At 37.5% G+C, this 51,244-nt stretch carries 56 protein-coding genes, 1 tRNA gene and 2 pseudogenes; 28 read left to right on the forward strand and 31 right to left on the reverse strand.

What is annotated here, in order from left to right; all coding sequences use genetic code 11:
- Nucleotides 1-63: 63 nt before the first annotated feature.
- Nucleotides 64-1,248, reverse strand: coding sequence for a galactokinase (locus tag B3209_RS11345; RefSeq protein WP_296664129.1), 1,185 nt, complete (start codon nucleotides 1,246-1,248; stop codon nucleotides 64-66).
- A gap of 243 nt (nucleotides 1,249-1,491) precedes the next feature.
- Here B3209_RS11345 and rpsP point away from each other — a divergent pair, with 243 nt between their 5' ends.
- The 12 genes from rpsP to B3209_RS11405 all read left to right on the forward strand — a co-directional run bounded on the left by rpsP (nucleotide 1,492) and on the right by B3209_RS11405 (nucleotide 7,452).
- Nucleotides 1,492-1,758 (forward strand): 30S ribosomal protein S16, encoded by a 267-nt coding sequence (gene rpsP / locus B3209_RS11350; RefSeq protein ID WP_013701207.1) that lies wholly within the window; start codon nucleotides 1,492-1,494, stop codon nucleotides 1,756-1,758.
- 17 nt (nucleotides 1,759-1,775) lie between these two features.
- The gene (locus tag B3209_RS11355; RefSeq protein WP_013701206.1) at nucleotides 1,776-2,009 is read left to right on the forward strand and encodes a KH domain-containing protein; all 234 of its coding nucleotides are present in this window, start codon (nucleotides 1,776-1,778) and stop codon (nucleotides 2,007-2,009) included.
- On the forward strand, nucleotides 2,009-2,614 hold the full coding sequence (rimM, locus tag B3209_RS11360; RefSeq protein WP_296091040.1) for a ribosome maturation factor RimM: 606 nt from the start codon (nucleotides 2,009-2,011) through the stop codon (nucleotides 2,612-2,614). The genes B3209_RS11355 and rimM overlap by 1 nt, the downstream gene beginning before the upstream one ends.
- A gap of 5 nt (nucleotides 2,615-2,619) precedes the next feature.
- A complete protein-coding gene (gene trmD / locus B3209_RS11365; RefSeq protein ID WP_296664130.1) occupies nucleotides 2,620-3,432 on the forward strand; it encodes a tRNA (guanosine(37)-N1)-methyltransferase TrmD in 813 nt (270 codons plus the stop codon).
- 9 nt (nucleotides 3,433-3,441) lie between these two features.
- Complete coding sequence (rplS, locus tag B3209_RS11370; protein ID WP_294014909.1) at nucleotides 3,442-3,915, forward strand: 50S ribosomal protein L19; 474 nt, start codon at nucleotides 3,442-3,444, stop codon at nucleotides 3,913-3,915.
- 95 nt (nucleotides 3,916-4,010) lie between these two features.
- Nucleotides 4,011-5,045, forward strand: coding sequence for a hypothetical protein (locus B3209_RS11375; protein ID WP_296664131.1), 1,035 nt, complete (start codon nucleotides 4,011-4,013; stop codon nucleotides 5,043-5,045).
- Nucleotides 5,042-5,305 carry an EscU/YscU/HrcU family type III secretion system export apparatus switch protein gene (locus B3209_RS11380; protein ID WP_296091048.1) on the forward strand — a complete coding sequence of 88 codons (264 nt, stop codon included), beginning with the start codon at nucleotides 5,042-5,044 and terminating at the stop codon, nucleotides 5,303-5,305. The genes B3209_RS11375 and B3209_RS11380 overlap by 4 nt, the downstream gene beginning before the upstream one ends.
- Complete coding sequence (locus B3209_RS11385; protein ID WP_296091050.1) at nucleotides 5,302-5,664, forward strand: YraN family protein; 363 nt, start codon at nucleotides 5,302-5,304, stop codon at nucleotides 5,662-5,664. Before B3209_RS11380 ends, B3209_RS11385 begins: the two co-directional genes overlap by 4 nt.
- Before the next feature lie 3 nt (nucleotides 5,665-5,667).
- Nucleotides 5,668-5,832: a hypothetical protein gene (locus B3209_RS11390; protein WP_013701199.1), complete on the forward strand. Its 165-nt coding sequence runs from the start codon at nucleotides 5,668-5,670 to the stop codon at nucleotides 5,830-5,832.
- Between the two features lie 19 nt (nucleotides 5,833-5,851).
- Nucleotides 5,852-6,343: a hypothetical protein gene (locus B3209_RS11395; protein WP_296664132.1), complete on the forward strand. Its 492-nt coding sequence runs from the start codon at nucleotides 5,852-5,854 to the stop codon at nucleotides 6,341-6,343.
- A gap of 75 nt (nucleotides 6,344-6,418) precedes the next feature.
- Nucleotides 6,419-6,506, forward strand: a tRNA-Leu gene (locus tag B3209_RS11400).
- 52 nt (nucleotides 6,507-6,558) lie between these two features.
- The gene (locus B3209_RS11405; RefSeq protein ID WP_296664133.1) at nucleotides 6,559-7,452 is read left to right on the forward strand and encodes a TatD family hydrolase; all 894 of its coding nucleotides are present in this window, start codon (nucleotides 6,559-6,561) and stop codon (nucleotides 7,450-7,452) included.
- A gap of 87 nt (nucleotides 7,453-7,539) precedes the next feature.
- Here the strand turns inward: B3209_RS11405 and B3209_RS11410 are convergent, their stop codons facing one another.
- Entirely contained in the window at nucleotides 7,540-9,129 is a 1,590-nt protein-coding gene (locus B3209_RS11410) for a glucose-6-phosphate isomerase (RefSeq protein WP_296690707.1), read from the reverse strand.
- Between the two features lie 121 nt (nucleotides 9,130-9,250).
- Between B3209_RS11410 and B3209_RS11415 the strand changes: the two genes are divergently transcribed.
- Nucleotides 9,251-11,656 (forward strand): hypothetical protein, encoded by a 2,406-nt coding sequence (locus B3209_RS11415; protein WP_296664135.1) that lies wholly within the window; start codon nucleotides 9,251-9,253, stop codon nucleotides 11,654-11,656.
- Between the two features lie 60 nt (nucleotides 11,657-11,716).
- Complete coding sequence (locus B3209_RS11420; protein ID WP_295796983.1) at nucleotides 11,717-12,187, forward strand: arginine repressor; 471 nt, start codon at nucleotides 11,717-11,719, stop codon at nucleotides 12,185-12,187.
- On the opposite strand, the gene B3209_RS11425 is transcribed toward B3209_RS11420, so the two are convergent.
- Genes B3209_RS11425 through B3209_RS11445 form a run of 5 tightly spaced genes read right to left on the reverse strand, consistent with a single transcriptional unit; the run spans nucleotide 12,184 to nucleotide 18,026 of the window.
- Nucleotides 12,184-14,763 carry an endonuclease MutS2 gene (locus B3209_RS11425; RefSeq protein WP_296690710.1) on the reverse strand — a complete coding sequence of 860 codons (2,580 nt, stop codon included), beginning with the start codon at nucleotides 14,761-14,763 and terminating at the stop codon, nucleotides 12,184-12,186. The two genes, B3209_RS11420 and B3209_RS11425, sit on opposite strands and share 4 nt — an antisense overlap.
- Nucleotides 14,760-15,407, reverse strand: a complete 648-nt coding sequence (locus tag B3209_RS11430; protein WP_296664138.1) for an HAD family hydrolase — start codon at nucleotides 15,405-15,407, stop codon at nucleotides 14,760-14,762. Before B3209_RS11430 ends, B3209_RS11425 begins: the two co-directional genes overlap by 4 nt.
- Nucleotide 15,408: 1 nt before the next feature.
- Entirely contained in the window at nucleotides 15,409-16,254 is an 846-nt protein-coding gene (locus B3209_RS11435; protein WP_296664139.1) for a metal ABC transporter permease, read from the reverse strand.
- A gap of 6 nt (nucleotides 16,255-16,260) precedes the next feature.
- A complete protein-coding gene (locus B3209_RS11440) occupies nucleotides 16,261-17,094 on the reverse strand; it encodes a metal ABC transporter ATP-binding protein (RefSeq protein WP_296664140.1) in 834 nt (277 codons plus the stop codon).
- Complete coding sequence (locus B3209_RS11445) at nucleotides 17,094-18,026, reverse strand: metal ABC transporter substrate-binding protein (protein ID WP_296664141.1); 933 nt, start codon at nucleotides 18,024-18,026, stop codon at nucleotides 17,094-17,096. Before B3209_RS11445 ends, B3209_RS11440 begins: the two co-directional genes overlap by 1 nt.
- A gap of 143 nt (nucleotides 18,027-18,169) precedes the next feature.
- Between B3209_RS11445 and B3209_RS11450 the strand changes: the two genes are divergently transcribed.
- Entirely contained in the window at nucleotides 18,170-19,315 is a 1,146-nt protein-coding gene (locus tag B3209_RS11450; protein ID WP_296664142.1) for an iron-containing alcohol dehydrogenase, read from the forward strand.
- Here the strand turns inward: B3209_RS11450 and B3209_RS11455 are convergent.
- The 7 genes from B3209_RS11455 to tpiA form a co-directional block, all read right to left on the reverse strand.
- Nucleotides 19,312-20,601 carry a class I SAM-dependent methyltransferase gene (locus tag B3209_RS11455; RefSeq protein ID WP_296664143.1) on the reverse strand — a complete coding sequence of 430 codons (1,290 nt, stop codon included), beginning with the start codon at nucleotides 20,599-20,601 and terminating at the stop codon, nucleotides 19,312-19,314. The two genes, B3209_RS11450 and B3209_RS11455, sit on opposite strands and share 4 nt — an antisense overlap.
- Nucleotides 20,579-21,511, reverse strand: coding sequence for a peptide chain release factor N(5)-glutamine methyltransferase (gene prmC, locus B3209_RS11460; RefSeq protein ID WP_296664144.1), 933 nt, complete (start codon nucleotides 21,509-21,511; stop codon nucleotides 20,579-20,581). Before prmC ends, B3209_RS11455 begins: the two co-directional genes overlap by 23 nt.
- 11 nt (nucleotides 21,512-21,522) lie before the next feature.
- On the reverse strand, nucleotides 21,523-22,602 hold the full coding sequence (prfA, locus tag B3209_RS11465) for a peptide chain release factor 1 (protein WP_296091166.1): 1,080 nt from the start codon (nucleotides 22,600-22,602) through the stop codon (nucleotides 21,523-21,525).
- An 80-nt stretch (nucleotides 22,603-22,682) separates the two neighbouring features.
- On the reverse strand, nucleotides 22,683-24,014 hold the full coding sequence (locus B3209_RS11470; RefSeq protein ID WP_296690715.1) for an ASKHA domain-containing protein: 1,332 nt from the start codon (nucleotides 24,012-24,014) through the stop codon (nucleotides 22,683-22,685).
- Nucleotides 24,015-24,578 carry a chromate transporter gene (locus B3209_RS11475; protein ID WP_295797002.1) on the reverse strand — a complete coding sequence of 188 codons (564 nt, stop codon included), beginning with the start codon at nucleotides 24,576-24,578 and terminating at the stop codon, nucleotides 24,015-24,017.
- Nucleotides 24,575-25,147, reverse strand: a complete 573-nt coding sequence (locus B3209_RS11480; protein WP_296690718.1) for a chromate transporter — start codon at nucleotides 25,145-25,147, stop codon at nucleotides 24,575-24,577. The genes B3209_RS11475 and B3209_RS11480 overlap by 4 nt, the downstream gene beginning before the upstream one ends.
- A gap of 103 nt (nucleotides 25,148-25,250) precedes the next feature.
- The gene (gene tpiA, locus B3209_RS11485; RefSeq protein WP_296091057.1) at nucleotides 25,251-26,000 is read right to left on the reverse strand and encodes a triose-phosphate isomerase; all 750 of its coding nucleotides are present in this window, start codon (nucleotides 25,998-26,000) and stop codon (nucleotides 25,251-25,253) included.
- A gap of 71 nt (nucleotides 26,001-26,071) precedes the next feature.
- Here tpiA and B3209_RS11490 point away from each other — a divergent pair, with 71 nt between their 5' ends.
- The 4 genes and pseudogenes from B3209_RS11490 to B3209_RS11505 all read left to right on the forward strand — a co-directional run bounded on the left by B3209_RS11490 (nucleotide 26,072) and on the right by B3209_RS11505 (nucleotide 28,169).
- On the forward strand, nucleotides 26,072-26,218 hold the full coding sequence (locus B3209_RS11490; RefSeq protein WP_296690722.1) for a hypothetical protein: 147 nt from the start codon (nucleotides 26,072-26,074) through the stop codon (nucleotides 26,216-26,218).
- Between the two features lie 48 nt (nucleotides 26,219-26,266).
- Nucleotides 26,267-26,824, forward strand: a pseudogene (locus B3209_RS11495) (FIST N-terminal domain-containing protein); the annotation flags it as partial.
- Between the two features lie 9 nt (nucleotides 26,825-26,833).
- Nucleotides 26,834-27,280, forward strand: a complete 447-nt coding sequence (locus tag B3209_RS11500) for an FIST C-terminal domain-containing protein (protein ID WP_296664168.1) — start codon at nucleotides 26,834-26,836, stop codon at nucleotides 27,278-27,280.
- 1 nt (nucleotide 27,281) lies between these two features.
- Complete coding sequence (locus tag B3209_RS11505) at nucleotides 27,282-28,169, forward strand: methyl-accepting chemotaxis protein (RefSeq protein ID WP_296664147.1); 888 nt, start codon at nucleotides 27,282-27,284, stop codon at nucleotides 28,167-28,169.
- 203 nt (nucleotides 28,170-28,372) lie between these two features.
- Here the strand turns inward: B3209_RS11505 and B3209_RS11510 are convergent, their stop codons facing one another.
- The 6 genes from B3209_RS11510 to argJ form a co-directional block, all read right to left on the reverse strand.
- Entirely contained in the window at nucleotides 28,373-29,737 is a 1,365-nt protein-coding gene (locus B3209_RS11510; RefSeq protein WP_295796545.1) for an argininosuccinate synthase, read from the reverse strand.
- A 112-nt stretch (nucleotides 29,738-29,849) separates the two neighbouring features.
- Complete coding sequence (locus B3209_RS11515) at nucleotides 29,850-30,626, reverse strand: polyphenol oxidase family protein (protein ID WP_296690727.1); 777 nt, start codon at nucleotides 30,624-30,626, stop codon at nucleotides 29,850-29,852.
- Nucleotides 30,623-32,344, reverse strand: coding sequence for a DUF5312 family protein (locus B3209_RS11520; protein ID WP_296690732.1), 1,722 nt, complete (start codon nucleotides 32,342-32,344; stop codon nucleotides 30,623-30,625). The genes B3209_RS11515 and B3209_RS11520 overlap by 4 nt, the downstream gene beginning before the upstream one ends.
- A gap of 113 nt (nucleotides 32,345-32,457) precedes the next feature.
- A complete protein-coding gene (locus B3209_RS11525; protein WP_296664150.1) occupies nucleotides 32,458-33,615 on the reverse strand; it encodes an acetylornithine/succinylornithine family transaminase in 1,158 nt (385 codons plus the stop codon).
- Nucleotides 33,616-33,623: 8 nt separating this feature from the next.
- The gene (gene argB / locus B3209_RS11530; RefSeq protein ID WP_296030171.1) at nucleotides 33,624-34,526 is read right to left on the reverse strand and encodes an acetylglutamate kinase; all 903 of its coding nucleotides are present in this window, start codon (nucleotides 34,524-34,526) and stop codon (nucleotides 33,624-33,626) included.
- A gap of 16 nt (nucleotides 34,527-34,542) precedes the next feature.
- On the reverse strand, nucleotides 34,543-35,814 hold the full coding sequence (argJ, locus tag B3209_RS11535) for a bifunctional glutamate N-acetyltransferase/amino-acid acetyltransferase ArgJ (protein WP_296690735.1): 1,272 nt from the start codon (nucleotides 35,812-35,814) through the stop codon (nucleotides 34,543-34,545).
- 158 nt (nucleotides 35,815-35,972) lie between these two features.
- Here argJ and B3209_RS11540 point away from each other — a divergent pair, with 158 nt between their 5' ends.
- Nucleotides 35,973-36,236: a hypothetical protein gene (locus B3209_RS11540; protein WP_296690738.1), complete on the forward strand. Its 264-nt coding sequence runs from the start codon at nucleotides 35,973-35,975 to the stop codon at nucleotides 36,234-36,236.
- Nucleotides 36,220-36,498 carry a DUF4160 domain-containing protein gene (locus B3209_RS11545; protein WP_296690741.1) on the forward strand — a complete coding sequence of 93 codons (279 nt, stop codon included), beginning with the start codon at nucleotides 36,220-36,222 and terminating at the stop codon, nucleotides 36,496-36,498. Before B3209_RS11540 ends, B3209_RS11545 begins: the two co-directional genes overlap by 17 nt.
- Nucleotides 36,499-36,555: 57 nt before the next feature.
- On the opposite strand, the gene gltX is transcribed toward B3209_RS11545, so the two are convergent.
- On the reverse strand, nucleotides 36,556-38,133 hold the full coding sequence (gene gltX, locus B3209_RS11550) for a glutamate--tRNA ligase (protein ID WP_296664153.1): 1,578 nt from the start codon (nucleotides 38,131-38,133) through the stop codon (nucleotides 36,556-36,558).
- A 538-nt stretch (nucleotides 38,134-38,671) separates the two neighbouring features.
- On the opposite strand from gltX, the gene B3209_RS11555 reads away from it, so the two are divergent.
- Nucleotides 38,672-39,400 (forward strand): ABC transporter ATP-binding protein, encoded by a 729-nt coding sequence (locus B3209_RS11555; protein WP_296664154.1) that lies wholly within the window; start codon nucleotides 38,672-38,674, stop codon nucleotides 39,398-39,400.
- A gap of 13 nt (nucleotides 39,401-39,413) precedes the next feature.
- Nucleotides 39,414-39,791: a YccF domain-containing protein gene (locus B3209_RS11560; protein WP_296664155.1), complete on the forward strand. Its 378-nt coding sequence runs from the start codon at nucleotides 39,414-39,416 to the stop codon at nucleotides 39,789-39,791.
- 4 nt (nucleotides 39,792-39,795) lie between these two features.
- Here B3209_RS11560 and B3209_RS11565 read toward each other — a convergent pair whose 3' ends face one another.
- From B3209_RS11565 to B3209_RS11580, 4 genes are all read right to left on the reverse strand, one after another.
- Nucleotides 39,796-40,095 (reverse strand): HigA family addiction module antitoxin, encoded by a 300-nt coding sequence (locus tag B3209_RS11565; RefSeq protein WP_296664156.1) that lies wholly within the window; start codon nucleotides 40,093-40,095, stop codon nucleotides 39,796-39,798.
- Nucleotides 40,096-40,108: 13 nt separating this feature from the next.
- Nucleotides 40,109-40,390, reverse strand: coding sequence for a type II toxin-antitoxin system RelE/ParE family toxin (locus tag B3209_RS11570; protein WP_295796523.1), 282 nt, complete (start codon nucleotides 40,388-40,390; stop codon nucleotides 40,109-40,111).
- A gap of 66 nt (nucleotides 40,391-40,456) precedes the next feature.
- Nucleotides 40,457-41,008: a hypothetical protein gene (locus B3209_RS11575; RefSeq protein WP_296690744.1), complete on the reverse strand. Its 552-nt coding sequence runs from the start codon at nucleotides 41,006-41,008 to the stop codon at nucleotides 40,457-40,459.
- A complete protein-coding gene (locus B3209_RS11580; RefSeq protein WP_296690745.1) occupies nucleotides 40,998-42,362 on the reverse strand; it encodes an MATE family efflux transporter in 1,365 nt (454 codons plus the stop codon). Before B3209_RS11580 ends, B3209_RS11575 begins: the two co-directional genes overlap by 11 nt.
- Before the next feature lie 210 nt (nucleotides 42,363-42,572).
- On the opposite strand from B3209_RS11580, the gene B3209_RS11585 reads away from it, so the two are divergent.
- The gene (locus B3209_RS11585) at nucleotides 42,573-44,669 is read left to right on the forward strand and encodes a [Fe-Fe] hydrogenase large subunit C-terminal domain-containing protein (protein WP_296690749.1); all 2,097 of its coding nucleotides are present in this window, start codon (nucleotides 42,573-42,575) and stop codon (nucleotides 44,667-44,669) included.
- A 113-nt stretch (nucleotides 44,670-44,782) separates the two neighbouring features.
- On the opposite strand, the gene B3209_RS11590 is transcribed toward B3209_RS11585, so the two are convergent.
- The 6 genes from B3209_RS11590 to B3209_RS11615 all read right to left on the reverse strand — a co-directional run bounded on the left by B3209_RS11590 (nucleotide 44,783) and on the right by B3209_RS11615 (nucleotide 48,303).
- Nucleotides 44,783-45,703 (reverse strand): M15 family metallopeptidase, encoded by a 921-nt coding sequence (locus tag B3209_RS11590; protein ID WP_296690751.1) that lies wholly within the window; start codon nucleotides 45,701-45,703, stop codon nucleotides 44,783-44,785.
- Nucleotides 45,704-45,774: 71 nt separating this feature from the next.
- Entirely contained in the window at nucleotides 45,775-46,104 is a 330-nt protein-coding gene (locus tag B3209_RS11595) for a type II toxin-antitoxin system PemK/MazF family toxin (protein ID WP_296664161.1), read from the reverse strand.
- Nucleotides 46,092-46,334: an AbrB/MazE/SpoVT family DNA-binding domain-containing protein gene (locus tag B3209_RS11600; protein WP_296664162.1), complete on the reverse strand. Its 243-nt coding sequence runs from the start codon at nucleotides 46,332-46,334 to the stop codon at nucleotides 46,092-46,094. Before B3209_RS11600 ends, B3209_RS11595 begins: the two co-directional genes overlap by 13 nt.
- A 61-nt stretch (nucleotides 46,335-46,395) precedes the next feature.
- A complete protein-coding gene (locus B3209_RS11605) occupies nucleotides 46,396-47,085 on the reverse strand; it encodes an SDR family NAD(P)-dependent oxidoreductase (protein ID WP_296690753.1) in 690 nt (229 codons plus the stop codon).
- Nucleotides 47,082-47,828 (reverse strand): VUT family protein, encoded by a 747-nt coding sequence (locus tag B3209_RS11610; RefSeq protein ID WP_296664164.1) that lies wholly within the window; start codon nucleotides 47,826-47,828, stop codon nucleotides 47,082-47,084. The genes B3209_RS11605 and B3209_RS11610 overlap by 4 nt, the downstream gene beginning before the upstream one ends.
- Before the next feature lie 142 nt (nucleotides 47,829-47,970).
- Complete coding sequence (locus tag B3209_RS11615) at nucleotides 47,971-48,303, reverse strand: helix-turn-helix domain-containing protein (protein ID WP_296690756.1); 333 nt, start codon at nucleotides 48,301-48,303, stop codon at nucleotides 47,971-47,973.
- Between the two features lie 118 nt (nucleotides 48,304-48,421).
- On the opposite strand from B3209_RS11615, the gene B3209_RS11620 reads away from it, so the two are divergent.
- From B3209_RS11620 to B3209_RS11635, 4 genes and pseudogenes are all read left to right on the forward strand, one after another.
- Nucleotides 48,422-48,949, forward strand: coding sequence for a hypothetical protein (locus B3209_RS11620; RefSeq protein ID WP_296690759.1), 528 nt, complete (start codon nucleotides 48,422-48,424; stop codon nucleotides 48,947-48,949).
- Between the two features lie 11 nt (nucleotides 48,950-48,960).
- Nucleotides 48,961-49,812, forward strand: a pseudogene (locus B3209_RS11625) (MBOAT family O-acyltransferase); the annotation flags it as partial.
- A 53-nt stretch (nucleotides 49,813-49,865) separates the two neighbouring features.
- Complete coding sequence (locus B3209_RS11630) at nucleotides 49,866-50,870, forward strand: alginate O-acetyltransferase AlgX-related protein (protein WP_296690761.1); 1,005 nt, start codon at nucleotides 49,866-49,868, stop codon at nucleotides 50,868-50,870.
- Between the two features lie 45 nt (nucleotides 50,871-50,915).
- A complete protein-coding gene (locus B3209_RS11635; protein ID WP_295796501.1) occupies nucleotides 50,916-51,188 on the forward strand; it encodes a nucleotidyltransferase family protein in 273 nt (90 codons plus the stop codon).
- Nucleotides 51,189-51,244 lie beyond the last annotated feature (56 nt).

Raw genomic sequence — 51,244 nt, forward strand, 5'->3', positions numbered from 1 at the left:
CACGGGAATGACACTTAAATTGCTGTTCTTATCAAAACTCGAAATTAAGGCTAAATAGCTATTTTAGTTGAAGTGGGAAACTCCGTCGCCACTTTCGCAGTCAAAGAACGAAGCCTCGTATCCTACAACTTTCTTGTATTCAGTCTGAACACTTTCAACAAACTGCTCAACTTTATCTTTGTGAACAAGAGCAATTCCGCAGCCACCAAAGCCTGCTCCAGTCATTCTTGCTCCGATGCATCCGTCCTGTTTTTGGGCAGTTTCAGCAAGAGTGTCAAGTTCAATTCCTGTAACTTCATAGTCGTTTTTAAGAGACTCGTGGCTTTCGTTCAGGAGCTTGCCGAGCTTTTCAAGATTTCCGGCTTTTAATGCGCTCACGGCATCTTTTACACGCTGATTTTCATAAACACAATGCTTTGCGCGGCGCACAAGAAGCTCATCTTTTATCAAGTCTTTCGAATTTTCCCACTGCTCTGGAGAAAGCTCGCACAACGCAGAAATTTTAACGCCTCCATCCTGAAGAATCTTTAAAGCTTTTTCGCACTGGCTTCTGCGCTCATTATATTTGCTGTCTGCAAGGCGGCGCTGCTTGTTTGTATTCATGACAACAAACCTGTAGCCTCCAAGTTCAAGCGGAACATATTCATATTCAAGCGTGTTGCAGTCAAGGACAATCGCAGTGTTCTTTTTTCCTGTTGAAATTATAAACTGATCCATAATTCCGCAGTTTACGTTCATAAAATTATGCTCGCTCATCTGGCCAAGCTTAGCAATTTCAACACGGTCGATTCCGAATCCAAAAGTTTCGCTTACGGCATAGGCAAATCCGCATTCAAGGGCAGAAGACGATGAAATTCCGCCGGCAGCAGGAACATTGCTTACCATAAGAATTTCAAATCCGCAGTCAAATTTAAAGCCTTTTTCTTTCATCTGGGAAAGAATTCCGTTCAAGTAGTTTGCATATCCGTTTTCCTTGGCATATTTAAAGTTGTCATTGATGTCAAATTCAAATCTTCCTGGGAATTTCAAATCATTGTAAACAACTTTTGTGTCATTGCGTTTTCTGATGGCAACATAAAGATAGCGGTTTATAGCAGCAGGAAAAACTTTTCCGCCGTTGTAGTCAATATGCTCGCCTATAATGTTGATTCTTGCCGGCGAAGAAAAAATCTTTACAGAATCTTCTGTTCCGCCGTAAACTTTTACAAAGTCGGAAGGAAGCGAATTTGGATTATACAATTCAGCCATTTGAAACCTCGCAATTCAAAAAATTAAAGTGAGTTCTTAAAGATGCCTTTATGATAACAAAGAATTTTTCAGTTAGCAAGTTAAGGAAAAAGGCAAAGGGCAATCAGTTGCGCAAGACAAGCAGCGTTTTTTTTACAATGAAACCGAGGCATAAATGCTTTTATCTCTTGAATTTGCTGAATCTTTTCACTAAAATATCAGTTCACACTGTTTAGTGTGGAAAACTCATATCGGAGGAAAAAATTGGTCAAAATCAGACTAAAGAAGATGGGCACAAAAAAACGCCCTGACTACCGCATTGTCGTCCTTGACGCAGCAAAACCACGTGATGGCGCAACAATCGAAGAAATCGGACAGTACCATCCAATCGCTGCAGAAGGAAGCCAGACTTCTTTCAATGAAGAACGCGCCAAATACTGGATTAGCGTTGGAGCTCAGCCTACAGAAATCGTAAAAAAGATTTTCAGACAGGGCGGATTAGCTGCTGACGGAACAAAAATCACCAAATAAATTACAGGGAGCACAACATGGAAAAAGACCTGATTGAATTTATTGCAAAGTCATTGGTCGATGATCCAAATGCAGTCTCTGTAACGGAAACCGAAGGCGAGCGCGGACCTGTTCTTCAGTTAAGCGTTGCACAAGGTGATATTGGCAAGGTTATTGGCAAATACGGTCGTATTGCAAAAGCTCTGCGTACTGTTTTAAGCGCAACGTCAAATAAAGACGGAAAGCATTACAGCCTGGAAATTCTGGACTGATGGCATCGAATGCGATAACAGAGCGGTTTGTAGTTGGCATTGTCCGCGGTTCCCATGGAATAACGGGCGAATTCAAAGTAGAAAGCACTTCCGGCGAGTACGGGCATTTTGCAAGTATGGAAGAAGTGGCTTTGTCAGACGGAACAGCTGAAAAAACTTTCAAAGTTGAATCAACAAAGGAAGCAGCGTCCACTCTGTACATGAAACTGGCTGGAATAAATTCACCTGAAGAAGCTGCAAAATACAACAGGTGGAAAATCGTAGTTCCGCGCAAGAACGCTCATAAACTGCAGAAAAATGAGTGGTATATCGAGGATTTAAAAGGATGCTCGGTATGGTATAAAAAGGAAACGGCGGACAATACCGCACCGGCAATTGATGAAAATTCAGTTGTTGGAACAGTCACAAACGTAATGGAAGGCGGATCAGGTTATCTCGTTGAGATTTTGCTGTCCGAGGCTTGCAGTTTTTTGGACAATTCGGTTAAGCTGAATAAAAATGGCGGAGCAAGAACAGTCTTTGTTCCATTTAAAGACCAGTTTATTGGCAAAGTCGATATTGAAAATAAAACTATGCAGCTCATGCACCTCTGGATTCTGGAGTAATTCCTATGAAATTTACTGTGCTGACCTTATTTCCTGAAATTCCGCGCGCTTTTTTTACAAGCTCGATCATGGCGAAAGCGGTAGAGAAAGGAATTATTGCCTACGATTTGGTCAATATCAGGGATTTTGCCTTTGATAGACACCACACTTGTGATGACGCTCCCTACGGCGGAGGCGCTGGACAACTTTTGCTACCGGAACCTCTAGGACTGGCATTGGACAGTGTAGAAGCATACAAAAAGACGAAGCATGTTATTTATGTTACGCCAAGCGGAAAACCTTTTACACAGAAAAAAGCCCAGGAACTCAGCCGGAAAGATGAAATTGTCCTGATTTGCGGAAGATATGAAGGTATCGACCAGCGGATTATTGACTCCTACGTTGACGAGGAAATCTCCATAGGGGATTACGTAATGTCCAGCGGAGAAGTTGCCGCTACAGTCATTGTAGACACAGTTTACAGGCTTGTTGACGGCGTAATAACCAGTGAATCTTTGGATGAAGAAAGTTTTTCAGGCAGCCTTTTGGAATATCCCCAGTATACAAGGCCGAATGTATACAAAGGCATGGAGGTACCGGCTGTTTTAAGCAGCGGAAACCATGAAGAAATCCGAAAGTGGCGGCTTTTTAAGAGCCTTCAGAAAACCTTGCGGAACAGGCCTGATCTGATTCAAAAGGCAAGAACTGACGGTACTCTTACAGAAGAAGCAGAAAAAATGATCGGGGCGCTTACGGACTTTGTAACATACAAGAATGACCGCAAGCAAAAAAGCAAGCTGCGTTATGTTCAGTCAAGAACAAAAAACAGCGGCAAATAGGAGATAAAAATGGATCTTATAAAGACTATTGAAGAACAGCAGAAGAAACCTAACGCAGAGTACTTCAGCGTAGGAGACACTGTAAAAGTTCACTTTGAAATTATCGAAGGAAAAACAAAACGTATTCAGATTTATGAAGGTCTTGTTATTTGCTTCAAGAACTCCGGAATTTCAAAGACATTCACAGTTCGCAAGACTAGCTACGGTGTAGGCGTTGAGCGTGTATTCCCTGTAAACAGCCCGCGCATTATCAAGGTTGAAATTGTTCGCCTTGGAAAAGTACGCCGCTCAAAGATTTACTACGTTCGCGACAAGGTTGGAAAAGCTGCAAAAATTAAGGAGCTTCTCGGACCAAAGGCAAACGCAAAACTCGCAGCGGCTAAAGCGGCAAACGCAGCAGAAGACAAAAAAGAAGCTGCAATCAACGCAGAGCACAAGGCAGAAGAAGCCGCAGCATCTGCAGCAGCAAAAGCAAAGAAATAAGATTTTTACAAAATCCTGTATTCTTACAGCTTGATTCAAGGGAAGATACTTTTTGTGTCTTCCCTTTTTTTGTCAATATTTATAAAATTAACAAAATGTCCGCAGCAATAGACAGCGTAAAAAACGCATACATTCAAAGCCATAATATTACGCAGAAAAAACTTGCCACAGGAGACGAAGTTTCTGTAAAAGTTATAAAAAGCCTCGGAAACGGAAACTATGCAATTTTTCTGCAAGGCTCAAAAATCAACGTAAAAAGCAAAATTCCGCTTTCTGAAGGAAGCTCATTCAAAGCCATGCTCGAAATAGAATCAGATTCAAAAATCATTCTAAAAACAATTTATGAGCAAAAAACAGAAGATTTATTCCCGCGCACGCTATTAGATTTTTTAAATTTGGCAGGAATTGAAGCGGATTCCGTTGCTCTAAAAGTTGTCCAGCAGATGATTCAAAGCGGCGTAAAACTTGACAAGTCGATAATCAGAAAAGCAAAATCAGTTTCATCCTTGTTTCCTGGAAAAGAAAAACAAGCGGTGGAAATTTCAGCAATGCTATTGGAAAAAGGAATCGAGCCGGAAGAAAAATTAATAGAAAAGTTTTTGATTTTAACAGAACCAGACAAATGGAAAAATTCCGGCACAAAAGAAAAAAGCAGCTCAAAAAGCAGTGAAAACTTCTTAAAAAAAATCTATCAAGAAATTCCTGAAAACAAAGACGGAATTCTTACGCTGGCAAACCACCTAAAGCTAAAAGAAGGAACTGGAAAGCATTGGATAATACTCCCCTTTTTGTGGCAGCTTGAAAAAGACGAAGCAAAAGGGCTGATAAGAATTTTAATTGATTTTAACAAAAAAATAACAGAAAAAATACAAATAAATTGCGAATTTGAGTGGAAAAAATTTTTTTTTGTGTTATATTTAAATAAGAGCAAGGTTACGGAAGTGCGGTTCTGTACATTACCGTCGCTTTTGACCTCTAACATTCATTCTGAGGAAGAGCGGCTTGGAGAATTGCTTTGTTCCGGCATGAACGGCGATTCTGTGACAGTAACCTATTCCGCCTTGGCTTTTTCTGACAGTCTTTGCACTGACTCAGAAATTTCACTTCCATTTAAGGATTCTGCTGTATGAAAAAACTCAGAGAATTTTTCGCAGTATCCTTAAAATATCCTGAAAATGCAGACGCTCCTTTTATTTCAGCAAAAGAAAGCGGAATTCTTGCAAAAAAGATGATCGAAATCGCACAAGAAAATAACATTCCGGTTGTAGAAAACGACATTGCGGCAAACGTTCTTTCCATGCGACAGATTGGTGAGTGCATTCCAGAAAGTACTTGGGAAACAATTGCAGGAATTTTCGCCTTTATAAAAAACATGGAAAAATCCCAGTGAAAGAATCCAGACGGGCAAAAGGAATAACAGGCGAAGAAAAAGCCAGAGATTTTTTAATCAAAAGCGGATATTCGATTCTTGACAGAAATTTTAGAATTCGGGAAGGCGAAATCGACATAATAGCAGAAAAGCAGAATTTTTTGGTTTTTGTGGAAGTGAAAAGGCTTCCTCTCGGAAATGCTGAAATTCTTGCGCACGAGCTCAATACAATAAAACAAAAAAAGATTATTAAAACTTCTAAATGTTACCTGCAAAAACATCGACAATATAATAACAGATTCATACGCTATGATGTGATAGCAATTGATGTTCCGGGGCTGGATCCGGTTTATCATATTGAAAACGCTTTTTCGGAGTAAATAATGCAGGCTGTAAACAATGCAACGCCAAATTCAGCACTATCTCCCCGCATAAGGGAGCTACAGAAAAAAATTCAGGATGAAAACTATATAAATTCAGCCGTAGACAGAATTGCGCTTATAATGAGCCGCCATATTGTAGAATTTCATATAGAAAAAAAATTGTAATTGAACTATAATCCATTCCATGCGAAGAGACAGACATTCAAGAAGACACAGCGGAAACTGGAAAAACAACAATAATAATAACAGAAGGGATTTTGAAGAGCGGAAAAACTTTCAGCATCCAAAGCCAGTATTTCGTCCTACAATAAAATCTGTGTCGCCAGAGCAAATTCAGCATGATGAAGAAGCTATAAAAAAATTCAAGTCGGCGAATCAGCCTGTATGCACGGTCTGCGGACAAATTATCCGGGACATTTCGACTGCAATAAACAGCAAAGGCGAAGACTCTTTAATTCACTTTGACTGCGCAATTGAGCTTATTTCAAAAAATGAAAAAATTGAAACAGGCGACAAGCTCACATACATCGGGCAAGGCAGATTCGGAATTGTTCATTTTGCAAGTCCAAGCGACACAAAGCACTTTTCAATAAAAAAAATTATTGACTGGGAAGAAAAAGACAAGAAACCTGAATGGCGCAGTGAAATGGCTGATCTTTACAGCAAAATAAAATAATTTTTGAATATATTCAGCTAGAAGCGTTTTTTGCAGTTGAAAGAACTTTCAGAATTCTATATAATATTTTGCGTCGCCGGGATGGTGGAATAGGTAGACACAAGGGACTTAAAATCCCTCGGCAATTTAACCTGCCGTGCCAGTTCGATTCTGGTTCCCGGCAAACAGCAGGCAGCTTGAAAAATTCAGGCTGCTTTTTTTTTCGAGGTTTTAAAATGTTTTCAGACACGCATTTTCACTTTCATTATCTGGTTGAAAATAATTCACAAGAATTCGGAACGGAAATCCTTGAGCAGATGGCAAAAAATAGAATTTATTTTGGGCTGGACATCGGCACAAAATGCTCGGACTTGATTGAACGCGCGCAAATTCTTGAGGATTGCTTGGAAGAAATTCCGGATGTGAATCTGCAAAGCAAACTAAAAAAGTCGATTTTCTTTAGCGCAGGAATTTGGCCTGATCCAGATTCAATAAAAGAACGCAAAGCCTGCATCGAAGAACTTAGGGACAGCATTGAAGACTTCAAGGAAAGCTCAAGCAGTTTTTCTTCCCATCTTGCGGCAATTGGCGAAGGCGGAATCGACCATCACTGGAATCCAAGCGGACCAGACGGACGCAGCGAATCAGACTTTGACAAGGAAATGTTTTTTGGAGAAAAAGAGCTTTTTGAAATGCAGCTGGAACTTGCAAAGGAACTGGATCTTCCGTTTATTGTGCATTCGCGGGAGGGATTTGAAGATACAGTAGATGTGCTCCGTGCGGCAAACTACAACAGAGGAATTATCCACTGCTTTTCTTACGGACTGAATGAAGCAAAAACATTTCTTGACTTGGGCTGGCATCTTGCATTTGGCGGCGCGACCACATACACAAAAAAAGCAAAAATGGATGAACTTATAGAACTTTTGCGCTATGTTCCAAAAGACAGAATTCTTCTTGAAACAGACTCTCCATACCTTGCTCCAGTTCCAATGCGCGGAAGCGAAAACAATCCGCTTTTAATAAAATACACTTACGAATTTATTTCTGAAAAAATAGGGTTAAGCGTAGACAAACTGAATAAAATTGTAGACGACAACTGCAGCGAACTTTTCAGACTGAAAAAATAAAAAACGCCGGAAGAATCACATTGAAACTTTCCGGCATTTTAAAATTGAAAAAAAATTCAGTCCGAATTTCTTCGGGCTGAATTTGCTTTATTTTATAAGAAGATCTGCATAAGCCTTCAGCGCGCCTTCCATTTTTCCTGAAAGAACTGACTTTGCAAGAGTTTTTCCAAGCTGAACGCCTTCCTGATCAAAACTGTTTACATTCCAAAGGAATCCCTGGAACATAACTTTGTTTTCGTAATGAGCCAAAAGCACGCCGATTGTTTTCGGGCTAACTTGCTTTCCGTAAATCAAGCTGGACGGACGTTCACCGGCAAAGAATTTGTTTGGATTCTCATCATTTTTTCCGCAGGCAAAGGCAACAATCTGAGCTACAACATTCGCGCAAAGTTTTGTCTGGCTTGTGGAATCCTGAATTACAACATCTTTTCCAGTTTGATTTTCTTTAAATGCAATAAACTGAAGCGGAATTATATTTGTTCCCTGATGAAGAAGCTGGTAAAAAGAATGCTGGCCATTTGTGCCAGGCTCTCCGAAAATTACAGGACCTGTTACATAATTTATTTTTTCACCAAAACGATTCACGCTTTTTCCGTTAGACTCCATGTCGAGCTGCTGAAGATGGGCCGGGAATCTTGAAAGAGCCTGAGAGTACGGAAGAACTGCTGTTGAAGGATATTCCTGAACATTTCGCTCATAAACTCCAATCAAAGCATCCATCAATGCAGCATTTTTTCTAACATCTTTTTCTGTCGCAAGCTTATCTTCCTCTGCCGCGCCTTTCAAAAAATCGTCAAAAACACTAGAACCAAACGCAAGGCTCAAAATAGCTCCGCCAACTCCAGAAGAAGAAGAATAGCGTCCGCCGATATAATCGTCCATAAAAAATGCTTCAAGATAATCCGGGCTTTTTGCAAGTGGAGAAGTTTCGCTTGTTACAGCAATCATGTGCTTGCTTGGATCAAGACCGGCATTTTTCAAAAAGTCCTTTACAAAAGATTCGTTTGTCAAAGTTTCAAGTGTTGTTCCGCTTTTTGAAACAAGAATAAAAATTGTCTTTGAAAGATCTATAGACTGGAGAACAGACGCCGCGTCATCAGGGTCAACATTTGAAATGAAGTGCGCGTCCATTTTAAAATTTCCAGTCTGCTTTGCCCAGTTTTCAAGAGCAAGATAAATTGCACGAGGTCCCAAGTCTGAACCTCCAATACCAATCTGACAAACAGAAGTAAATTTTTCACCCTTCTCGTTTACGATTTTTCCAGAATGAACTTTATCAGCAAAGGCAGCAATTTTTTTCTGTTCATTTATATAAAAATCGCGTTTGTTAACACCGTCGGCAACAACATCTTTTCCGAGCTGTCCGCGAAGAAGCTGATGAAGAACCATCCGTTTTTCACCAGTATTGATTACGTCTCCGTTGTACAACGCTTCGAATTTTTCCAAAAGCTGGCTTTCTTTTACAAGCTCTTCAAAAATTGAAATTATCTTTGAGTTGACTTGCTTTGCAGCATAATTGTAAACAAGTCCGTCTGCCATAGGAATTGAATATTCAGCGACACGCTTTGCAGCATCTGCCCCTGAAAGCTCTTTTGCAACTGAAACACAGCCTTTTAAAGCCTGAAGTTTTTTAAAGCTTTCCAATGTGTCTAAGTTATTCCATGCAATATTTGACATGATGATAGCCTCTTAAAAAATGGTTTGAGCCTAAGTATATCAAAAAAAAAAATTATATGCTAGAATAATTAAAAATCAATTCACAATGAACAATTATCAGTTCTGGAGAATTAAGTTAAAAATGAATTTTTTCAATATAAAAAAAGTATTTTCCATTACAGCAATCTTTTTAGTTTCAGCTTTAAAAATAACTTCACAAGATGCGAACGGATTTCTTCCTGACGAAATTTTTTTAAGAACAATGACACAGTCTTACTGCAAATATTTTGATTTTACAATTGTAGATGGAAGAATTTACGCAAAGAAACCAAGCGAAAAAAAATGGAAACTTTTTCTAAAAACCGGACTGCCCTACTCGAAAATTGAGACAACAGGGCTTGACGAATTTCCGATTCCAGAGCGAGTTACAGAAATTTCCGCAGACGGAGACAGCCTTTATGTTTTTGACAACAACGGAATTCTTTATACAGTTTTTTTAGACAAAAGCGCACCTGAATCTCCTTTTGTGTGGAAAAGAGCATTTGGATTTCCAAAAGGAGAAAACGGATTTTTAAAACAGGACGAATTTACAAAAAATAAAAGAGCATGGTCGATGGGCTGCCGCAGAAAAGATGTTTTGTACCACACAGATATTTACGGAAATGAACATCACTACGGAACAATGGGACTTGAAACAATTTATTTTTTAACAGAAGACGGATTGCATATAAGATTTACAGACAGCGGACTTCCAGCTGATTTTAGCCGGCAGTTTCAAGTTCCGCAAAACGGAAGATTTATTTCAGAAAGCTTAAGCGCATCCGCAGATACAATTTTTTTAATCGGCGCAAAAGGAACAATGTACACAAGGCTTGTGGATTTTGACACAATGGGTTGCGATCCAATGTGGTTTCAGTACACATACGATAAACTTGAACAAAAGAAAAAAGGCAAAAATTATTTTTCAAACTATTCGCCATGGGCATTGCCAGCCGAAGACTGGTTTGAACAGCCCAAAATCCAAACAGAAGGAAAAGGCAGAATTTCAAAAATAATAAGCATTGCGCAAAACGGCCAAGGAAACGGAGCTAGAATTTTAAGAGTTGCAGGAACAGATAAAAACGGCAACACAGGTTTTTATGAAAAAAGCATTTTCGATTCAGAATGGAAATTTGTTGAAAAAGAAATTTTTTTAGAAGAAAGTGATTTTCTGGATTCGTCAAAAAGTGAACTTGGAGAAGAAGCAGAATTTTCATATACAGGAAATCTTATAATAAATGAATCAACAAAAGAAAATTTTAAATGCGCTTTAAAAGGCGTTTCATTGATGAGCGAAGATAAATGTTTTTTTGAAATCACTGATGGAGAGCAAACATTTTCATGCACACTTTTTCCTTTAGAAAAGTGGACTTATCCAAAAAGAAAAAATCCTGGGTTCGATGGAACGCCAAGAAACTATTTCATAACAGCAGAGTTCAATGAATCTGAGCTTGAAAATTATTCAGGAGAATTCAAAAAAATAATAGATGACATTTTTAAAAATAAAAACCACAGTCTTTTCGCATTCACTGGAGAAGGCACAAAAGAATATTTTGAAATCGGCATAAATATAAAAAGACCAAAGCTGCTTAAAAAGCCATTTTCATCAAAACCTTCAAAATACATTTTTATGATGACAAGGCAAGGAATTGAAGATATTCCCAAAATTTCAGAATTTGCATTGCCGCTTTTAAAGGATTTCAAAAATGAAAACTTGTTGCTTGAACAAGGCAGAACATATTCTATACAAGAAAGAAGCTTTGTCCAAAACAGAATAAATGAAAACAAAAAATACAGAGAACTTTTAAACTCTGACCTAGAGCAATTTGAAGAACTGAAAAAAACTGCGCGGCACACCAGATGGGGATATTCGGCGTTGGATTTTATAACAACAATAACTTTTTTGAATAAAATAAATTTTCCTAAAATAAAACAACTTTCAACTTACGGAGCAGATTTGCTTGCGACAAATTTTTCTTCATTTGAAGAGCTTGTTCAATATAGAAATTTTGTTTATAGAAAAGTCATAGAACTGATTGATCTTAGAATTGAAAACTATGAAAAAATAATTCAAGATTTTGATAACAATGAAGTTTTCAGCACGTTAAATTCAAATCTAAGAAATTCTTTTTCAGAATATTTTGATGAAGTTTCGCTCCCAAAAAAAATGGAAATGAAACTAAACGAAAACAATATTGCAATCGAACAATTTAACGACGTTTCGTATTTGCCAGCATATTATTTAAAAACAAAAAACGGAACAATTGTGACTATAGTTTTAAAAAATAGCGCGAAAAAAATTTTAGAATTCTTAGAAACTAAAAAAAGCTTTGAAGCTTCACCATTAATTCTTAATGCTGAATTCATTTCCGCTGAGATTTCAGAAGTTGATTTTAAGGAAAACAAAGCATTCAAAAAAATTGCTGATAAAAAAGGAACTATTGAATGGGATGGGAAAACCTTCAAGGTTCTAGCAGGAAAAAGAATTTTATTTGAAGAAACGTTGTAAAAAAATATCTTGACATAAAATGTATATTTATTCATACTTATGTATATTCCGAGGTATATTTTGAAAGACAGGCTTTTGAGACTAAAGACAATCCGAAAATTAATTAAAAACAACAGAATAGAAAGCCAAGATGAACTTTTAAATCATTTGCAGAATGAAGGTTTTGAAGTTACACAGGCAACACTTTCCAGAGATTTAAAGCTTATGAAAGTCGGAAAAATAAGCGATGGTCATAATGGATATGTCTATACAATTCCAGAAGATGAAATTGAAAAAGAAAGCGAGCAAATTTACATTCGGGATTTCTTGCGCGGATATGTAAGTATTGAAGCCAGCGGAAATATAATTGTAATAAAAACTTTTGGCGGACACGGAGATAGCGTTGCAAATGCGCTTGATGCAATGAACCTCAATGAAATAATCGGAACTATAGCAGGAGAAAACTGTATTTTCGCTTGCCTTAGGGAAGGCATTCAGGCAAAAAACTTCCTTGAAAAACTAAAAGAAAAAATTCCAGAACTTGAAGTTTAAAAAAGCTCGACATAAGTTTTTCCAGTGCCTCCATCTTCCGGTCTTGCAAAATAAAATTCTTTTACAGAAGGACAATGGTTTAAACAGTCAGCTACAGCCTGCTGCAATATTCCATTTCCCTTTCCATGTATAACTGAGAATTTTTTAAAGCTGCTAATCATGCATAAATCAAGTTGATGTTCAAGAGCCTTTATAGCTTCTTCCGCTCTCATTCCTAAAAGCCTAAGTTCAAACTTTGGAACTTCATTATTTTCTTCAGTTTTAGAATCACGCTCAATCACAACGAAAACACTTCTATCAACAATTTTGTTTTCCAAAGGAACAATTTGGCTCTGCGGAAAATTCATTTTCATAGAACCAAACTGAACTTGCCAAATTTCATTTTTAATTTTCCTAACAAGAATGCCCTTTCGTTTTTCATTTCCTGCAAGAACTTCTGTGCCTTCTTTTAACAATTCTTCTTTTTTTAAATTCTTCGCATTTGAATTTTCAATTTTTAAAACCGAAGCATTCTTAAACGCTTCAGAATTTGAAAGTCTGCTTTTTGATTTTTTATTTTTTGAAGAAACTGATTTTTTTTCTTTTAAAGATGAAAGACGCATTCCATTTTGCAGAATTTTATTTTCTTCATTTTGAAGTTCAGCATTTTCCTTCTCCAAAAGAAGTTTTTTTTCTTCTATAATATTTTCTTGCTCTTCAATTTCTTTAGTTGAATCAGAAATAAATTTTCTAACACTCAAAGTTTTTTCGCGGGTAATTTCGCCTTCCCTTAAAACCCGGACTAAATTTTCAAGTTTGCTTCGCATTTCCTGCAAAAACACAGTGCTTTGCGAATGTTCAAGCTGTTTAAGCTCAATTTCTTTTTGAAGCATTTTTACTTCACGTGAATGAATTTTTGCTTCTTTTAGAGAAAGCTCATCCTGTTTTTCTTTTTGGCATTTTATAAGTTCTTCAAGCTCTATGTGTTTTTCTGTTAAACCTTTTATCAAAGAGCTTACATCTGCCTGCTGATTCGAAATATAACTTTTTGCCTGCTCAACAACTTTTTGTGGCAAGCCGGAATTTAAAGCTATATCAATTGCGTGGCTTTCCCCTGACATTCCAACAAGCAGTTTATAAGTCGGACGCAAAGATTCAGAATTGAATTCAACAGAAGCATTAACACATCTTGAATTTGCATATCCGTAATTTTTTAAAACTCCATGATGAGTTGTAACAAGGACAAAAGAATTTTTTTCAAGCAAAGAATCAAGAACTGCCATCGCAATCGCTCCTCCTTCAAGAGGATCTGTTCCCGTACCAAGCTCATCAAGCAACACAAGACTTTTTTCATCAACATTTTCCAAAGCAAGCGCAATATTTTTCATGCGACTAGAAAAAGTGCTCAAAGACTCATCAATTGACTGCTCATCACCAATGTCTGCAAAAATGGAATTGAAAAAAGGAAGTCTTGTGCCTTCGTCAGCAGGAATTGGAAAACCAGCCTGATTCATCAATGAAAAAAGCGCAACAGTTTTTAACGTTACAGTTTTTCCGCCTGTGTTCGGGCCTGTAATAATCATAACTTTTTTCCCAAGCATAAAATTAATTGTTACAGGAACAGCTTTTTCTGCTAGAAGCGGATGACGCGCATTTAAAATCAACGGAGGCTCTTTTTCTGTATCACAATTTTCAGCAAAAATCCCATGGATTTCAAACTGATATTTTGCGGCGGCACAAGTTGAATCAAGGAGAAGCATTGAATCATGGCACAAAATAAAATCTGAGCAATAATCTCTTAAACTATCAGAAAGCTCTTTAAAAATTTTATTAAGCTCAGTCTGCAAATTAAATTCTTCTTGAACAAGCTGATTGTTTGCCCGCACAATTTCTTCAGGCTCAATATAAAGAGTTTGCCCGGAAGCGCTCACTTCATGCACAATTCCTTTTATAGAGCTTCTGTGATCCGAACGAACCGCAAGCAACTCACGGTCAGCTTTTAAAGCTGGAACATTATTTTGCAATGCAGAATTCAAAGTTGAATCAGAAGTATATTTTTTTAATGCGGACTCAATTTCCCTATGAAGCAAGGCAATTTTTTTTCTGATTTCCTTGATGGAAGGCAAATCTTTTACTTCACCAGTTGAAATATCAATAACAGAAAAAATTTTATTTCTAGCATTTTCCAAAGAAGGAATTGACTGCGCAATTTTTAAAAGCTCTGGAATTTCAAGTTCAAGTGAAGCAGATTTTATGCAGTTGCAAGCTTCATCAGTGTAAGTACAAAAAAGCCCAAGTGCAAAAATTTGTTCATGCGAAAGAGACGCGCCATCAACTTTTAGTATTGAAAAATTTTCTTTTACAGGAGGCCAAGATTTTAATGCAGAATGAAATCGGGAGTTTAAATATTTATTCCATTCACGTCCCAATGATTTTAGTTTTGAAACTTTATCAATATCAGAAGAACTTTCTCTTGAAAGTAAAAAAAGTTTTCCTTCTTCGCTTGCCGCAAGAGAAGCAATCTTTTCTCTTATTCTATAAAAATCAAAATCACGGGCAACCTGCCCTTTTAGAAAAATATCTTTTTCACCACTCATAAATATTTTAAAATTTCTTCAGGCTTGTCAACAAGTTTTTGCGCTCCAGAATCCAAGAGAAAATTTCTATCTCTAAATCCCCAAGTTACACTTATGCAAGGAATTCCGGCATTCTTTGCAGTTTTTATATCAACATCAGAATCGCCCACGTAAATTGTTTCATCTCTATTCACTTCAAGAATTCGCATAACTTCTAAAACCGAATCTGGAGATGGCTTTCTATTTCTGTCTTCAAAATCGCCAACCGCAGTTTCGCGTTTTATGCTAGAAGAAAAATAATATTCTGCAAGTTCTTTAACTTGAGCATCTGGCTTATTTGAAACAATTCCTGTTTTTATTTTCATTTCATTTAAAGTTGAAATCAAATCTAAAATTCCATCATAAGGACGAGTTTTATTCTGCCAATTTTTTGCATAATTTTCCTTCATTAATAAAACTGATTTTTCATATTCAGGATTTTTCTTTCCATTAGGAATTGCAAGCTCCATAAGTTTTGCGATTCCATTTCCTACAAATTGCCGGACTTCATCTATCGAGCGCAACGGAAAATTCATCTGACGCAAGGTTTCATTGCAGCTGTCCGCCAAATCATCAAGAGTATTAAGGAGTGTTCCGTCCAAATCAAAAATTACAGCTTTTGTCATTTTAACTATTCTTCTTAAAAAATGAAATTATAAAACAAACTAAAAAAAATACAGCATTGACTAAAACAATCGAAGCACCACTAGATGAGCCAGTATAATACGAAAAGCAAAGTCCTGCAATTCCGCCGACAAGTGAAATCAATTCTGAAACAACCAAATAACGTCTTGAAGTTTTGCTCACAAATCTAGCAGAAGCTGCCGGAAGAACAAGCATGCTGTTAATCACAAGAAGCCCGGTCCAACGTATGCAAACAGAAACAATTGCAGCTGTCAGCAAAGCAAAAACTTGTTCTATGAAAATTGTTTTTATTCCGCGGCTTTTTGCAAAGGATGAATGAAGCGAAACAATCAGCATTTTATTGTAGAAAAAAATCCAAACAAGAAGAAGAGCAACTGCGCAAAAAAACAAAAAAAGAATTTCATTTGGCTGAATGCTAAGAATGTCGCCAACAAGATATTTTTGATACTTTGAAAAATTTCCGCCAGCAGACAAAAGCACAATTCCCAGCGCAACTGATGTTGAAGAAAAAACTCCAATAATCGTATCGCTAGAAGATTTTCCTTTTGACTTTACCATGATTATGGAAAAACCAAGCAGCATAGAAAATAAAACCATAGAAATTGTAACATCGCGAATTCCCAAAAGAACACCAATTGCAATTCCTGTTAAAGCAGAATGCCCAATTGCATCGCTAAAAAAACTCATTCTATTTGAAACAACATAAGTGCCCAATGCTCCAAAAAGCGGACCTGCGATAACAATGGCAAGCAAAGCATTTTTCATAAACGTCGGAGACAGCCATTCAAAAGGAAAAACAAAATTTAAAAAAGAATAAATCAGCTGCATAAATTTTCACTCCGATTTTTCATATTCATCAGGAAGCATAATGTGCCCAAAAACTTCCACAAAATCTTTTTGGCGGTAAACATCTTTTACAGTTCCAACAACTGCGCTGGCATTATTTATAAAAACAACTCTGTCAGCATGACGCGCCACTAAATCCAAATCATGGCTTATCAAAAGAATCGTTATATCAAAATCACGGCGTATTGAAGAAACAAGTTCATAAAAAGATTTCAAGCCTACTCTATCAACGCCGCTTACAGGTTCGTCTAAAAGCAAAATATCCGGCACAGGATTTATCGCAAGCGCAAGCATGACACGCTGAAGTTCTCCGCCAGACAAATCACAGACTCTGCGTTTTAAAAGCTTATGGGAATTTGTGCATGAAAGAATTTCAGAAGCAGCTTCAATATCTTTTGTTCTATGCTTTAGCCATACAGGTCTTTTTGAAGTGCAAGCCAAAACCAAATCTTCAACGCAGACAGGACTTCCCGGTTCAACAGAAAGCGTCTGAGGAACATAGCCAAAAACAGGCTTAGTCGTGGTATACGGAATTCGTTTTCGGCAAGTGCAAAAACGGTCATGGTCAGTTGTATGATCCTTTCCGCAGTTTCCAGCACATTTTTCGCCTTCAAAAATTATATTTCCTGAATGAGGAATTGTATCCAACAGTGCCTTTATAAAAGTTGTTTTTCCAGCTCCGTTTCTCCCAACAATCGCAGTAAGCTCGCCGCAATGCAAATGAAGATTTATATCTTTTAAAATATATTCGCTGCCAGCTTTTACGCTTAAGTTTTCTATCCTTGTACAGCAGACGTGAGATTTTCCAACAAGACAAGGCATTATTTTTTTTCCTCTGAAAAAGCATTCATTAAAACCACCATATTTTTTTCCATGCCTTCAATGTATGCATTTTTTTCCAGCCGCCCATTTACGCACGGATCAAGCTCATAAACAGAAAGTCCGGTTTCATTTGCAATAATTTTCGCCGCGTTAGAAGAGTACTGAGGCTCAGCAAAAAGAACAACATCTTCTCCAAGGTTCGTAACAAATTTTATTCTTTCAATTATTTTTGACAATTCTTTTGCACTTGGAACAGTTCCCGGCTCCTGCTCAATAACTGCCGAAATTTCAAAACCAAATTCTTTTGCAAAATAAGGAAACGCTTCATGGAAAGTTATAATTTTTCTTCCGGCAAAAGGCGCAAGAGAAGTTTTCATTTTTTGCTCAAGGGCATTCAACTGTTCTATATAAATCAAAGAATTTTTTTTGTATTTTTCTGAATTTTTTGAATCAAGCAAGCAAAGTCCTTTTGTTATTTTTTGCACTTCATAAATCGCGCCGGAAACACTCACCCAGACATGAGGATTTCCGTCAAAAAGCTCAAAGCCATCAGAAGCGACAACAAGTGAATTTTTTTTCAGTGAAAAAGCCTTGTCAAAAAAATCTTCCATTCCGCTTCCGTTTACAACAAGAATGTCGCATTTTTCAATAAGCTTCATGTCGGCAGTTGTAAGCTGATAATCATGCAAGCAACCAGTTTCAGCAGGCGCTAAAAGCGAAACTTCAACATCGTCAATTCCATCCGTCAAATTTAAAAGCATTATATAGATTGGATAAAAAGATGCCGTTATTTTTAGTTTTTCAGAATCAGCTGAAGCAGAAGTCTGTTTTTCTGACAAAGAAACTTTCCAAACTGAAAAAAAAGAAATAATAAACACAAAAAAACAAACTGTAAAAATTAAGGTTATTTTAAGAGATTTTTTTTCTTCCATAAAATTATTCTATCTGAACTAAGCATTATTTACAATAAGACAAAAAAGTTATAAATAACAATTTGTTTTTCAGAATAGCACAAATTTTAGTTGACGTATATATAATTTCAGTTCATAATGGGATTGAATCTTTGAGGAAAAAAATGTCGAATCAAATTGTCACAACAGGAATTTCATTTTTCGGAGCAGGCACTTTAAAAAATTTCAATGAAGAAATAAAAAATAACGGCTTTCAAAGAATTTTTATCATAGCAAATCCAGAATTTCAAAACGCATTAAAAAAAATTTCCTCAATGCTTGCAAAAAACAAAATTGTATACAGCATTTTTGACAGAGTAAGCCAGACAGCATCCCTTTCCGATACAAGAGCCGCATTAAACGCAGCAAAAACACTCAGAGCTGATGCAGTGATTTCTGTAGGCTCAAAATCAGTTTCAGACATTTCAAAAGCAGTATCGCTTCTTCTTTCAAATCCTGAAATTTCAGATCCAAGAAAATTAGAAGGAAAGGCAAAACCAAAAAACAAAGCAATTCCGCTTTATATGTTTTTTACGTCAATCGGAAATGCCTGGGACTCTAGCCATATTTTTATCTTAGAAGATGAATCGCAGCGAAAAAAAATTGAATGCGAAGACATAAACGCAATTCCAAAAGCATTTTTTTTCGATACAGAGCTTGTTTCCATTACAAATAAAAATGACTTCGCATTTTTAGCTTCTTCCCTTTTGGCTTCTTCCATTGAGTCATTTATCTGCAAATCTTCCTGGGATTTGAGCAACTTTTTCGCATTAAAGGCAATGAAGTTGATTTATGAAAACGCGCTTCTAGCTTCAAAAGAAAATTCAAAGGCAATAGAAAATATGCTTTATGCGCAATATTATGCCGGCATTGCTTTTGCAAACGGAGGCGCGGCTTTTGCAACGGCAGCATCACTTTCCTTGGAAGCGGCAATTGGAATTTCCTTTTCAAAATCCATAGTTCCAATATTTAAGGAATCAATGGAATTCTATGCGGCTTCAACAGGACAAAAATACAAAGACATCGCAGTGAACATGGGAGCAAAAGTTTCATCTTCAGCCTCTCCAGAATCATTTAGAAAAACCGCGATAAATTCTGTCGAGAAATTTTTCAAAGAACATTCTGTGGCAAAAAAAATTGAAGAAGTGAAAATTTCAAAAGAAGACATTTCGTTCATCCAAGAAAATATTTTAAAAAACAAATATACAGAACTGAATCCAAAAACTGTAACAAAAAAGAAAATTTCGGATGTTTTAAAATTGCTTTCCTAAAAAACATCAGAAAAAAAAGCTGAGCATTCGTTAAAGACTTCAATAAAAGGCAACAAACTTTCTTTACCGATTTTCATTTTTAACAAATAATCATCTACTTTTAAAATTGAATTTTCAGAGTTTGTTTTTGATAAAAAATAAAAAGTTTTGGCAATATCAAATTCTTTTGGACCTTTGCAAGACAAAAGAAAATTCGAAGCAAATAAATTTTTATCTTCATCAATTAAAATATTTTCCGGACAAAAATTTCCGTGGCAAAAAAAATTTCCTTCTGGAAGTTTTTTCAGTTTTCTTATGACAGAAGAATTTTCTTTTGAATTTCCGCCTAAAATAAAAACCAGCAGTTCCTTATAGCTTGTAAGATTTTCCGCATTTAAACTCAAAAGTTTTTTATGAAGCAAAACAAATTTATCAGAAAAAATATTTTTATCGAGTTCACTCAAAATCTGTAATGGATTTTTTTCAGTATTACTTTGAAAAACAATTCCAAAGCAGCCGTTTGTTTTCAAAAAATCACAAGGTATAAATTTTGAAACATCCTGTTTATAAGCAAACTGGGAATTTCTAAAATCCATTAATGCAAATTCCTTTGAAACATTTTCATTGAAGAGCTTTAAAAACCGATTTTTGTCAATCTTAAAAATTTTAAAATACTTTTTTTCTTCAAGAAAATTTTCTGCCGAAATAAAATTTGAATAATCAGTTTTAAATTTGCTGACAGAAATTCCATCTCCAGTTTTATAAAATTCAGTTGTAAACTCCGTGTTTTCCTTTAAAAAATTCACATAGCGTTTTATTTTCCGAACAAGTTTTTTTGTGCTATAGCTTTTGGTAAGATTCTGATTTTCAACAATTCCGTGAAACAGCAAATTGTCGCTTATGATTGCACCTTCCGCATTTAAATTTGCCTTGAACTTTTCAAAAAATTTTTCGTACTGAGCTTTTGCCGCATCAATAAAAATCAAATCAAATTTTTCATTTATATCGCAAGACAAGGCATCGTTATTTATTATTTTTATTCTGTTTTTTAAACCGCATTTTTCCACATTTTGAATTGCCTGAATAGTCCGGTCAATGTCGATTTCAATTGTTGTAACTTTTATATTTTCATTAGCAAGAGCAAACTGAATAGCAGAATATCCTACAGCAGTTCCAATCTCCAAAATTGATTTTACATTATGACTTTTTATAAAACTGCAAATAAATTCAGAAGTTGCATCCTGCATAATGGGGACATTGTTTTTATGCGCAAGAGATTTTATTTCAAGCAAGAAATCCGCTGACATTTCTAAACTGTCCTTCCAAATCTTTATAAATTTTTACATCTTTAAATTTTGAATTTTCCATTATTTTTTTAGTTTGCAAAGCATTGTATTCGCCAGTTTCCAAAATTAAAATTCCGCCAGGATTTAAAAAATCAACCGACTGGAAAATCAAGTTTCTTATAATCTCAAGTCCATCGTCAAGGTTCGTAAGATTCCCGTTCAAATCAATGTCGCCGCACAACGCAAGAGAAGGCTCGCATCTTCCATCTTTTAAAAGCTCAACAGTTTGAGAATAAGGAATATACGGCGGATTAGAAACAATGACATCAAAAAGTCCGTTTCTGCTACATCCTAAATTTTCAAAAAGATTGCTTTGCACAAAAACAGTTTTTTCAAAAGCACACTTGCTAAGCAAACTCAAAGAATTTTTCTTTGCAACATCAAGAGTTTTTTTACTTATGTCTGCAAAAATAATTTTGGGAAGCAATTGTTTGGGAATTATTTTTTTTTCTTCTATGAATTTTAGAATGCTGACTCCAACACATCCGCTTCCTGAACACATATCGCAAACAGAAAGAATTTTACAGTCTGAAGATGCATGAAATTTTTCCTCAATAAAATTAACAGCATTTTCAACAAGCAACTCTGTATCTGGCTTAGGAATAAGAACATTTTGGTCAACTTCAAAATTATATCCAAAAAACTCTTTTGCTCCTGTAATATATGCAACAGGCAAGCCAGTTTTTCTTTTTTCAATTGAAGAACAAAAAAGAAGCTTTTGCGGTTCAGAGAGTTCTGTTTCAGAATGAAAAAGAATAAAAGTTTGGTCACATTTTAAAATCCATTTTAAAATAACATCAGCATCAAGAAGAGGACTTAAACTGGATTTTAATTCAGACAGTGCAAACTTTCTGGCTTGGCTTATTGTCATATTTTAAAATTTCAACTTACAAGATCAGAACTGTCTTTTAACTGCTCCTCTTTTGCATAGACATTCAGCGCATCAAGCATTTCATCCATATTGCCCATCATAAATGAAGGCAAATTATGCAAACTCAAATTTATGCGGTGATCTGTAACTCTGTCCTGCGGAAAATTATAAGTGCGGATTTTTTCACTGCGGGCACCGCTTCCAACCATGCTTTTTCTTGCATCCGCGCGTTCTGACTGACGCTTGGTTTCTTCAAGGTCAAAAAGACGAGCACGCAAAACCCTGAACGCCTTGTCCTTATTTTTATGCTGGCTTTTTTCATCCTGTTGAATAACAACAATTCCAGTAGGAATATGAGTCAAGCGGACTGCAGAATCTGTTGTATTAACACACTGACCGCCAGGACCGCCTGCACGCATAACATCAACGCGAACATCTTCCGGCCTGATTTGAATTTCAGTTTCTTCAGCCTCTGGCAAAACAGCGACAGTTACAGTTGAAGTCTGAAGACGTCCCTGGCTTTCTGTGGCAGGAACACGCTGAACACGATGAACTCCACTTTCCCACCTTAAAGTTCCATAAACAAATTTTCCTGCAATCGATGTTACAATTTTATTGAATCCGCCGACTTCAGTTTCCTGAGCTTCCATTGTTTCTGTTTTCCAGCCTTTGCGTTCTGCAAGGTGCATATACATTTCCCACAAATCACGGACAAAAAGGCTTGCTTCATCTCCACCAGCGGCGCTTCTAATTTCAAGAATAATATTTTTTTCATCAAGAGGATCTGGCGGAATCAGTTTAAGTTTTATTTCTTCTTCCAGTTTAGGCTTTTTTTCCTCAAGCTCTTTCAGTTCTTCTCTTGCAAGTTCTTTCATGTCGCGGTCTTCCTCTTCTGTTATGAGGACTGTCGCATCTTCAATTCCTTTTAGAATTTTTTTATATTCGTCGTAAAGCGACATAAGTTCTGTAAGCTGCTGGTGCTCACGCATTGTTTCTTTATATTTTTTTTGATCCTTAATTAAAGAGGCATCTCCAACAAGTTCTGAAACCACATTGTAACGTGCAGAAAGATCTTCAAGTTTTTTTATCAAATCCATAGTTTATAAAATATATCGAGTTTCTATGAAAAAAGCAATGAACTGTGAAATTTGAATTTCTGCAAAAATTGCTATTAAAAATTCAAATTTTTTATATAAAGATTTTCAAATGATTTATCTTGAGCAAGGTCCACGTGAATTGAATTTTCTGCAAGTTCGCAAGCGGATTTTCTTAAATCCAAATTTAAAAGCAAAAGTGAAGCTCCGCAAAGTGACGCATTTCCAGCAGCGAAAGTTTTTTCCGAAAGAAACTTTGGAATCATTTTTACATCGCAGGCATCTTTTATATCAAGAAGAGAGCCAAAGCCCCCAGCCAAATAAAGAATTCCAGATTTGCATTTTGATTTTTCAGAAAGAATTTCAAGGCCTGTTAAAACAGCTGATTTGGCAAGCTGAAAATTTCTTATATCTTTTTGGCAAATATAAATTTCATCCTTAAGAGCAATTTTTTCTTTTCCAGAAATAAATGTTCCAAACGAATCTATTATTCCGTTTCTTAAAAATTCTGAAACTGCGCTTAGAATTCCAGTTCCGCAAATTCCAATTGCTTTTCCGTTTCCAAGAACAAAACATTTTACTTCATTTTTTTCAAGAACTTTAACTTTTGCAATAGCACCTTCTTGCGCAGGAATTCCGCAGTCAATTCCATAACCTTCAAACGCAGGTCCTGCTGAAGTTGATGCGCAAAAAATTTTGTCCAATTCCGCAGAATAAACGCAAAGCTCGCAGTTTGTTCCAATGTCAGCAAGAAATTTATTTTCATTTTTTTCTAGAAAACCGCAGGCAATCAATGAACAAACAGTGTCGCCGCCAACAAAAGATTCAATTGCAGGAGCAAAGTAAAAATCACAATCTAGCGGAATATTTTCAAAATTCAAAAGTTTATTTGCTTGAATTGAAAATCCAAATTTGCTTGGAAGTGAAAAAGGAAACTGTGCAAGTGAATCCGCGGAAATTCCAAGAACAAAAGATTCCATTGCTGTGTTCCCGGAAATCACAATGCGCTTTAAAACTGCTCGTCCGCGGCGATTTTCAACAAAAAAACTTTGAGATGAAAGAATCAGTTTTTTTGAAATTCTTTCTATTTGAGATAAAATTGATTCATGAAGCTTTTTAAGACCAGAAGGTTTGCTTGAAAACAAAATTCTTGAAACAACATCGCTTCCAAATTCAATCTGACAATTTTCTTCGCCAACAGAAGCAACAAGGATTCCGTCTTTTAGCGTAAAAAGATTTGCGGCTATAGAAGTCGTTCCAATATCAAAGGCAATTCCAACAAAATTCAGCGCAAGAGAATTGTCGCCTTTTAAATTTTCAAGACCAGAGAAATCCGCAAGAACAGAAATATTTTTTTTTGTTTCCGAACCTTCACATAAACCGCAATGCCGGCAAACTGAACAAATCACTTAAAAAAACACAACTCCAAAAACTGCGCCAAAAACAACAACCACAACAGGATGAACTTTTGTTTTAAATAACACAACCAACGAAACCGTAAAAATAGCAAGAGCCGGAAAATTAAAAATCTGCAAAAATCCAGAGTCAGAATTTTGAGTGCTGAAGTTTAAGATTGACAACGTGAAAATCTGAACAAGAACACACAAAACAAGTCCGCTTGTAACCGGCCGTAAAGTTTTAAATATTGATTTCACCAAAGGCTTTTCCTGAAACTTTGAAAAAAATTTTGCAATCAAAATAATAGTAACAATCGATGGAAGAATTTCGCCAATCGTTGCAATAATTCCGCCGGGCACTCCATAAAGCTCTGTTCCAATATATGTTGCAATATTTATTCCAATCGGTCCGGGCGTGCTTTCACTGATTGCAAGCATACTGTAAAATTTTTCCGCGGAAATAAGTCCATACTGATTTACAAGAACATTTTGCATAAAAGACGCCGCAACGAGGCCGCCGCCGACTGCAAAAAATCCAATATACATGAAGACAAAAAATAATTGCAAAAGAGTCATTTTTTTATTTCCTCAGCTGAATTAAATTTTTTTGAAGCTGCAAAAGCAACAGCGCCAATAAAAGCCGCGCTCAAAACAACTAAAACTGTATGCGCATGGAAAAAATAAATTGAAGCAAACGAAGCAAAAAACAGCAAGACGCTCCAAAGACTTTTTAAATTTTTCTTGCAGAGATTAAAAACAGCATAAGTAAGCAAAGCCGCAACCGCAGCGTTGATTCCTTTCATTGCTTTTTGAACCCAGCCAATTTGCTCAAAGTTCGAAATGAATTTTGCAATTATACTTATTATGATTACTGAAGGCGTTACCATTCCAAGAGTTGCAAAAATTCCGCCGATAGTTCCAGCACGTTTATGGCCAACAAAAGTCGCCACATTCACTGCAATTATTCCCGGAGTTGTCTGCGCAATTGAATAGTAATCAAGAATTTCATCCATAGAAACCCAGTTTTTCTCGTTAATCAGGACACGCTCCAAAAGAGGAAGCATAGTAAGTCCGCCGCCAAAAGTTACAATTCCGATTTTAAAAAAAGTAATAAATAAATCAACAAGTTCTTTGAACAAAGCCATAACGTTTTTTATAATATAAAAATAAATGGGAAGTAGCAAGAAAAAAAGCTGCCCTTTTGCTTTTTGTAGCCACAGGACAGCTTTTAAAGTGCAGAAAAAAAAATTAGCACTCGCAGATTGGAACAAAAGTTTCAGCTTTCAAAGAAGCTCCGCCAATCAAGCCGCCGTCAATATCAGGCTGGGCAAGAAGTTCTGGAGCATTTGAAGCTTTCATTGAGCCGCCGTACTGGATGATGATTTCATCGGCAACTTTCTGATTGTAAAGCTTTGCAATGTATCCGCGCACAAATTTGTGGATTGCCTCGGCATCTTCTGGAGTTGCAGTTTTTCCAGTTCCGATTGCCCAAACAGGCTCGTAAGCAATTGTAACACGTTTCATCTGTTCTTCTGTTACACCAGCCAAGTCTGCGGAAAGCTGGAATGCGCAAACCTGTTCTGCGTTTCCTGCCTCACGGTCAGCAAGAAGCTCACCAATGCAAAGGTCAACTTCCAAGCCTTCATTTAAAGCGCGGCGAACTTTTTTGTTGATAAGCTCATCAGACTCACCGATTTCGTGGCGGCGTTCTGAATGTCCAAGAATTACACACTGAACACCAAGATCCTTGAGCATTTCTGTTGAAACTTCACCTGTGTGAGCTCCGTTTGCAGTTGCAGCGCAATCCTGGGCAGCAAGAATAATGTTTGAACCTTTTACAACCTGACTTACAGCATCAAGGTAAACAAAAGGAACACCAATCATAAATTTGTTTGTTTTTCCTTTTAATGCGGAAACCAAATCCGATGCAAGTTTTACTGCTTCCGCTTTGGAAGTGTTCATTTTCCAGTTTCCGGCGATATAATGAGTACGTGCCATAACCAAACTCCTATCTAAAATTTAATGACAATAATTTTACAACAACAAAGAACTAAAATCAATTGCAATAAATGGAAGCACATTTACAGCAGAAAAAAAAATATGTTATAATAAAAAAAATACAAAGAGTTGGAGCGCATAATGAAACAGGAAATTGTTTTCAGCGGGCAGGCAGACGCGGAAAGTGCCGTGCAGGAGTTGGTCAGAAAGTTGAATAATCCGCCGGAAAGTTACAACGCGGTGCTTTTCTTCCATCGTCGGACTACGACTTTGAAATTCTTTCAACTTTGCTGCATGAGAAATTCAGCGGAGCGCAGGTTGTAGGAACAACGACTTCGGGTGAAATCTCAAAGCAGGGATTCACGAGCCATTCAATAGTTCTGACTGCGCTTTCTTGCGACAGAACAAAATTTTCAGGCGTTGTGTTCGACGGAGTTGACAAGTTTCCGATTGTGCATAAAAAGGAGCTTGAGGATGCGGCGGCAAAAATCGGAATAAGATGCGCAGATCCCACATCGCACAGGAACGCGTTCGCCATAACTTTCGTGAACGGACTTTGCAACGCGGAGGAAGCCCTCCTCTCATTTTTCTATGCGGTCATAAAAAACGACGACTTCATGATAGCAGGCGGTTCAGCCGGAGACGACCTTAAATTCAAGCGGACATTCGTAAGCTGCAACGGAAAAGTCGTTTCTGACGGAGCCGCCATTCTTTTTGTGAAGACTCCGCTTCCGTTTTTCATCCAGAAGGAAAATATTTTCACGCCGTCAGGAAAGCGCACAAAAATCACCCAGGCGGACACATACATCAGAAAAATAATCTCGCTTGACGGAATGAATCCGCGCAGGCGTTACGCGGAGCTTTTGGGAATTCCTGAGTCCAAGGCAGACTCGGCGGCGCTCACAAATCCGTTCGGAAGGGTTTTCGGCGGACACACTTTCATCTCGTCAATCGCGGGCTTCAATCCGGACGGAACGATAAATATGTACTCGCGCGTCCTTGCGAATTCAACAGTCGAGCTGATGGAGCTTGTTCCGATAAAAGAAAAAATCGAGGAGTCGCTGAATTCCGCGCTCAGGGAAATTCCGCATCCGGGATGCATAATCCTTGTAAACTGCATCCTGCGCACGATAATCTTCCAGCAGCAGGGAATCTGCGACCAGATATGCAAGCTTTACGGCTCGCACGGACTTGATTTCGCGGGATTCTCAAGCTACGGAGAGCAGATCGGACGGATAAATTCAAACCAGACTTTGGTCAGCATCATAATCGGAGAATAACATGGACAGAATGACAGCGATAAACGGCGGAAAGGAACTTGCGAAAATACTAATGGACTGCTGCGCGAAAAACGCGGCTGGAAATTCCGGGGCGCAGGACTACATAGACAGGATGACAAACGACTCCGGGGCGGACAACGAGGAGAACACCGCGCTCAGGGAGCTTTCTGATTCGGGAGAGAAGCTTTCCGAGAATGCAGGCGAGCTGATTGAGAACTTCAAGCGGAATGCGGAAGGCAACGGACAGATTTTCAAGGCGTTCGAGAATTTCAGTCAGGATGTAGACAAGGTTTCCAGAAACAACAACAGCCTCAAGTCAAGCATCGACAACTTCGGCGAGCAGATCAAAAAAATCATGAAGCACATGGACGACATCTCAGAGATTTCAGAGCGGACAAACCTACTCTCGTTCAACGCGTCGATTGAGGCGGCTCATGCCGGAAGTGCCGGAGTTGGATTCAGAATCATTGCAAATGAGGTCAAGAAGCTTTCCGAGAACACGAAAAAGGCTTCGGATGAAATCACGAAAATGGTCGGCGCGCTTCAGGACAAGCTTGAGCAGCTTTCGGAACAGAGCAGGCAGAATTCACTTCTTCTGTCCTCGCTTGTGGACTCAACGGGCAAGTCAAAGGAAATCGTCTCTCAGATGAGCACGGACACCGACATGAATTCCCAGTGCGCACAGAACATGCTTGAGCTTATTGAGCAAAACCGCAAGAGCATCGACTCCGTACTACAGACCGTAAAAAAACGCAACATCGAGCAGCTCAAGGAATTCGCGGACAACGCATCTCAGAACCTGATTCTCTTCAACGACATAATCTCCTTCTCAATCGAAATCGACCAGATTTTCAAATACCTTGAGTCGCAGGAACATTCAGCGCAATAAAAGCGGAAGGCATATTCCAGTCCCGGAGCATTTTTTGTGTTCCAGGGGAATTTTTGACATAAACAAAACCTCCGTTGAAATCACACAGGAAGAAATTCCTGTAAAATTCCAAGACGGAGGCTCGCTAAAGCAGATTTAAGCTGAATCATAAATACAATGCAAAACATTTTATTTATGATTGCATTGTACCTTTCAAAATCAGCTTACTCAGTCGGGCGTTTCTTAAGCTTTTTACTTTTAAGGACTGCCTGACCTTCTCCAACTTGCTGCTCCATCATAGCGCGAACTTTCAAAGGCAAGCCAAACAATGTAATAAAGCCCTGTGCATCTTTGTGGTCATACAACTCACCAGTCTTGAACGAAGCAATGCTTTCATTGTACAGACTGTATTTTGAATAAGAGCCTGCTCCGCGGATTGCGCCCTTGCACAGCTTGAGTTTTACCCAGCCAGTAACAGTTTCTTCTGTTTTATCAACAAACGCCATGCAAGCGTCAAACAAAGTTGTAAACCATTTTCCGTCATAGATAAGTTCTGCAACTTTTATAGAAAGCTGCTGCTTGTAATGGTATGTGTCGCGATCCAAGCAAAGGTGCTCCAGCATTCTGTGCGCAAAATAAAGAATTGCTCCGCCTGGAGTTTCGTAAACGCCACGGCTCTTCATTCCTACACAGCGGTTTTCGCAAATATCAACAAGACCAATTCCGTTTCTTCCGCCGATTTTGTTAAGTTCAAGAAGAAGCTTAAGGGCATCCATTTTTTTGCCATTAACTGCAACAGGAATTCCTTTTTCAAAATCAATCTTAACATATTCGCCAGCAGCAGGAGCTTCTTCAGGCACAACTGTATTCTTAAGCATATGCTTGTAGTTAGGCTCATTTTCTGTTTTTTCAAGCTCAAGACCTTCATGGCTCAAGTGCCAGATATTTTCATCGCGGCTGTAAGACTGATCCTTTTTCATCGGAACTTCAAGCTTACGGTCTTCAAGATATTTGATTTCAGCTTCACGGCTGTCCATATTCCATTTTGGGTCACGCCATGCGGCAATAACTTTCAAGTCTGGAGCAAAAGCCTTGATTGCAAGCTCAAAGCGAACCTGGTCATTTCCCTTTCCAGTTGCTCCATGACAAATTGCAACAGCCTTTTCCTGGCGAGCATATTCAACAAGAATTTTTCCAATAAGAGGACGCGCAGTAGAAGTTCCAAGAAGATACTCATCTTCATAAATTGCATTTGCCTTCAAAGCCGGCCAAACATATTCTTCAATATATTCCTGACGTGCGTCTACAACATAGCAAGCAGAAGCTCCAGTTTTCAAAGCGCGGGACTTGATTGCCTTCCAGTCATCTCCCTGTCCAACATCAATGCAAACCGCAATAACATCATAGTCATAGTTTTCTTTGAGCCATGGAATGATAACAGTTGTATCAAGACCACCTGAATAAGCCAAGACAACCTTATCCTTTTTTGATGCCGCAGATTTCGCAACTTTTGCTGTTGCCTTTACAGCTTTTTTCGCAGTGGATTTTACAGCCTTTGCTGCTTCAGAAACTTTTTCTTTAACTGCCATAACAACGCCTCTTATAAAGAATTTTTCAGTAATCTTATTTTCAGTTTGAATAAATCCTAAATAAAATTACTGTATGCATAGAATATACATTTTTATGAATAAATATGCAATATCAAAATGAATAAAAAACAAAAGCCGCTTGAACAGTAAAGTGTTTTTGTTTTTCTTCCAATGGCAAATTCTGCGGAAGCAATGCTGTCTGCCGTCTAAAAGAGCCGTACTTAAACGCTCCGTTTTCCTTAAAACAGCAAGTACATTCCTTGTTTATAAAAACATTTCCATCAGGAATGCCTATTTTCTTCAAAAGAAAAAGATTAGCTTTTGCAAGGCTCAATGAATATTTATTCCCATCAATAAAAGAAACACAGTCGCTTCCAAAATTTTCTGCAAAATATTCAGCGCGGTCTTTATCAATGGAATAACAGCACGAATTTATATGCGGTCCCAAAACAAAGCACAAGTCACAAGGACTAGAATCATATTTTTTATTCAGCATATAAAAAGCTTCCGCTGCAATTCCAGTTCCCTTCCAACCAGAATGCAGAACACCAAATACATTTGAGTTTTTATCATAAACAAAAATCGGCATGCAGTCCGCAACAGTTACCGCAGGAACAATAAATTTATTTGAAGTAAGAATTCCATCTCCCTTCTTAAAAAAAATTTCATCCGCGCTAGAAACTTCATACACAGTTTTTGAATGAATGAGCTCCGGCTGCGCAACTTTTCTTTTTTCAGCGCAAATAGAAGAAAAAAAATTATCACGCACTGAATTATTTTCATTCCATCTGAACCGCATATTTCCAGACGACAAAACCGACATTCCCCACAATGGAGCAGAAGGCAAAGGTTTTCCGTTGTAAAAAAAATTTCCTTTCAAAAAGCTCATACTGAAATATTTTCCATTTCTATAATTGCCTGCAAGACTTCGGATGCAAATTTTATGCTATACGCAAATTTTGCAAGATTCTCTTTAAACTCTTTATTGTCCGCGCCCATTATCTTATTTAAATTTGCAAGCGGTCCGTAATAAACAGTTGACTTTTCGCCAAGCATCGCAAACAAAAGATTTTCAAAGCCCGTTAAAAACTTTGCAAACGAATCCGCCAAATCCAAGGCATTTCCTTCAATTTCAAAAAGAATGCTGCGAAGTTTTTCCTTATCCGGTTCTTTTTCAGAAGAAGCATAATGCGCAATTTCAGAACCGTACTCTCCAGAAGATGAAAGCCGCTCAACAAGAAAATCATTTTTGCTGATAATAGAATTCAATTTAGAAATCATATCAGAAAACTCATACATATTTTCCTTTATTGAAAACTTTCCTTCCAAAGTAATTGTGCTTAAAAGCTGCTTGTACTTTGGGAACTCATTCTTTAAATAATAATTCAAAAAGCCAATCGAGCATTCATATTTTTCATTGTAGTCGCCGCCAATTTTTTTCCACGGACGTGAAGGATACTTTGGAAAATCTTCAAGTGAAAAATAAGTTTTGAGTTTTTTCTTTATTTCCGATTTTTTAAAATCCTTGTTCCACATTTTAAGCCGTTTGTCCAAAACAACTTTCCATTGCTCTTTGAATTTCTGAAACCACAAGTCGCTGTAGCTTAACGGCAACGGAGAATAAAGGGAATTTTCAAAAATCACTTTTCCAAACTTCTTAAGCGGAATTTTTTCTGCAAACGTATTTAACAAAGAAATTTCTGCGGACGATGAATTTACTTTTTCTGAAATCTCCTCATATGAAGAAGCCGAGTAGCTCCACAAATCCTTCTGCGGAATTCCAGACATAAAAAGAACAGAAAGAGTTGTATCTGAGCATTCAAGCCGCCCCAAAAGAATTCTTGCAAGGCTGTCAAAATCATCTTTTATCTGCGAAAAAGAACAAGTGCGTCCGGAAGTTCCAGAAGAGAATTTTGACATTGCAGTGCCAAGCGGAATTTTCACAAACATTCTAAGCCGTTCAAATTCACGGGAACAAGCTGACATTTTAACTTTCTTTTCAGAAGAAATTCCAGAAATGATTCCGTCAAGCTTTGTAAAAAGAATATTTCTTATGTCCGCAGGCAAAGGCTTTTCAAAAGAATAACTGTAAACATCGCACGAAGATTTTATCTCTTGAACAATTTCAGGCATTACAGTAAAACCAAGCAAAAAATAAAACAGTCCTGTATCCTGTTCAATTGAATCAAACGAAGGCTTAAAAAAATCCCGCACGCGCTTTAAATCCAAAAGCTCAGAATAAAATCCAGAAAGAAGAAGTTTATTTTTGCAGTCAATTACATCAGGAAAATCATGTTCCAAACTTTTTGAAAGAGAAGCAACAACAGAATTATTGTAAACAGTTTCAATGCTGGAATTCAAAAACAAAGATTTCAGCCATATAATGAATCTGAATAAAAGCGGCTCTTGCCTAAGTTTTTCCGAAAGAGTCAGTTTGTCTTCTCTACGCTTTTCCTGCTCAAGCTGAATGTCAGATTTTTCAGAAGGAAAAGAAACATCAAGTTTATCCTGCTGAATCTGGCTCAAAATATCAGAGCGTTCCTCTTTTGAAAGATTTGACGCAAGAACTTCAAAATTGCTTTTTGCTGATAAATTTTTATTTTCCATAATCTGATTCTATTCTATGAAAAGAAACAGGAAATGTAAAGATTTTATTTTTATAAGAATATCTAAAAAAAAATGCTCCCAATAATGCAAGGGAGCAAAGATAATGCAATTTTTTATTTTTCAAGAACTTCCTTTATAATAGAAAGACCTTTGTCAATTTCCTTGTAGCCGATATTTAAAGGCGGAACTAAGCGCAAAACATTTTTTCCTGCTGTAGAAAAAAGCACACCTTTTTCGAGGCAGAGTTTTTCAACTTCAACAGGATTTTTTGAAACTTGAATTCCAATCATAAGACCTCTTCCGCGCACATCTTCTACACAAGGCAAATTCCAGCTTTTTACAGTGCTTTGAATATATTCGCCTTTTTCAGAAACAGAAGCCAAAAATCCGTCCTTTAAAAGCTCATGCAAAACAACGCTGGCCGCACTGCACGCAAGAGGATTTCCGCCGAAAGTTGACTGATGATCCCCAGCCGCAAAAACATTGCCTTTTCCGCGGTAAAGGCAAGCGCCCATAGGAATTCCGCCGGCAACAGCTTTTGCAAGCGTTACAACTTCCGGATTTATTTCAAGCTGTTCGCTTGCAAGAAGAGTTCCAGTGCGCCCCATTCCAGTCTGAACTTCATCACAGATTACAATTGCGCCAGCTTTTCTTGCAGCTTCTGCAGCCGCCTTTGCCCATTCTTTATCAAGAGGAAAAACACCGCCTTCGCCCTGAACACATTCCATCATCAGCGCGGCAGTCGTATCATCAAAAGCATCTTTTAAAGAATCATAATCGTTTGGCTTTATAGTTTTGAATCCTTCAACATAAGGTGCAAAAGTTTCAGGGTGAAAAATATCCTGGCCAGTCGCAGTAAGAGTTGCCATCGTGCGTCCATGAAAAGAATGCTCCAGCGTTACAATGGTTTTTCTTTTTGAGCCGCCGTTCAGCTGTCCGAATTTGCGGGCAAGTTTTATGGCAGCCTCATTTGCTTCCGCTCCGCTGTTTCCAAAGAACACGCCTTCAAAACCTGTAGCGTCTAAAAGTTCATCCGCATACTTTACGCCAATGTCGCTAAGAAAATAATTGCAGACATGAATCTGTTTTTTTGCCTGGCTAGACACAGCTTTTACAAGCGGCTTAAAATTATGCCCCAAGCTGTTCACTGCAATTCCCGCAAGAAAATCAATATATTTTTTTCCATTTATATCTGTAAGAACAGAACCTTTGCCGCTTTTAAAAACAACATCAAAAGATCCGTAGTTATTTAAAACCTTTTTGCTTCCCATGTTAACCTCTAGTAAATCATAGTTCCAATTCCGCGGTCGCTGAACATTTCTATCAAAAGCGAATGAGGAACGCGGCCGTCAATAATATGAGTGCGCGGAACACCTCCGTTGCGGGCAAGCATGCAGCACTCAATCTTCGGAATCATTCCGCCTGCAATTATTCCTTCCTCTATATATTTTTCAACGTCTCCAATATGAATCCGCTGAATCAAAGACTTCGGATCGTTCACGTCTTTTAAAACGCCAGGCACGTTTGTAAGCTGAACAAATTTTTCAGCATGAAGAGCCACAGCAATTTTCGCAGCGGCAGTGTCGGCATTTATGTTGTAACGGACATTGTCTCCATCGCAGCCCAAGGCAACGGTTGAAACTACAGGGATAAAATTCTGCTCCAAAAGGGACTCAAGAATTTCCGGGTTCACTTCTGTAACTTCCCCGACAAAGCCCAAGTCCTGTCCGTCTTTTTGGATTTTCACAGCCTTCAAAAGTCCTGAATCAACTCCGCTCAAGCCAACAGCCTTTCCGCCGTTTTCAAGAAGAAGAGCAACAATGTCCTTGTTCAGTTTTCCAGTCAAAACCATCTGGACAATCTCCATTGTTTCCGCATCAGTGTAGCGAAGTCCGTTTATAAATTTGCTTTCCTTACCGACTCTTCCAAGCATATTGTTAATCTCAGGTCCGCCGCCGTGAACAAGCACAACATGGATTCCTATTGTATTTAATAGAACAATATCTTCCATTACGTGCTTCTTTAAATCCGCATTAAGCATAGCGTTTCCGCCGTATTTTACGACAACAACTTTTCCGACCCAATGCTTAAAATAAGGAAGAGCCTGAACAAGCACATCAGACCAATGAGCATTGTCAAGCCGAGGATCAATTTCTTCTATATCAGGTTCATTTGTATTCAATTTTTTGCTCCGTGCTTTAGGTTCTATAATCGCCATTTATTTTAACATATTCATAAGTCAAATCACAGCCCCAGGCAGTTCCACAGGCAGTTCCGTCCTGGCATTCAATGTTGATTTTAATTTCTGCTTCCTTAAGAACTTTTTTTGCCACAGCCTCGTCAAAGTCAAGAGGAACTCCGTTTTCAAAAACTTTAAGCGAAGTGCTCTTTCCTTTTTGCTCGCCGATAAAATCAGTTGCACCAGTCCGCATGGAATTTTCTGCGCTTTCAAATGTTATGGAAGTTTTTTCAGGTGAAAAGTCAAATCCAGAATATCCCATTGCGCACAAGAAACGCCCAAAGTTCGCATCGCTTCCGAAAATAGCAGCTTTTGCAAGGCTTGAGCTTATAACGGCTTTTGCAAGACCACGCGCAGTTTCAACGTCCTTTGCCCCGGAAACATTGCATTCAATCAGCTTAGTTGCGCCTTCTCCGTCTCCTGCAATTTTTTTTGCCATCTGGGTGTTTATAGAATTCAAGGCTTCGTAAAAAAGATCAAAGTCTTCGCCTTCGCACGTAATTTCATCATTTGCTGCCATTCCGTTTGCAAGAATAGTAAGACTGTCATTTGTGGAAGTATCGCCGTCAACTGAAACACAGTTGTAAGTTCCTGCAACAGATTTGCGCAAAGCTTTTTCAAGCATCTTGGAAGAAATAGCGCAGTCAGTTGTCATAACGCTAAGCATTGTTCCCATGTTGATATGAATCATTCCAGAGCCTTTTGCCATTGCCCCTATTCTTACAGTTTTTCCGCCGATTACAGTTTCTACAGCGCATTCCTTGTAATGAGTGTCTGTTGTCATTATAGCAGTGCGGGCTTCTTTGTGTCCTTCCTTGGAAAGTCCGTCTTTTAAAGCCTGAATATTCTTTTCAATTTTTTCAACAGGAAGCTGCTTGCCGATTACGCCTGTGGAATAGACAATAACATCATTAGGATTTATTCCAAGAACATCAGCTGCAAGGCTCGCCATTTTTCGTGCGACTTTCGCGCCCTGCTCTCCAGTACAGGCATTTGCGTTTCCAGAGTTGGCAATAACAGCCTGAGCTTTTCCGTTAGAAATATTTTCTTTTGTAAGCTTTACACTTTCAGCTTTGACTTTATTCTGTGTAAACACGCCAGCCGCATTGCAAAGCTTTTCGCTAAAAACAAGCGCAAGGTCGTTTTTTGTGCTGCTTTCCTTTATCTTGCAAAGGATTCCATTTGCCGTAAAGCCTTTAGGAGCTGTAACTCCGCCATCAATAAATTGCATTTTTATACACTCCTTTTACAAAGTTTTGCATAATTATAAACTTTTTCCGCACAATGTCAATAAAACCAGCAGGCTCACAAAAAAATAAAATTATAGAAAATAAATAAAATCAATGGTATATTTAGATTGAGGAGATATAAAGAATGATGTATAATTTTATGACATTGAATGATGGAACTGGAATTGCCCATTCAGAAACGATACAAAAAGATGGCAAAGAACAGGTAAAAGTCTATTTTGAACAGCCTGTTGAAAAAGGCTTCAACTCAGCAGAATGCTGGCTACCTTCTTATACATGGACTAAAAAAGAAGGATTTTCTGACAAGCAATTGGAGTATTTCCAGGAATTTTTAGAAAGCACCGCCCATATTATTATTGAATTAGCTCATTCAGGAGGCTTTGATAATGCCGCAAATTTTTAAAATAGGCGGATATATTGTTTTCATTTGGTTTTCAGAATCAAATCCTCTTGAACCAATTTATGTTCATGTTTGTGAAGGTGTGCCTTCTGAAAATGCGACAAAAATCTGGATAACAAAAGAGTTAAAGACTTTAATCGCTCATAATAAATCAAACATTCCAAAACATAAGTTGAATGTTATCCGAAAAACAATAGAGGCACGTGCATTTGAAATCGTTTCAAAATGGAAAGAGTATTTTGGAGAAATAACTTTCTATTGCTAAGCAATAAAAAAACAACCCGGATTTTTCGTCCGGGCTATTCTACATTCAAATTAAAACCTAGAAAACTGCAAGTGTTTTTTCAACGCGCTCACATGCTTTTTCTTTTCCAAGAATCCAGATTGAGCCAATTAACGGCGGAGAAATGCGGCTTCCTGTAACTGCCATGCGAACAGGCATCATAAAGTCGCCAAGTTTTATTCCAAGCTCCTCGGCATATTTTTTTGCAAGAGATTCCGCATCATCGTGGCTCATTCCAAAGATTTCAGAAACAAAAGACTTTGCCTTTTCAAGAACTTCCTTTGTCTTTGCCTCGTCAAGCTTCTTTGGAATAATTTCAGACTTTGCAGGAACAGCTGGCTCTGTAAACATAAAGCGAACCATTTCAGCGGCATCTGTAAGGAAGTGCAGACGCTCCTTTATAAGCGGCATAAGCTCCAAAAGCTTTTTCTTTACATCTGCGCTCGCCATGTTCATTGAAGAGTCCAGGCAAACAGGTTCGCCGTCGCTTCCAAGCGCAACACCAGAATATTCAGGGCCTACTTTGGGCTTAGGCTGCGGATTTTCAGGATTGATTTCAAGGGAAGCATCTCCAGTTCCTGTTATAAACGGCAATGTCCACTTGTAAAGCTCCTCGTCAGACAAAGCACGGATATACTGACCGTTGTACCACTCAAGCTTCTTGTAGTCAAAAACAGCAGGCGCCTTGTTCAAATGCTCAAGCTTAAAGTTTGCAGCAAGCTCTTCAAGGCTATAGATGTCGCGTCCGTCTTCATAAGAGCAGCCCAAAAGAGCCACATAGTTTACAATTGCCTGCGGAAGATAGCCGCGCGCACGGAACTCGTTAAGCGAAGTTGAGCCATGTCGTTTTGAGAGTTTTTTTCCGTCAGCACCGTTAACCATAGGCAAATGACAGAATTCAGGATGCTCCCAGCCGAACGCTCTGTACATCTGAACGTGGAGTGGAGTTGAAGGAATCCATTCCTGGGCACGCATAACGTGGCTAATCTTCATCAAATGGTCGTCAACAATATTTGCAAGATGATATGTCGGAAATCCGTCTGACTTCAAGAGAACCGGATCAGGGGAAATGTCCTCGTTCTTCCATACAATGTCGCCAAGAAGATGATCCGTGAACTTTGTCTCGCCTTCAAGCGGAACTTTAAGCCTTATAACGTAAGGTTTTCCGGCGGCAAGATTTGCCTTCACTTCTTCTTCTGTAAGATGGCGGCAGTTTCTGTCGTATCCCGGTGGCATTTTGTTTTCTGTCTGAATCTTACGGATTCTTTCAAGACGCTCTGAATCGCAGAAGCAATAGTAAGCCTCGCCTTTTTCAATAAGCTCCTGGGCATACTTTTTGTAAAGTTCGAACCGCTCGCTCTGAACATAAGGTCCGTACTCGCCGCCCTTGTCTCCGCCTTCATCCCAATCGATTCCAAGCCAAGCCATTGTGTCGTAAAGATTCTTTACGTATTTTTCATCGTATCTTGTGCGGTCAGTATCTTCCAAGCGAAGAATGAATTTTCCGCCCTTAGACCTTGCAAAAAGATAATTAAAAAGCGCAGTACGCACACCGCCGATATGCTGCAGCCCCGTAGGAGAAGGCGCATAACGAACCCGAACTTCCTTGTTTTCCATAATAAATATAACCTCTATTAATATAGAATAAAAATATTCAAACTAGATACGCAGATTATACCGACTGAAAGACTTTTACTCAATAACGAACTGAGCGCGCAAGCATTCAGCAAGCATAAAAACAGAGCCGTTAGAGGCTTTCAGCATATACATAAAGTACTTTATGCTTTATAAAATCAAATTGATTTAACTGAAAAATTAAATTTAAATACAAGTAAAACAAAATTAATATAAAATCAAAATTAACTTAATTTTAAAGTGAAATTAAGTTAAAAACAAATAAATTTTAAGTTAAAATCAAAACAAAATTAAGTTAAGATTAAAATGAAATCAAGTTAATTTCAAATAAAAATCAACTTAAAATTCAATTTACATTAACTTAATATCACATAAAAATAAACTTAATTTCAAAGCAATACAAGCAGTGCAGATGGAAAGCGCAAGGCATACGAGAAGAGGATGTAAGTACTGCTGGAAGGCACAGAAGCACTGAAAAATTCCTGTGGAACTTTATGATTAAGTCTGCTATACTATTGCAATGAATCTGATTGAGCTTAAAGATATTTCCAAAAACTACAAGATGGACAAAGTTATTGTAAAAGCTGTGGACAAGGCTTCGTTTTCAATAAAAAAAGGTGAATTTGCGGCAATTTCCGGTTCATCCGGCTCGGGAAAGTCCACACTTCTGAACATAATCGGGCTTGTTGACCTACCTACTTCCGGCACTTTGCTTTTAAACGGAAACGACATCTACGCGCAAACAAAGCTTTCAGTAGACACAAAACTTTCCGCCGCATTAGACAAAAAGCTCACAGTTCTTAGAAGAAAAAATCTCGGATTTATTTTTCAGACATTCAATTTGATTCCAGTTTTAAATGTAAGGGAAAATGTGGAGCTTCCGCTTACGCTCGGGCCTTCGTTCGCAACCGAAACCATGGGCAAAAAGGAGCTTGACGAATGGGTTGACTTTCTGATTGAAACAGTCGGACTTTCCGCATGGAAAAACCACAAGCCTTCTGAGCTTTCTGGCGGACAAAGGCAAAGGGTGGCAATTGCGCGCGCACTGTCAACAAAAGCTCCTGTAATTCTTGCCGATGAGCCGACTGCAAACTTGGATTCAAAAAATGGAGATCAGATTCTTGAGCTTATGAAAAAGCTGAATAAAGAGCTTGAGACAACATTTATTTTTTCAACGCACGATGCAAAAATCGTAAACATGGCGGACCATGTGATAAAGATTTCCGACGGAAAAATCATCAGCGCGTAGAAAGGAGTTTTTTATGGGACTTTTTAGATTCTTTGGAAATATTATCTGGTTCATACTTTGCGGATTTATTTCCGGACTTGCATGGCTAGCAATTGGCTTGCTTTGGTGCATTACAATTGTTGGCATTCCAGTGGGAATTCAGTGCTTTAAATTGTCTTGCGTTTCATTCTGTCCATTCGGAAAAAATATTTTGCTTGGAACAAAAACAAGCTCGCTTATGCTGAACATTCTTTGGGTTGTCTTTGGCGGCCTTGAGCTTGCGCTTGGATATTTGGCGGCAGGAATTGTTTTGTGCTGCACAATCATCGGAATTCCGCTTGGACTTCAGTGCTTTAAGCTCTTAAAACTTGCATTCCTGCCATTCGGTGCAAGGATAGAAATAAAAGTGTGAAACGCTATGCAATCTGCTTGCAAGCTGAGATTTTTTTCAAATCTTTTTCCAGTCTGATTTCAGCCTCTCGCAGATCCAGCTCATTCTGCAAATTAAGCCAAAATTTTGAGGTTGTTCCAAAATATTTTGCAAGGCGCAAAGACATTTCTACAGTTATCTTTCGTTTTCCGTGAACTAAATCTAAAACTGTGCTAGACGAAACACCTAAATCTTTTGAAAGTCTATAAGGCGTGATATTTAATGGCTCAAGAAATTCCTCTGTAAGAATTTCTCCTGCGGTTGGCAATTCAAATCTTTCAGACATAGAAAACCTCCGTTTAGTGGTAATCCACAATTTGAAGTTCATAAGCTTCATTGTTTTGAAACTTGAACATTATTCTCCATTGACTATTTACTCTTATGGAACAATAATCTTTTAAGTTTCCTTGCAGATGCTCAAATTTATTTCCTGGAGGAATTCTTAAGTCATCTTCATTTTCCGCTGAATTGATTATCAATAGCTTTGCAAAAACTCTTTTATGAATTTCAGACGGAAACTTTTTTGATTTCTTTCCATTCCAGATTTTTTCAGTTTCAGAATCTGCAAATGATTTTATCATACACACATTATCTATTATTCAGATATATCTGTCAAGAAGATATAAAAACTAATTTCAAATTTTACCTTAATCTCTTTCCGGTTTTGTAAACTTAAAGAACTCTGGGGCTTTGTGATCAATGTTCCAACTACCGTTATAAAAGCCGTTTTCATTGGCGGTGGGACTTACAAAGATTACTTTTGCAGGATTTTCTGTGTCATACAAAAAAATGTTTGAGTTCCAGTCTTTTTCAAAAAGTTTCTGGGAAAGTCCTTGCGCAAAAATTTTTTCTTTGGGCGTGCAAAAACTGATTTTATATCTTCCCTTCTTTAACAGAAGATGCATTGCCATTCCGCCGCAAAGATAATAATAACGCTCATAAGGAATTCCTTTTTTGGGCTCGCTGATCCAGGAATAGTTCGCTTTGGCTTTTGTGTAAGTTACGTCTTCGCCAGTTTCCGCGTCTTCGAGCTTTAGGTAGCAGCGAGTTTCATTTATCTGCCAGCTGTTTTCCGGGCGGTAGATTATAAGCGACCACGGATTATGGCGCACTTCATCTTGCGCATAAAGGCAGATTCCGTTCAGAAATAAAAGCAAGAAAAACGCAATGGAAAAAAGTTCAGCTTTCTTAGTTTTCATTACCCCTTATTTTAAGTTTTTTCTGGTAAAAAATAAAGAACACAAGGTTCAAGGCGATTCCAAAAACTGTTGCTGTAGGAGCGGCAAGACCAATCATTGCAAGGCTTGCATCAGGCTGCACAGACATTATGTACGACATCGGAAGCCGCACAAGAAACGACTGCGCAAGCCCCTGAATCATAACAAGCATTGTTGCGCCGTGTCCGTTAAAGTAGCCGATAAAACTGAACAGCACAGAAGTTACAACAGCTTCAATTGCAAACCCTCGCAAGTATTCAAATGAGCGGCGGATTACATTTGCGTTGTCGGTAAAAACAGAAGACACAAAGTCGCCTTTAAAGAAAATCAAAGTGAAAACAAAAATTCCTATGAACGCGCCAATCGCCATTCCTGTAAGCATGGATTTTGTCGCACGTTTTTCGTTTTTTGCGCCAACGTTCTGTGAGACAAAGCTGGACATTGACTGCATGAGAGAACTTGGAACAAGCATTACAAACGCAACAATTTTATTTGCAACTCCGTAGCCAGAAGAAGCTTCAAGCCCAAGCCGATTTATAAACGCAACAAGGCACATAAAAGATATTTGAGTCAAAAGCTCCTGAAATCCTATAGGAATTCCAATTTTTATTATTCCGCGCAGTTCCTCATTAAAACAAAAGTCTTTTCCATTTATATGCACGAGTTTTTTTCTTTTGATTATAATTATAGAAAGGACGACGGAAACTGCCTGGGCCGCAACAGTCGCAATTGCAGCTCCGGCAACATTCATTTTAAATCCTGCAATCAAAACAAGATCGCCTGCAATGTTCACGGCGCAAGCAATTCCAACAAAAAGCAGAGGACTTTTTGAGTCTCCCAGTCCGCGGAAAACTGCGCTGATTAAATTGTACGCAAGAATAAAAACAAATCCAGCTCCGCAAATTCTTATATACTGAACTGTATGGTTAATCGCTTCGGAAGGAGCCTGCATAAGAAGCGCGATTGGTCTTGCAAAAACAACAAGGCAAACTGTAAAAAGAATTCCTGCGCATAAAAAGAAAACTACAGAGCCTCCAATAACACGGCTGATTTTTTCAGGCTTTTTCTCTCCCAGATACTTTGCTATAAGAACTGTAACAGAAGTTGCAAAACCTGCAAGAACAAATGTAAAAAGGTTCATTATATTTGAGCCAGTGGAAACACCAGAAATTCCTTCCGTAGTTCCGAATCTTCCCACGACCATAATATCCACCGCGCCATAAGCGGCTTGAAGAATCAGCGCGCCCAAAATCGGAATCATAAAACGCAGCATCTTTGAAAGAATCGGGCCGGATGTAAAGTCATTTACAGCCGCTAATTTATTTTCATTCAACATGGAATATATTTTATTAAATCAAAAATTTGTTTCAAGCAACATAAAGGCTAATTTTTTGTTATTGATTCTAACAAAATTGTGCCTGCCTCTTATGCTAAAAAATTACATGAAGTCTGAACCAATCACTTCTATTAATACTTGACGAAAAACCGGTTTCGTTAGATACTAGCCAAAATAAAATTCCATAAATCACTTTTAACCGAGTTCAACATGACAAAAAATCTAAACACACAAACTGGAAAATACCGCTCAGTAATTTCTGTAGACAAAGAAAAATGCGTAAACTGCCAAAGGTGCATTGCAGTGTGCCCTGTAAAAATGTGCAACAACGGAGCTGGAGACCACGTTGCTTTTGACGAAAATCTTTGCATAGGATGCGGCTCTTGCATTGAAGCCTGCACTCACGAAGCAAGAAAAGGAATTGATGACGCAGAACTTTTCTTTGACTCTCTTAAAAAAGGTGAAAAAATTGTAGCAATCGTAGCACCGGCTGCAATAGTTAGTTTCCGCGGAAAAGACCTTGAACTGAACGGATTTTTAAAGTCGATTGGTGTGGAAGCTGTTTTTGATGTAAGTTTTGGCGCGGAGCTTACAACAAAATCCTATGTTGAATATATTAAAAATAAAAATCCAGACTGTATAATTTCGCAGCCTTGCCCTGCCCTTGTTTCGTTCATTGAAACCTACCGTCCAGAACTTATAAAATATCTTGCGCCAGCCGACAGTCCGATGCTTCACTGCGCAAAAATGATAAAAGAATTTTATACAAAATACAGCGGATATAAAATTGCGGCAATTTCGCCATGCTATGCAAAGCGACGTGAATTCGATGAAACTGGAATCTGCGACTACAATGTAACGATGCGCTCAATCCAAAAATATATGGAAGAAAAAAATCTTAAGCTCGACTCATTTCCAAAAGTAGAATACGAAAATCCTGCAGCAGAACGTGGAGTTCTTTATTCAACTCCGGGCGGACTTATGAGAACAGCAGAACGCTTTGTTCCAGGCATTTCAGAAAAGACACGCAAAATCGAAGGCAACCCAAAAGTTTTTCATTACCTTGCAAAGTTTTCAGAAACGAATAAAAACAAAAAACCGTGCTTCACTTTAGTTGACTGTCTTAACTGCGAAAACGGATGCAACGAAGGAGCCGGAACTACAAACAAGGGAATGCACCTTGATGAAATGGAAGCATTTGTAGAAAACAGAATGCAAGAGCGCCGCTCATACTGGGAGAAAAAAGGGCACTCCAAGAAATCAGCTCTAAAAAAACTTAACAAGGCAATCGATGAGTTTTGGCGACCAGGACTTTACGACAGAACTTACGTTGACAGAAGCGCGTATTTCCGCCAGAAAATCAAAGAGCCTTCACAGGAAGAAATTCAGAAAATATATAAAGATATGCAGAAAAAAACAAAGGCGGATATTTTAAACTGCGGTGCCTGCGGATATGAAGACTGCGAGCAGATGGCAGTTGCAATTTACAATGGACTGAACCGCCCGGAAAACTGCACTCATTACACAAACATTCTAAAAGACATTATGAACACCCAGCATCAGGAAGAAGTAAAGCAGTCTGTGCGCAAAGTTGTTGAAGCTGGAGCTGAAAAACTTACAGAAAACGGACGAGATGTCCAGACTTTAACAGACGCCGCGCGCAATATGACAGAAAGCGTTTCAACTTCATCTTCTGCTGTTGAAGAAATGATTGCAAACATCAAATCCATAAATTCCATTCTTGAACACAATGCAGAATCCGTTGGTCTTCTTGACGGAGCAACAAGAAAAGGAATGGCTGGAATTGAAAACGTAGCAGAGCTTGTTTCTAAGATTGAAGAGAACTCAAACGGGCTTAGCGAAATGAGCAGTGTTATTCAAAAAATCGCAAGCCAGACAAACCTTCTTGCCATGAACGCCGCAATCGAAGCCGCTCACGCAGGAGATTCTGGACGCGGATTTGCAGTTGTAGCAGACGAAATTAGAAAGCTAGCTGAAAATTCTGGCTCGGAAGCACGCAAGATTTCAGATGTGCTAAAAAATGTAAAGCAGCTAATTGATGCAACGTTCAAGGACACAGGAGATGTTCAAAAGGAATTTTCAGAAGTTGTGCAGCTTTCTGGAACTGTAGTTGAGCAGGAACAGACTGTGCGCCGTGCAATTTCAGAACAGAACGAAGGTGGAAAACAACTTTTGCAGGCGGTTGGAGCAATGCGCGAACTTACTCAAACAGTAAAAGAACGCACAGAAAAACTTCTTACTGATACAAATGCAATAAAAGAAAGCATTCTTGAACTAGGAAAATAAAACTTACTAAACCGAATGCCGAATTTTGTATTTTACTGCCAGCATCGGGCTTGCCCCCTGCGATGTTTCTGAAAGAAAATCGATTGATAATCTGTTAAAAATTTGAAAGTAAGTTACTGAGCTTTCTTATTCTGCAGCCTGCTGTAAAGAATAACTTCTGGGCGATATTCAAAATGCATATTGTCCCAGATTGCCCACTTGCCGCCCCACAAAAATCCATTGTTTTCAAAAATTTCAATTACTTTTTGCGCAGGCATCCACCTTCTTTCAAGCGGAAGCTTCATCCAGTTGTCTCCGTCAATATCTCGTCTCCATGCCCAGTATACATTTTTCTGCTTCCAGCCTCTTGGAAGCAAGTCAAGCGCAAGTCCAAGACTATGAAAAGAACGATTGCCAGAATCGCTTATATTCCGCCAAGAATAACTGTCCGCGCTTAAAAGTGTATCTAAAAAATTTTTTACTTCCGCATCAGACTTTGAAGCTTCAAGAATTTCTTTTTCGACTTTTGCAAGAGGCTCTCTAAGTCGCTCATGCGCATTTGTTTTTTTTCCAAGGAACGATATTTTTTTTATATGCTGCTCAAGGGAAACTCTTGTCTTGCAGTCATATACAAAGTCGTAAAAAAATGGAGGCGTTCCCTTGCCGCTTGTTCTGTTTTCTGGAGAACTAAACTGCCTTATTCTTTCAATATCCTCGTCCGTAAAATCCGCAGGATTGCGCAGAACAAAATCGTATTTATATAGAAAAGAATTGTATAGATTTTTATTTTCAAATTCGGACTCTGGCAAAAACATTCCGTCCGCCCATAAAAATTCCGCAGTCCTCTCGCCATGCGAAAGTGAAATTTTCCAGTCTCCGGCAAACGCATTGTATTCGCTTTTAAACTGAATATCAGGATAAGCCTTTTTAAATAATGAAAGCAACTCTGGTTCTTCCGGTTTTGACTTGAATGCAGAAAATGAAAATCCGAAGCAAGGAAAAAACAAAATCGCAAATAAAAAACAGTGGATAAAACAACTAGAAGAAAATTTCATTTTTTAAATATAGCATTGAAAATACCAGCAATGTCAACTAAAAAATATGCGGGACGCAAATTAAAACAATTTTAATCTACAAGCATTTCTTTTAAAGTTTTTTTTACTTCTAAAACTTCTTTTTTTGATATTTTTCCAAGCCTTTTTACAAGACGGATATTATCTACAGTTCTTATTTGATCCAAAACAATCCAGCCATTTTTTCCTTCAAATCTTACAGGAATTCTTGTCGGATATGAATGAGACTTTGTTGTCATAGGAGCAATAATTATAGTGCTGATATTATTATTTATTTCATCTGGGGAAATTACAAGGCAAGGACGCGTCTTTTTTATTTCATGTCCCATAGTTGGATCTAAGTTTACAAGATAAACATCGTATTGATTTATTACCATTCCCATTCAAACTCCTCTGAAGAAGGAATGTCCTCCATTATATCTTCTTTATTTTGGTGCATTTTGCAAAACGCTTCAGTCCAGCCTTCACGAGGATTTTCTTTTATGGGAGTAAGCAGGATGCCTTTTTCTGTTACTTCCATATTCATTTTGTCTTTCACTAAAAATTTATCTAATATCATTTTAGGAAATCTTATTCCACGAGAATTTCCAATTGGAACTACAGAAACTACCATAAAAACCTCCTTGTAAAACCTAATGTAATTATAAAGTAATAACTGTTGAAATGTCAATTTTCTACCATACGAACAAGTCGGCGCAATTGCGTTCTCCTCCGGAAACATCGATTGCCTGTCCTGTGCAGAATTTATTTACCGCAGTCATAAAGTAAATCCAGTCAGCGGCTTCTTCCGCGGTCGCCCAGCGTTTTAGCGGAGTTACGTCCATGATTTTTTTCCAAAGCGATTTATCCTGAACAACAGGCTCGTTCAGTTCCGTAAGAATTCCTCCGAAGCACAAGGCATTGCAAGTCGCCCGATATTTATTGGCAAGCCGAATCGAACAGTTTTTCATGTAGCCCACAACGCCAGCCTTTGACGCAGCATAAGAAGCAAACTCATTTCCTGTAAGAGCTGAAGCAGAAGCGTTGAACAAAACTGATTTTATTTTTTTCTGAAACGCATATTTTTCTGTAACAGCCATTGTTCCAATAAGGTTCACTTTTATGTCATCAAGACTGAAGTTGCTGGCAGTTTGCATTCCTGCATTGTTCACAAGAATTTCAACATCTTTTATTTCCGGAAGAGAATTTTCTTGTGAAATATCGCAGACAAAATGTTTATAACATTTCACATTCTTTACAGAAGAATCACCGCTTATAGAATCAGGGCGCACATCAAGTCCTATGACTTCATTTTTTTCAGAAAGAAATTTTAAAGCGCATGCTCTGCCGATTCCCCTGCTTGTTCCTGTAATTAAAACTTTCATTTTGCGCAAGCCTTTTTGTATTCAATATATTCTTGCCCGACTTTTTCTTTTTCCCACTGGCGGACAATTTTATATCCCAAACCGGAAAAAAAAATTTCGCCCAAAAGTTCAAAGCCAGCCCCAATCGCCGAGCATACAAAAACCTGAATCCAAGTCCAGCCAAAGAAAACTTTTGAAACAATTGTGGCAAAAATAAAATTGTCCACAAGCTGCGCTATTGCAGTTGAAATATAAGAACGAAATGCAAATGAAAAAAATCCGTCCGACTTAAACAAACTTCCGATTGCACAGTTGAGCAGAGCATTTACAACAGATGATGAAACGAATGCGGTAGACGAGCCTAACACAACATACCAAGAACCTGCAAAAGTCGCATTGAGCGCATCATTTACAAGAAGATTTTCACAAGCGTAATATTCGCCCCACTTTCCCGGAGTTCTTGCAAGCAGCGCAAATGAAACGCAGATAAAAAGATTCGCGGCAAGAGCAACAAGTGAAATTTTTATCGCTGCCTTTGCTCCCCACCTTTTGCAGATTACATCCATGCACAAAAACATAATCCAGCTGAATGCAAATCCGCAGTCAAGCGCAACATATTTAAAGCTAACAAGTTCTTTGTTTGCCATAAGGTTTGCACAGACAACAGACAAAATAAAAATTGAAACTGTAAGTGAAGGAATGTTTCTCAAAAGAATTTTAAAGTCGCTAACTTCGCGGGAAACAAAAGAAAAGAATTTTTTCATAAAATATCAGCGGAAAGAAAACCGCCAGCCTCCATAAGAATTTTAATTTATAAAGCGCAGGAGAGTTATGAGGAATCATAAACTGCGCAACGCAAATGTAATATTTTTCCGCGGAAAATGCAAGGCGTGAAATAAAGGGATTTTATTCTTTATTGTTTTTGCGAAAATCTTCCAATGATTTATCTACAGCAATTTTTACATCTTCAATAATTTTATCTGAAATCAATTTATATAAATCAGCAGCCTGATTGGATTCTTCCTGGGCAGGAACAAATAAATTTTGAACATCTGTATCTAGTGCATCTGCAATTTTTGCAAGTGTTTCTTCACTGGGCCAACGGCGACAGCCTTCAATATTGTTTATCATTTGCGAAGAAAGACCTGTTGCTTCTGCCAAAGTTTCCTGTGTAAATTTTCCTTTTCTAAGGGCTTTAAGATTAGAAGCAAGTCTTTTTTGCAAAGTTAATCCTGTCATAGTTTTATTTTAAGTAAGTATTTTCTATTTTTACACTTACTATCTGGAATATATATTTACACTTAAACTTACTTATTATAATATACATTTTAAATAATACTTACTTTAGGTAAATAAAATGATTTTTTCTTCTATACCCTTTTTATTATTTTTCCTGCCGCTGACAATTGCAAGTTATTACTATGTTCCAAATTTAAGACTAAAAAATTTTGTATTGCTCATTGCAAGCTGTTTTTTTTATGCTTGGGGAGAACCAAAATATATTTTTCTAATTTTATTTTCAATTTTAATAAATTATAGACTTGGACTAGAAGTTTCAAACATAAGCTTTTCAAATACATTAAGAAAACTATTTTTAGCCATAGCAATTTTTTTTAACTTAGGAATTCTTTTTGTTTTCAAATATTTTAATTTTGCAGCTAGAGTTTTTCATTTTGGCTCTTCATTAAATCTTGCAATGCCAATAGGTATTTCATTTTTTACTTTTCAAATTCTTTCTTACATGATTGATGTTTACAACTCTCCAAGCCTTGTGCAAAAAAATATTTTTAACCTTGCATTGTACATTATGTTTTTTCCACAAATGATTGCAGGTCCTATTGTTCGCTATCACGATATTAACTTTCAAATAGAAAATTTAATTTAAATCAATTTTACTGCGGAATCCAGCGTTTTATATTAGGACTTGCTAAAAAAGTTTTAATTGCAAACTACCTTGCAAAAGGATGCGATAATATTTTTCGCTTGCAGTTCAATGAATATGGAACTGCTGCCGCTTGGATTGCTATAGTTTCATACTCACTGCAAATATATTACGATTTTTCTGGATATTCAGACATGGCAATTGGGCTTGGAAAAATGTTTGGCTTTGATTTTTTAGAAAACTTCAATTTCCCATACATGGCAAATTCAATAAAAGATTTTTGGAGAAGATGGCATATTTCTCTTTCATCCTGGTTCAAGGACTATGTATATATTCCGCTTGGAGGAAACAGACGCGGAACATTAAGAACAATACTCAACAAGTACATTGTTTTCTTTTTAACAGGTCTTTGGCATGGAGCAAGCTTCAACTTTATTGTATGGGGACTTGGCCATGGAACTTTAATGATGGCTGAAACTTTTTTCAACAAACTTAGAATAAAGGAAAATATTTTTATAAAAATCTTAAAACATATATACGCGCTCCTTTCAATTTTGTTTCTATGGACATTTTTTAGAATGGGGACAAAAGAATCTATAAAATTTATTCTAAAACTTCTTGGAATAAATTATACAAAATACTACAAGGACTATACTCCAGTTTTTAATAACATACTGCTTCCAATAATACTTGACAAGTTTTTCTTTGCAATTCTATTCATTGCAATTATCTTTTCCTTTAAATGGTGGAAGCAAATAAAACTGCCAGAAACAATTAAAAACATATTTTTGATTTTACTTTTACTTCTTAGCATAGCAAGTCTTGCCAACAATTCTTATAATCCGTTTATTTATTTTAGGTTTTAAAAATGAAAAAAAATCAAATAGCATTCATTATTATCTTTTTATCAGTTTTATTCTTGCCAATAATTACCTTCAATTACAAAGGAACTGTTTCAGAAAAAGAAAACAGAAATCTTCAAAGCCGTCCAAAAAATTTTAAAGAAGCAAATAATTATATTTCAGATAGATTCGGTTTTAGAAATGAGTTCTTAAAAATATACTCATACTTTCCTCAAGAAAAAATAAGCGGAAACGTTATATACGGTAAACAAGGCTGGCTTTTTTATACTGCCGATGGAAATCTTTCAGATTTTTGCAAAAGGAATATTTCACTGGAAAGAGCTAAAAAATTCGCATTAAACCTAAAAAGCATGTCAGACTGGTGCAAAGAAAACGGAATAATTTTTGTAGCTGTTGTCGCGCCAAACAAACATTCTGTTTACGAAGAATTTTATATTTTGAATCGTCCAAAAGGAAAAACTTTTATGGATTACTGCGCACAAGAAACAGAAAAACTTGACATAAATTTTATATGGGAAAGAGATCTTATTATTTCGGCAAAAAAAGACTATGAGTTTCCGCTTTATTACAAAACTGACACTCACTGGAATTCTAGCGGCGCAAAATTATATTCAGAAATTTTAAATAAAACCATAGAAAATAATTTTCCGCAAATAACATTTCCGCATATAGAATATGAAACTCAAGTTCAATTGAATGAAAACTCAAAGCACGATATTGCGAATATGTTAACAACTAATAAAAAATTTTCTGATTATGAAGTTTCAATAAAACCAAAAGAGAAAGACTTTTCATCATATTATGAATATCTAAAAAACGAAGGAAGAAATGGCGTTATTATAAAAGGAAAAAATGAAAAACTTCCAAAAGCATTAATATACAGAGATTCTTTTTTTAGCGCATTAGAGCCATTCACATCTCCAATGTTTTCAGAAGCAGAATACAAATGGGCTCGCCTTACAAAAGACGAGAAAGAGTACATATTAAAAAACAAACCTGATATTTTAATTTTTGAATCAGTAGAACGTTACGCATTCAGCATTGCAGATATTGAGTTTTAAGAAAAACTTCTGTTTTTTTATAAAAATAAATGATATAATTAATACATGAATTCTGAAGTTCTTACAATAGCGACAACTATTCTCAAAAATGCAGGCTGCACAGAAATATATTTGTTCGGTTCACAAGCTCGCAACATTGCAAATGAAAATTCAGATATTGATTTAGGAGTAAAAGGTTTACATCCTTCATTATTTTTTCGTGTTCATCTACAATTAGAAAATGAACTTGATATGAAAGTTGATCTAGTTGATTTTGACTATCAAAAGTCATTTTTTAATCTTTTGCAGGGCATCGGAAAATTAAAAAAAATTGGATAAAGAACTAAATAGCCTGAATGTCGAGTTTTGATAAGAACAGTAATTTAAGTGTCATT

Source organism: Treponema sp. UBA6852 (genome assembly GCA_002449305.1).
Taxonomy (GTDB): Bacteria; Spirochaetota; Spirochaetia; order Treponematales; family Treponemataceae; genus Treponema_D.

Bases quoted from the DNA above. Each gene is read 5' to 3' on its own strand.
- B3209_RS11505 (WP_296664147.1), top strand. From the start codon at position 27,282: ATGGACAGAATGACAGCGATAAACGGCGGAAAGGAACTTGCGAAAATA.
- argJ (WP_296690735.1), bottom strand. From the start codon at position 35,814: ATGCAATTTATTGATGGCGGAGTTACAGCTCCTAAAGGCTTTACGGCA.
- B3209_RS11395 (WP_296664132.1), top strand. From the start codon at position 5,852: ATGCGAAGAGACAGACATTCAAGAAGACACAGCGGAAACTGGAAAAAC.
- B3209_RS11355 (WP_013701206.1), top strand. From the start codon at position 1,776: ATGGAAAAAGACCTGATTGAATTTATTGCAAAGTCATTGGTCGATGAT.
- B3209_RS11515 (WP_296690727.1), bottom strand. From the start codon at position 30,626: ATGAGCTTTTTGAAAGGAAATTTTTTTTACAACGGAAAACCTTTGCCT.
- B3209_RS11585 (WP_296690749.1), top strand. From the start codon at position 42,573: ATGACAAAAAATCTAAACACACAAACTGGAAAATACCGCTCAGTAATT.
- B3209_RS11545 (WP_296690741.1), top strand. From the start codon at position 36,220: ATGCCGCAAATTTTTAAAATAGGCGGATATATTGTTTTCATTTGGTTT.
- gltX (WP_296664153.1), bottom strand. From the start codon at position 38,133: ATGGAAAACAAGGAAGTTCGGGTTCGTTATGCGCCTTCTCCTACGGGG.
- B3209_RS11440 (WP_296664140.1), bottom strand. From the start codon at position 17,094: ATGCCTTGTCTTGTTGGAAAATCTCACGTCTGCTGTACAAGGATAGAA.
- B3209_RS11610 (WP_296664164.1), bottom strand. From the start codon at position 47,828: ATGAAAAAATTCTTTTCTTTTGTTTCCCGCGAAGTTAGCGACTTTAAA.
- B3209_RS11605 (WP_296690753.1), bottom strand. From the start codon at position 47,085: ATGAAAGTTTTAATTACAGGAACAAGCAGGGGAATCGGCAGAGCATGC.
- B3209_RS11510 (WP_295796545.1), bottom strand. From the start codon at position 29,737: ATGGCAGTTAAAGAAAAAGTTTCTGAAGCAGCAAAGGCTGTAAAATCC.
- B3209_RS11540 (WP_296690738.1), top strand. From the start codon at position 35,973: ATGACATTGAATGATGGAACTGGAATTGCCCATTCAGAAACGATACAA.
- B3209_RS11380 (WP_296091048.1), top strand. From the start codon at position 5,042: ATGAAAAAACTCAGAGAATTTTTCGCAGTATCCTTAAAATATCCTGAA.
- B3209_RS11390 (WP_013701199.1), top strand. From the start codon at position 5,668: ATGCAGGCTGTAAACAATGCAACGCCAAATTCAGCACTATCTCCCCGC.
- rimM (WP_296091040.1), top strand. From the start codon at position 2,009: ATGGCATCGAATGCGATAACAGAGCGGTTTGTAGTTGGCATTGTCCGC.
- B3209_RS11575 (WP_296690744.1), bottom strand. From the start codon at position 41,008: ATGAAAACTAAGAAAGCTGAACTTTTTTCCATTGCGTTTTTCTTGCTT.
- B3209_RS11500 (WP_296664168.1), top strand. From the start codon at position 26,834: ATGAATCCGCGCAGGCGTTACGCGGAGCTTTTGGGAATTCCTGAGTCC.
- B3209_RS11615 (WP_296690756.1), bottom strand. From the start codon at position 48,303: ATGACAGGATTAACTTTGCAAAAAAGACTTGCTTCTAATCTTAAAGCC.
- B3209_RS11570 (WP_295796523.1), bottom strand. From the start codon at position 40,390: ATGATAAAATCATTTGCAGATTCTGAAACTGAAAAAATCTGGAATGGA.
- B3209_RS11595 (WP_296664161.1), bottom strand. From the start codon at position 46,104: ATGGGAATGGTAATAAATCAATACGATGTTTATCTTGTAAACTTAGAT.
- B3209_RS11455 (WP_296664143.1), bottom strand. From the start codon at position 20,601: ATGTCAGCGGATTTCTTGCTTGAAATAAAATCTCTTGCGCATAAAAAC.
- B3209_RS11450 (WP_296664142.1), top strand. From the start codon at position 18,170: ATGTCGAATCAAATTGTCACAACAGGAATTTCATTTTTCGGAGCAGGC.
- tpiA (WP_296091057.1), bottom strand. From the start codon at position 26,000: ATGGCACGTACTCATTATATCGCCGGAAACTGGAAAATGAACACTTCC.
- B3209_RS11490 (WP_296690722.1), top strand. From the start codon at position 26,072: ATGGAAGCACATTTACAGCAGAAAAAAAAATATGTTATAATAAAAAAA.
- B3209_RS11560 (WP_296664155.1), top strand. From the start codon at position 39,414: ATGGGACTTTTTAGATTCTTTGGAAATATTATCTGGTTCATACTTTGC.
- prmC (WP_296664144.1), bottom strand. From the start codon at position 21,511: ATGACAATAAGCCAAGCCAGAAAGTTTGCACTGTCTGAATTAAAATCC.
- B3209_RS11635 (WP_295796501.1), top strand. From the start codon at position 50,916: ATGAATTCTGAAGTTCTTACAATAGCGACAACTATTCTCAAAAATGCA.
- B3209_RS11345 (WP_296664129.1), bottom strand. From the start codon at position 1,248: ATGGCTGAATTGTATAATCCAAATTCGCTTCCTTCCGACTTTGTAAAA.
- B3209_RS11600 (WP_296664162.1), bottom strand. From the start codon at position 46,334: ATGGTAGTTTCTGTAGTTCCAATTGGAAATTCTCGTGGAATAAGATTT.
- B3209_RS11525 (WP_296664150.1), bottom strand. From the start codon at position 33,615: ATGGGAAGCAAAAAGGTTTTAAATAACTACGGATCTTTTGATGTTGTT.
- trmD (WP_296664130.1), top strand. From the start codon at position 2,620: ATGAAATTTACTGTGCTGACCTTATTTCCTGAAATTCCGCGCGCTTTT.
- B3209_RS11415 (WP_296664135.1), top strand. From the start codon at position 9,251: ATGAATTTTTTCAATATAAAAAAAGTATTTTCCATTACAGCAATCTTT.
- B3209_RS11435 (WP_296664139.1), bottom strand. From the start codon at position 16,254: ATGCAGCTGATTTATTCTTTTTTAAATTTTGTTTTTCCTTTTGAATGG.
- B3209_RS11430 (WP_296664138.1), bottom strand. From the start codon at position 15,407: ATGACAAAAGCTGTAATTTTTGATTTGGACGGAACACTCCTTAATACT.
- B3209_RS11580 (WP_296690745.1), bottom strand. From the start codon at position 42,362: ATGTTGAATGAAAATAAATTAGCGGCTGTAAATGACTTTACATCCGGC.
- B3209_RS11565 (WP_296664156.1), bottom strand. From the start codon at position 40,095: ATGTCTGAAAGATTTGAATTGCCAACCGCAGGAGAAATTCTTACAGAG.
- B3209_RS11425 (WP_296690710.1), bottom strand. From the start codon at position 14,763: ATGAGTGGTGAAAAAGATATTTTTCTAAAAGGGCAGGTTGCCCGTGAT.
- B3209_RS11555 (WP_296664154.1), top strand. From the start codon at position 38,672: ATGAATCTGATTGAGCTTAAAGATATTTCCAAAAACTACAAGATGGAC.
- B3209_RS11445 (WP_296664141.1), bottom strand. From the start codon at position 18,026: ATGGAAGAAAAAAAATCTCTTAAAATAACCTTAATTTTTACAGTTTGT.
- B3209_RS11375 (WP_296664131.1), top strand. From the start codon at position 4,011: ATGTCCGCAGCAATAGACAGCGTAAAAAACGCATACATTCAAAGCCAT.
- B3209_RS11410 (WP_296690707.1), bottom strand. From the start codon at position 9,129: ATGTCAAATATTGCATGGAATAACTTAGACACATTGGAAAGCTTTAAA.
- B3209_RS11590 (WP_296690751.1), bottom strand. From the start codon at position 45,703: ATGAAATTTTCTTCTAGTTGTTTTATCCACTGTTTTTTATTTGCGATT.
- B3209_RS11620 (WP_296690759.1), top strand. From the start codon at position 48,422: ATGATTTTTTCTTCTATACCCTTTTTATTATTTTTCCTGCCGCTGACA.
- B3209_RS11405 (WP_296664133.1), top strand. From the start codon at position 6,559: ATGTTTTCAGACACGCATTTTCACTTTCATTATCTGGTTGAAAATAAT.
- B3209_RS11520 (WP_296690732.1), bottom strand. From the start codon at position 32,344: ATGGAAAATAAAAATTTATCAGCAAAAAGCAATTTTGAAGTTCTTGCG.
- B3209_RS11475 (WP_295797002.1), bottom strand. From the start codon at position 24,578: ATGACTCTTTTGCAATTATTTTTTGTCTTCATGTATATTGGATTTTTT.
- rplS (WP_294014909.1), top strand. From the start codon at position 3,442: ATGGATCTTATAAAGACTATTGAAGAACAGCAGAAGAAACCTAACGCA.
- B3209_RS11480 (WP_296690718.1), bottom strand. From the start codon at position 25,147: ATGGCTTTGTTCAAAGAACTTGTTGATTTATTTATTACTTTTTTTAAA.